This window comes from Chitinophaga rupis, assembly GCF_900109685.1.
Taxonomy (GTDB): Bacteria; Bacteroidota; Bacteroidia; order Chitinophagales; family Chitinophagaceae; genus Chitinophaga; species Chitinophaga rupis.
Genome location: NZ_FOBB01000006.1, coordinates 346,029 through 403,699, shown reverse-complemented (window position 1 = coordinate 403,699; position 57,671 = coordinate 346,029). Strand labels below are relative to the sequence as shown.

Sequence of the window (57,671 nt, the reverse complement as noted above, 5' to 3'; positions counted from 1 at the left end):
TTGGTAGCGGGTTTCCACTGGATGCTATCGCGTTGTGAAATAAAGAAGTCTTCATTTTTGCCATTTACCCTGCGCGTAAAGATCAGCGTTTTATCATCAATGGTAAGGCTGGGAAAATACTCAGGGTCTTTGCTGTTAATTTGATCACCCAGGTTATGCGGCTCAAATGGCACAGGTTTGTTGGCCGATTGAATGGCGAACTCGTAGTTGGCTTTCAGCTTTACCGCATTTGGATTTTTATTTTTACTACCGGCCAGGTATTGATCAATGATCTGCAATGCATCTGCAAAGCGTCCGTTACCGGCCAGTGCGCGGGAATAGGCCAGCATGGCAGGACGCAGCGCAGCACTATCCAGCTGTTTCAGCTTTTCAAAGCTGGTGATGGCCTCTGTATACTTTTTCAGCTGCACATAACTAATCCCCAGTTGCCCATATACATCGGCAAAATTGGGTTCTATACGCAGGGCTTCCTGTAAAAAGCGGATGGCTTCTTCATCCTGATAGTTGCGGATAGCGTTAATGGCATTGTCAAAACTGGCCTGGGCCTTTTTCTTAGCCGTTTCATAAGTAACAACCTGTGCCTGCAGGTGCAGGCAAAAGAAGAGGATACAGCCGGTGAATAGTAATTTCATAATATGCTGATGTGCTAATATGCTAATGGATTAACGCGAATATATACATATTATTTCCTAACGCTATACAATGGGCGTTATAATATAGATCAGCACATTAGATATGCATTCATCTGCACACCGGCTTACGGTACATTAATGTATTTATGTATTTGCAGGGAAAGCTCCCATTGCGGGTTGTCTTTGATGTAGTCAATGATCAGCGGGGTTATTTCGGCAGCTTTAGACCATTCCGGCTGCAGGTATAGCTTACAATGTTTATTAACCTGTGCGGCATATTTCTCTGCCCAGGCAAAATCTGTTTTATTAAAGATCACTACTTTCAGCTCATGGGCCTGTTTGCACACTTCCGGCAGGGGTGCTTTGAATTTTTTGGGGGATAAGGTGATCCAGTCCCATTGCCCGCTTAAAGAAGAGGAGCCGGAGGTTTCCATATGGGTACGGAAGCCTTGTTTATGCAGCGTTTTACAAAGTGTATCCAGGTTATGCATTAAGGGCTCCCCGCCGGTAATTACCGCAATACGGCCGGGGTGCTGTGCAGCTTCATTTACAATATCGGTGATATTAATAACAGGATGTTTGGCAGCATCCCAGCTGTCCTTCACATCGCACCAATGGCAGCCCACATCACAGCCACCCAGGCGTATAAAATACGCGGCCCTTCCCTGGTGGTAGCCTTCACCCTGAATGGTATAAAAGCTTTCCATTACCGGTAGGGCAGTGGTGGGTGTATTATTATTTGTGGTTGTTATGGGCATCGTCTTGATCATCTCCTGCAAAGTTCTCACTTTTACTAATTCATGTGCACTTTTTGTCCCAGCGATGCGTGATAGGTGTTCTTCAGCAAAGCTGCGATGGTCATAGGGCCTACGCCACCGGGCACCGGGGTAATGTAGCTGCATTTAGGCGCAACTTCATCAAATTTTACATCGCCCACCAGGCGGAAACCGCTTTTCTTGGTGGCGTCAGCTACACGATTAATACCTACATCCACAATTACAGCGCCTTCTTTTACCATATTAGCCGTTACAAAGTTAGGGCGGCCAATGGCAGCAATGATAATATCAGCCTGCAGGCAAATTTCGGTCAGGTTGGCGGTGTTGGAATGGCATAATGTAACGGTACAGTTACCGGGGTAGCTGTTGCGGCTCAGCAATATGCTCATAGGCGTGCCTACAATGTGGCTGCGGCCTATTACCACGGCGTGTTTGCCTTTGGTAGCAATGTTATAGTGTTCCAGCATCAGCATGATGCCGTAAGGTGTAGCGGGAATAAAGGTAGGCAGGCCGCTTACCATTTTACCCACATTTACCGGGTGAAAACCATCCACATCCTTACTGGGATCAATGGTGTTGATCACCAGCTCTTCATTAATATGTTTAGGCAAAGGCAGCTGTACCAGTATGCCGTCTATATCTGCATTTTCGTTCAGCGAGGTGATATTATCCAGCAGGTGCTTTTCGGAGATCTGTGCATCAAAACGCAGCAAAGTGCTGTTGTATCCTATTTCTGCACAGGATTTTACTTTAGAAGCTACATACGTTTCGCTTGCCGGATCATTGCCAACCAGGATGGCGGCTAAGTGGGGTACCTTTTTACCGGTGAGTTTTATTTCGGCCACTTTTTCGGCCAATTGGGCTTTAATAGCCGCAGAAACCAGTTTACCGTCTAAAATTTGCATGCGCAAAGGTACGCATTATTAATAATTAAGAATGAATAATGAATAATTAAGGGGTGGACCGCTGGGGATGGTCTTTGGGAAAAGGTTGTCGTTAATTGTGAATTGGATTAAGAGGGTAGTCCAATACAAATGGGCTTGATAAAAGGTTCTTATTAATTATCAATTGAATAAGAGGGTAAGCCCATAGTAAATGGGTCCCGGGCAAAACTGTTGCGAGGGAACTCCGCTGCAAACAGGTCTTCAGCAAAAGGCAGGCTATTAATTATTAATTGAATGAGAGGTAAATCCAACGGCAAAGAGGTCTTCGGCAAAAAGGCTGCTATTAACTATTAATTGAATGAGAGGTAAATCCAACGGCAAAGAGGTCTTCAGCAAAAAGGCTGCTATTAACTATTAATTGAATGAGAGGTAAATCCAACAGCAAAGCGGGTCTTCAGCAAAAGGCAGGCTATTAATTATTCAGCCTTAAATTATTAATTAAGTGAAGTGTCTTCAACAAAAGGCTGTTATAAATTACTGATCTGATTATTAATCGAATGAGAGAGGGCTCCACTGCAAAGCGGGTCTTCAGCAAAAAAGCTGCATTAATTATTCATTCTTAATTATTAATTGGAGCGAGCAGAAGGAAGGAATTCGCCGCAAGTTCCGCAAAACAAGTACTCCAGCTTTCATACTGATGATGAATAAGATCGGGAGAACTTGTTTTGCGTAGATGCGCTCATCGCGCTATGTCGGAACTTGCTGTTTTGTTTTTGTGGAAATTATAAAAGCACAAGGGACCTCAATATAGGTATATTTTCGTAAAAGTTAAATTTTATATAAAATATTTTTTCTGCTATCCAACCTTAGGTGCAGCCGCCAGTATTTCAGCAGGTGTTTGAGTGGCATATTTGCTGAAATTCTGCACAAACTGGTTAGCCAGCTCTCTTGCCTTCAGGTCATAGGCAGCCTTATCTTCCCAGGTATTACGCGGGTCCAGCATATCGGCTGGTACACCCGGGCAAATTTCCGGTACGGCAAATCCAAATACGCTGTGCTCCATGTAGGCTAATTTGTCCAGATCCCCATTTAAAGCAGCAGCAACCATAGCGCGGGTATAGCTTAGCTTGATCCGCTGACCGGTGCCATAAGGTCCGCCGGTCCAGCCGGTATTGATCAGCCATACATTCACTTTGTTACGGCGCATTTTTTCTCCCAGCATCTGCGCATACTGTGCAGGGTGCAGGGGCAGGAAAGGCGCGCCAAAACAGGCGCTGAAGGTGGATTTAGGTTCTGTGATACCTGTTTCCGTACCAGCCACGCGGGCAGTATAACCGGAAATGAACTGGTACATGGCCTGTTCCGGCGTTAAGCGGGAAACAGGAGGCAATACGCCGTAGGCATCGCAGGTGAGAAAGAAAATGTTTTTAGGGATACCACCAATGGATGGCTCCATGGCATTTTCAATATAATGCAGCGGGTAGGAGACCCGGGTGTTTTCTGTAATAGTTTTATCTGAAAAGTTCACCTGTTGGGTGCCGGCATAGAACCGGATATTCTCCAGCAGGGAGCCTTCGCGGATGGCGTGGAAGATCTGCGGCTCTTTTTCTTCGCTCAGGTCTATACACTTGGCATAACAGCCGCCTTCAAAGTTGAATACACTTTCTGCATCCCACCCGTGTTCATCATCACCTATCAGCTTACGCTCCGGGTCGGCGCTTAAAGTTGTTTTGCCGGTACCGCTCAGCCCAAAGAAAATAGCAGTATCGCCATTTTTTCCCTGGTTGGCAGAGCAATGCATGCTCAATACGCCTTTATAAAGTGGCAGCTCATAGTTCAGGATGCTAAAAATGCCTTTCTTGATCTCGCCGGTGTAGGCAGAGCCGCCAATTAAAATGATCTTCTTAGAAAAATTCACCACGGTGAAGTTACCCTGGCGGGTGCCATCCGTAGCAGGATCTGCCAGGCAGCCGGGCGCCTGTATTATGGTCCAATCGGCAGTTTCAAAATCCAGCGCTTCTTCATGGGGGCGCAGGAACATGTTATAGGCAAACAGGTTTGCCCAGGGCGTTTCTGTAATTACGCGAATGTTGGTCCGGTAGTCAGCATGGGCGCAGGCATAACAATCCCGCACCCATACCTCTTTACCGGCAAAGTATTGGGTGACCCTATTATATAATGCATCAAAATAAGCTGGGGCAATGGGCTGATTAAAATCGTTCCAGTTAACAGTGTTGGCAGTTAGCTCGTCTTTTACAATGAATTTATCTTTGGGGGATCTGCCGGTGAATTCGCCGGTATGTACTGCCAGAGCGCCGTCATTGGCCAGTACACCCTGTTCCCTGCTCAGGGTTTGGGTAACCAGCACGGCAGGAGGAAGCTGGTAATGTATGTTAGCTGTATTAATACCTATCTCCCGCAGTTCTGCCACGGGATTCCTTACACTGCTCACTTGCATAGGTAAGATTGTTTTGGTGATATGGCAAATCTAGGGAATTTTTGATATCATCTAATTTAACGGGTGGTTAATAGGGTAAATTTAGAAATAGTACAGCGTAATTAGCCTTTGCATTGAATATTTTCAAATGGATTCGATTTCAAAGTGATTAAATTTTAAGTCCATGGTCAATGGTCCATAGTCCATAGCATAGTTCAAAATGTAAGATTTCCGCTTTTAAGCCAGCGGCCATATTATGTAATGCGTCCTAATGCTCAGGGCCATGAATTCATTATTAGCCATACCCGAAATATCCTTTAAAGTGCTCAGGGCTATGGACCATCGACTATGGACCATCGACCATTAACATTTTTTCCTGTAGCTTTGACCCCCTAAATTGTATTGTATGAAGTACCTGCCACTGGACCCTCAGCTTTTCACAAAGAACCGTCAGCGCTTTATGGCAAAAATGCAACCGCAGTCAATTGCCATCTTTAATTCTAACGATGAACTGCCCTCCAATGGCGATGCCTTATATACTTTCAAACAAAACTCCGACCTGTACTGGCTAACCGGCATAGAACAGGAAGATACCATGGTGATCCTGTACCCCAATAACCCGGATCCCAAATACCGCGAAGTGCTGGTACTGGTACGGCCTAATGAGCTAAAGGAAAAATGGGATGGCCACCGTTTACGCAAAGACGAAGCCACGGCCATTTCCGGTATCTCCACCATTGTTTGGCTGGATACGCTGGATGCTCTGCTGCAGCAATGGATCCATGAAGCGGATAATATTTACCTGAACACTAATGAAAATAACCGCAAGGCCAGCCTGGTACCTGTACGGGATTACCGCTACGCCGCAGACATGAAAAGCCGCTACCCGCTGCACAATTACCTACGGGCTGCTAAGCTCATCAAGGAGCTGCGGGCCTCTAAAACACCGGAAGAAATAAAGGTGATGCAGCAGGCCATGGACATCACGGAAAAAACCTTCCGCCGTTTATTGCAGTTCATACAACCCGGCGTATGGGAACATGAAATTCATGCGGAGATCCTGCATGAGTTCCTGCGCAATCGCGCCACCGGCGAGGCTTATAGCTCCATCATTGCCAGTGGCGACCGTGCCCGCACCCTCCACTATATTGCCAACAACCAGGAGTGTAAGGAAGGGGAGCTGATCTTAATGGACTTTGGCGCCGCATATGGTGGCTATAATGCAGACCTTACCCGGACCGTACCGGTAAGCGGTAAATTTACACCCCGGCAGCGCCAGGTATATGATGCCTGCCTGCACCTGCATAACTACGCCAAATCCATCCTGAAGCCGGGCATTACCATTGCGAAATACCATGAAATGGTCGGAGTGGAAGCTGGTAAGCAGTTTGTACAGCTAGGCCTGCTCACAGAAAATGACATTAAGAACCAGGATCCGGAAAGTCCCGCCTACCGCAAATATTTATACCATGGTATTTCCCATCACCTGGGCGTAGATGTGCATGATCTGGCCCCCTCTTTCCTGCAGCCAATACCGGAAGGCGCTGTATTGACCGTGGAACCCGGCATTTATATAGAAGAAGAACAATTAGGCATCCGCATAGAGAATAATATATGGCTTAATGCCAGCGGTAATGTGGACCTGATGAAGAATATACCTATTACGGCCGATGAAATTGAGGCATTGATGAAGCGGTAAGTCCATGGTCGATGGTCCATAGTCCATAGCATATTACGTAAATCAGTACCTTATGGCATTTAAGTTTGAAAAACTACAGGTATGGCAAAAGGCGTTGGATTTAACTGAAAAAGTAGATTATATTACCAGAACATTCCCCGGAACTGAACTGTATGTTCTGACCACACAGATGAAAAGGGCGGCTGATTCTATTGCCTTAAACATCGCAGAAGGATCTACGGGACAAAGCAATGCGGAATTTAGGAAGTTTCTGGGCTATGCTGTACGCTCCGCTGTTGAAACGGTAGGATGTGTATTTATTGCAAAAAAAAGAAATTTGATAGATGAAATAATTTTTGCTGATTTGTATAATGAATTGTCGTCATTGGTAAAAGGAGTGCAGGCATTGAGAAACGCATTAGACAATCATTCGGCATCATAAATTAAAGAATTATTGAACTATCCGGTACAAGGTTCATAAGCATGTCTGTAGCTGTTTGGTGATGAATAGCTAATGGCGTACTGCAGCTATGGACCATGGACTATGGACCATGGACTATAAAATGAAGCAACTTTCAAACGTACTCACGCTAGGCAATCTTTTCTGTGGCGCCATCGCCATTATATTCATATTACATGCACCGCAATACATAGCGGAGTTTAACGGTACTGAATATACCGTTACCAATCCGGAACCCATTTATTGGGCCTCTGCCCTGGTGGTGCTGGCCGGTATAATGGACTTTTTTGACGGTTTTGTAGCCCGCTGGCTATGCATACAATCTCCCATGGGTAAGGAGCTGGATTCCCTGGCCGATGTGGTAAGCTTTGGTGTAGTGCCTGGCATGATCATCTTCCGCCTGCTGCGCAGCGCCTATATGCAAATGCCGGATGTGTTCGACGTATCGTACCTGAACCTGGCCCCGGCCTTGCTGGTGCCCTGTTTTGCCGCTTACCGGCTGGCTAAGTTTAACCTGGATACCCGGCAAACTGATTTTTTCATTGGTGTGCCCACCCCCGCGGTAGGCCTGCTGGTGGCCTCTTTCCCGCTTATTATGCTGTATAATCCCTTTAACCTGGCGCACTGGCTGCAAAATATCTGGGTATTGTATGTGATCATAGTGCTGCTGTGTTATTTAATGGTAGCAGAAATACCCATGATCAGCATGAAGTTCAAAAGTTTCCGGCTGGCGCAAGACTGGCCCCGGCTACTGCTGGTAGTGCTTTTACTGATCGGTATCCCTGTGCTCAAATACGCCGTAGTACCTTTTCTGTTTGTCTGCTATGTTATCATCTCCCTCATAGCGCCTCCCGGCAAAGCCACTGCAATTAATAATTAAGAATGAATAATGAACAGGGCACTCCGAACTAACTGTGTTTCATGCAGTAACAGCCTCCCCGATTATTAATTATTCATTATTAACTATTAATTATTTAGGTTTGCACTCAAAATTTTTAGCACAATGACCTTTACTGCGCACATTAATGTGATGCCTCTGAAAGAATTGCTGGACCCCCAGGGTAAAGCCGTGATGGGCGGTTTAAAGAACCTGGGTATTGGCCAGGTAGCTGATGTGAGGATCGGCAAACACATTACCCTGCAAATAGATGCCGCTTCCAAAGAAGAAGCCCAGAAGCTGGCAGAAAATGCCTGCCAGAAACTGCTGGCCAACCAGGTAATGGAATCTTACGAAGTAAATATCCAGTAATACTAATCTTTGATTTTAGATTTACGATTTTAGATTTATTGCCGCGAATAAATAAGCCGCTTTGATCTGATCTAAAATCGTAGATCTAAAATCGTAAATACCATGTCAAAGCTCTACCTCATTCCTTCTCCCATAGGTAACCTGGCCGATATTACTTACCGTGCCGTTAAAGTGCTGGAAGAAGTAGATCTGATACTGGCAGAAGATACCCGTACCTCCGGCGTGCTGCTCCGGCACTATAACATACAAAAGCCGGTAACCCCTTACCATCAGCATAACGAACATAAAGTATTACAGCACCTGCTGCAACAATTGCAGGCCGGCAAAACCATGGCCTTGCTTACAGATGCCGGTACCCCCGGTGTATCGGATCCTGGTTTTTTACTGGTGCGTGAATGCATCCGTGCAGGTGTGCCGGTAGAATGCCTGCCTGGCGCTACCGCCTTTGTACCCGCCTTGGTGAACAGCGGCATTCCCATGAACCGCTTCACGTTTGAAGGTTTTCTCCCTCCCAAAAAAGGACGCCATACCCTGCTTACACAGCTGGCGCAGGATGAGCGTACCATTGTTTTTTATGAATCCCCCCAGCGGCTGGTGAAAACGCTGGAAGAACTGATTAAATATTTTGGCGCCACCCGTTACTGCTGTGTATGCCGCGAGCTTACCAAAATGTTTGAAGAGCATACCCGCGGCACTTTGCAGGAAGTAGTGGATTATTACAAAGAAAAAGGGGTTAAAGGGGAGATAGTAGTGATAGTTGGGGGCGCATAAAAACGAAATACACCTAAATTAGCAGTTTAAATTTTACATAGGAATGAAGCAAACTTTCGCAGGAGCAGCCCTGTTGTTATTACTATTCGCAACAGCCACGTTACAGGCACAGCCCAGCCGCTGGCAGCAGCGGGTGAAGTATACAATGGATGTGAAGATGGATGTGCAGACCAACCGTTTTACCGGCAAACAGCAATTAGAATATACCAACAACTCTCCGGACACCTTATATAAAGTGTTCTACCACCTGTACTGGAACGCGTTTCAGCCTAACAGCATGATGGATGTACGCAGCCGCGAGCTGGGTAAGACCACGCTGCCCAACGGAAAGCAGGACTGGGATGCCCGTGTGCGCGACCGTATTGAGCACCTGAAACCAAATGAGATCGGCTACCAGAAAGTATTGTCTTTAAAACGCGATGGCCGCCCCCAGCAAACCAAACAGGTGGAAACCATCCTGGAAGTAATGCTGGATAAACCCATTCTGCCGCACAGCAAAGCCGTGTTTGATATGGATTTTGAAGGCCAGGTACCGGTACAGATCCGCCGCAGCGGCCGTAATAATGCAGAGGGGGTGGATTATTCCATGTCGCAATGGTATCCTAAAATGTGCGAGTATGATTATGAAGGATGGCACCCTACTTTTTATGTAGCCCGCGAGTTCTATGGTGTATGGGGCGATTATGATGTGAAGATCACCATTGATAAAAGATACGTGCTGGGTGGCACCGGTTATTTGCAAAACCCCAACCAGATCGGTTATGGCTATGAAACACCCGGTGTAAAAGTAACCCGCCCGCCGGGCAATACGCTTACCTGGCATTTTATAGCGCCCAATGTGCATGATTTTATGTGGGCTGCTGATACCGCGTATAAGCACATCACCCAGCAGGTAGATGGTTTTACCGCGCATTTCTTTTACCTGGAAAACGATACCACACGCGAAACCTGGCCCGCATTCGCCAAAATGATACCAGCTGCCTATGCATGGATCAAGGCGCATTACGGCCCTTATCCCTACAAACAATATTCGTTTATACAAGGGGGTGATGGCGGTATGGAATACCCTATGGGCACGCTCATTTTGGGTAACGGGAAATTGAATGGCCTGTATGGTTTAGCCATGCATGAGTGGATGCATACCTGGTACCAGATGATGCTGGGCACTAATGAAAGCCTGTATCCCTGGATGGATGAAGGTTTCACCTCTTTTGCAGAAGATAACATCGTGTATCACACATTGGATTCTACAAAAACGCCAAGTCCGCATACCAGCTCTTATAACGGTTACTTTAGCCTGGTAAGAAGCGGGCTGGAAGAACCGATGAGCACCCACTCAGATTTTTATAACACCAATGCCGCCTACAGCATTACTGCTTATTCAAAAGGCGCGGTATTCCTGGAGCAGCTGGGATATATTATTGGTGCGCAGAACCGCGATAAAGGCTTGTTACGTTATTACTGGGACTGGCGTTTCAAACATCCGAATGCAAATGATTTTATCCGTGTAATGGAAAAGGTAAGCGGCCTGCAGCTGGACTGGTACCGCATGCTGTTTGTAAATACCACTAAGCATATTGATTATGGTATTGATAGTGTATATGAATACAATGGTAAGGCAGTAGTTCGCCTGCGCCGGGTAGGGGATCTGCCAATGCCCATAGACCTGGAAGTGACTACCCGCGATGGCAAAAAACAATTACACTACATTTCTTTGTCACTGATGTTTGGTGAGAAACCGCAGGAAGATGCTACGCCCCGCGTTACGCATGAATGGTGGGCATGGACACATCCTACCTATGAAGTAACATTGGATATGCCCATGAAAAATATTGAGCTGCTGGAAATTGATCCTTCAGAAAGAATGGCGGATATTGACCGGAGCAATAATGCGGCAAAAGTGCGATAGACAACACTCCGTTATAAAATAACAAACCCGCGTAAGTACTGGTATTTACGCGGGTTTTGTATTTAAATAAAATACGTTAGCTGAAGAGCCTTTCCGCCACTTCCATACCCTTTGCCATCATGCCTTTCATTTCTGTGGGATCAAACACCAATCCGCCCGCTCCCCCGCCCAGTGGTGCATCCGGACGGATGATGTGAATGGTGAGCTCCTTTTTTCCCAGGAATGGATTAGCGCCCGGTACATCAAAGAATTTGTCAATATCCGCTTGTTTTACGCCGGCATCCAGCATCTTTTGCTTTACGGCATCAATGTATTGTAACGCACGGTTATAGAGTAAAGGTATCTGCACATCATTCACCGCCACATCATTGGTGAACCAGCTGATGGTTGACTCCAGGATGTTGAAGGTGCTGGTAAAACGTTCGTTACTGGTTGCTGCTGTTTCTGGTGTAAGCAGTATGGCATACACTTCTGTGGCGCCATTGTCAATAGCCAGCTGTATAGGTGCATATTCCCGCAAGCCACCGTCTACGAACTGCCGTGGTTTTTCTGTAACCGCGCTTACTTCTATAGGCGGCATAAACACCGGCTGGCAGGAGGATGCCAGTACCGCTTCCCGGAAAGCCTGCCCGTCGTTTAATTTCACTACATCGTAATTGGTGTTGAGCATAGGCATGCCTGTATTGCTGAAGTAGGTGATACGCCCGGTTTGCAGGCATACCGTGGTAAGAAATACTTCTTTTTTGGAAGCGGCCAGCTGTTTAAAACGTTCATCTGTATAATTAGTAGTGATCTGCCTTGCCAGCGGTCCTGCGTCATACAGGGAGTTGGCGCGTGCAAAACGGTTCAGGATGTTACCGGTTATCACTACATCGGCAGTGGTTTGCGTAGTGTAAATAGTTTCCAGTAAACTAATTTCACCCAGGGCCGCCATGGGTACAATAAGAGATCCTGTACTAGTACCACATAGGGTATCAAACTGGATATCGGGCCGGTTTTCTGCCAGGTACTTGACCACACCTACGGCAAACGCTCCCTTGGAACCGCCACCGCTGACTACTAAAGCTGTTTTTGCCATAACTAATTATTTAAAGGGTATTACACCAGTGTAAGATCAGGGAACGGAATCAAACGGATTTTCCGATGGTTTTTTCATGAACAGGTTTACGCCAATGGCAGCCTGCAGCCACCAGGTATTTAACTGATAATCCCGTAATGCTTTTATGGAAAAGGTGGCTAATTGTCCTACTTCTGCAGTGAGGCCACCACCGGCTAAGCGCTGCTCTTTGGTGCCCCACAAATGCTCTGCCGTTAATTGTATATTCAGTACAGTGCTGGATAGCACTTTGGGTTTATCCGTCAGCATCAAGGCCAGGTGCGGGCCTGCCAGGCCATACACCCGTTTGTTGGTATAGGCGCCCGCCACTGCAGCGCCTATACGTAAACGGCTTTTAATAAGTGTGTACTGTGGTATAAAAGTTAAGCTTCCCAAATACAGGTCCGGTGAGTTGTGAAAGGTGGTTACGCTACCTTGCCCTAACTCCAGCGGAAATACCCAGCCTTTGGGAAACTCCTGGGCAGCAGCAGTAAAAGAGAAAAATAAACCTGCTGATAATATGCACGCAATGAATGCATATTTATGGAACCGTAACAATGGTTTTTGGGGAACTTTCATGAAGATAAGTTAACAAAATTTTTCCGGGTTGCGATCTACTTATTCCAGTATTTCGCACAGGAAACCCTGCTGGCGTACAAAAGCCATCATAGTATATTCATCTACCTTCATATCTGTAATACGTAACACTTTGTCGCAGTCTTCAATATCTACGTAGCAGGTGTCTACATCGAAGTGGGCGTGAATAACCCGGATCATGTGCTGTCTTTCTGCTGGTGTTGCTATATTGGTTTTGAAGATACCTATCATAGTATCTGTTTTATAGTTAGCAATGGCGTGTAGCATAGGATTTTGTTTTTATGATAGAAACATCCTGAATTTATAATTATTTCTCACCGGCACATTACCTGTCAGCACATTAGCAAATTATTCCGCAGAAGGGGGCGGTGGCGGGGGAGGAGTAGTTTCCGGTCTGTCCCTCCGCTCATCCCAGAAGTCCCTGCGCTCATCCCAGAACCTGCCGCCGCCGCTAAAGCGTCCGCAACGGGCCCGCAGGCGTTCTCTTTCTTCCGGTGTCATGGATTCCATGCGTTGACGCATTTTCTCGCGCCAGCGGCCTTTCCAGGGGGCAGGGCCGCCATGGCCATGCCAGCCGAACAGCAGCTTACCCAGTAATAATAAGCCTAGTGATTGCCAGAAGGTGATCACCGGTCCATGGAAAAGGTCGGGTATAAGACAGTTCCACAGGCTCATAGTTACAAAACCTATTACGGTCATGAACAAGGCACCCAGCAAAATAAATTTCAAAACCCCCAATCCTGGTTTACGTCTCATGATATCAATTCGTTTGTGTGTGATTAATTGTTTAATAACTCCTGGTACAGCTCTGCCAGCTGTTCCCGCAAATACAGCACTGCATAACGTTTGCGCGATAGCAGCGTGTTAATGGATAACCCGGTTTCTGCAGCCATTTCCTTAAATGATTTTCCCTCTACCTCATGTTGCAGGAACACGGTACGTTGTTCAACCGGTAATTCTTCTATGGCTTCCATAATGGTTTCTGCCAGCATTTTGCGGAGCATAGGCGTATCCGTTTTGGACGAGGGATCCGGCAGTATTTCAGAAAGGAATAAGGTCTCCTCCCCATCATATTCCAGCGTGTTGTCGGAGAAGGGTGTTTCCCGTTTTTTACGGAACCAGTCCGTGATCTTGTTCCGGGTTACTGCAAACAGCCAGCCGGTAATAGAATCAATCTGACTGCCTAAGCGTAAATATTCGGTGAACTGGTAAAAAACATCCTGTAAAATATCCTCCGCATCCGCCACATTATTTACCCGCTGCCGGATAAAATTCAGCAAACGCTTACGCTCCTTCTGAACGGTTTCTTGTATACGTTCATTTTGTTCTATGGCCATAGATGTTTTTGTAAGGAGCAACTCTTTCATCTTAATTAGGATGACGAAGCAGCTAACACGATATTTTACCTGTTTGAAAAAAAAGTTTACTTATTTCAAGGTGTAACGACGACCTGCGGGCCGCCGAAGGGACAAAACCGCCCGGAATTTGCACAAGTGTTTCATTTTCATTCTAAAGCCCAAAAGCAAACTTTCCTAAATTTACGTCATGTCGCACGATCATGCACACTCCCACGCACATACGCATGCGTTACCCATCACAAATGGCCATTTGAACCGGGCATTTATCTGGGGGATTGTCCTCAACCTGGCTTTTGTGGTCATTGAATTCGTGGCCGGTTTTATTACCGGTTCCCTGGCCCTGGTCTCCGACGCAGGCCATAACCTGAGCGATGTGGCCAGCCTGGCCCTGTCGCTGGTGGCCTTTCGCCTGGCAAAAGTGAGGTCCAGCCAGCAGTATACCTATGGCTACCGCAAAAGCACCATCCTGGTATCCCTGTTTAATGCGCTTATTTTACTGGTGGCAGTAGGCGCCATCGGGTGGGAGGCGGTGCGCCGTTTTACCCATCCGGAGCCGGTTCCCGGTGGTATGATGGCCATTGTAGCAGGTATTGGCATTGTGGTGAATGCTACATCGGCCTTCCTGTTTATGAGGGATAAGGAAAAAGACCTGAATGTAAAAGGTGCCTACCTGCACCTGCTGGCAGATGCCATGGTTTCCCTGGGTACGGTAGTAGCAGGCATCATTATTATATATACCGGCTGGTATTGGGTGGATCCGGTGGTAAGCCTGGTGATCATGATCGTGATTGTTTACAGCACCTGGGGGCTGCTTAAAAGCAGCCTGCGCCTTTCTTTGGACGGGGTGCCACAGGGAATTGAGTTAGAGGAGGTAAAAAAGATAGCGCTGAAAATACCCGGCGTAAAAGATATTTACCATATTCATATCTGGGCCATGAGCACCACGGAAAATGCGCTTACCGCCCAGCTGGTGGTGGCTGCACAATTAAATATGGAGCAGGTGGACGGGCTGAAAAGAACCCTGTGCCATGAGTTGGAACACCTGGGCATTCAGCATATTACGCTGGAAACTAGCGTGTCACCAGCACCACATACTTCTCCATAAAATATTCCAGTGGAAATAGGTCGTAAATATCCAGCAGGGTAGGGGCACAGCCGCTTTCGGATATTTCCTGGGAAAGATCGCCCCCCTTCAGGCATATAAGGCCGCTGGCCGCTTCTTCATCGTTTTCCGTTTTCTGCTTTCCGCTTTGCGCTTTTTTCAGCAGGGGCTTGCTCCAGCTCCATAGGTCGCCCAGCGGGGCTACTGCGCGGGATACTACCACATCGAATTTGCGGTTCTTTATCTCTTCTGCCCGGCTATGGGCAGTGGTTACATTTTTTAGCTCCAGGGCTTCCACCACTGCTTGCACTACCTTAATTTTTTTGCCGATGGAATCTACCAGGTGAAATTGCACCTCGGGGAAGAAAATTGCCAGCGGAATACCGGGAAAACCGCCGCCTGTGCCCAGGTCAAGCACCTGTGTGCCGGCCGGTATATCCACGGCAGCGGCAATGCTCAGGGAATGCAGCACATGTTTTTCATACAGGCTGTCAATGTCTTTACGGGATATTACGTTGATCTTTTCATTCCATTCCCGGTACACAGCATCCAGTGCAGTCAGCTGCTGCAGCTGCAAAGGCGTGAAGTCGGAAAAATATTGCAGGATAATGTCCATGATAAAACTGCCGGCTGGTAGCTGTTTACAAGCTATCAGCTACATTGCTGGGCAGCTTGTACTACCATTTGTTCTTTGACTTAGACTTAAAAAATAAAGAGGGTGTGAAGATAATGTAATACAGGCACATAAAGATATCCATGAACCAGGAGAGCTTGAACAGGTCGCTCTCATCCAGCTTGCGCAGGGCAAAGTAAAAGATAATGGATTGTATAAGCAGCTTAGCGCCGAAAATGGCCAGTACATAATACATCAGCGGCCAGTAGAACAGGCTTACGATGAATGCAGGATAAAAGAAGAAATGGCTTAATGAAAACATACCTAGCAGCAGCTTATGTCCAAAGCGGTAATGCTTACCGGTAGACATATGCCTGGTTTTTTGCCGGAACCAGCGGCTCCAGTTGTCTTTAGGCTCTGAGTAGGTGAATGCCTGCTTGTCAATAACCACGGCTACGTTCTTGCTGTTGGCTGCAGTGTTCACAAACAGGTCATCATCGCCGGAAGCCAGGTGCTGGTGGTTCACAAAACCTTTATTACGAAAAAACAGGTCTTTCTTATACGCCAGGTTGCGGCCTACGCCCATGTAAGGCACGCCGGCCATGGCAAAGGAAAGGTATTGCAGTGCGCTGAAAAAGGTTTCGTAACGGATCACTTTATTCAGGAAACCAGGCTTTTTCACATAAGGACCATAACCCAGCACAATTTCTTTACCATCGCTGAAGCCCTGGCTCATAATGTGCAGCCAGTTCACGCTGGCCGGGCGGCAGTCTGCATCTGTCAGCAGCACATGTTCATACTGCGCACCTTTTAAGCCTATGGATAAGGGATATTTTTTACCGGGAATAAATTTGGCGGCCTGTTTCAGCTCTATGTGGCGGTAGTGGGCGTAACCAGGCTCTATGGAACGCAGGTAGTATTTGGTATCGTCTTCGGAATTGTCGTTCACCACAATTACTTCGTATTCCGGGTTGTGGTGTATGTCGTACCGCTGTTGCAGCACCGTGGGCAGGTTCTTTTGTAGGTTCAGCTCCTCGTTCTTAGCGCAAATGATCACCGAAAAACGGTTAGCAGGCGATTCGTCCATATCAAATTGGCGCTTGTAAAAGGCTACGCGGGAAAAAAAGACCAGGTAATACAGCACCTGAATAGCTGCCACGGTAGCAAAAATGTAAAAGACAATTAAACCCAGATGTTCCGACATATTGAGGACAAATATATATGTTTTTGTTTATCTGTAACCTGATGGGGATAAAAAAGGTAAAATATGAAACGGGATAAGTCAACTACCATATTTTTGTTCTATTTAATGGTCGTTTTCCACATCTTTTTTTCTGCATTGCCCGCCTGCATAAGCGCACATTAGCAACCCATATCCTCACATTTGCACATTAATTCTACCTTTGCCCTGTTTTATGAATTTTGACCTTCTTACCACCGATAACAACAGCCAGGCCCGTGCAGGCATGCTTACTACGGCCCATGGCAGTATTGAAACGCCCATTTTTATGCCGGTAGGCACTGTGGGCAGTGTAAAAGCAGTAACCCAGGAGCAGCTGCGGAACGATGTACAGGCGCAGATCATCCTGGGAAATACCTATCACCTGTACCTGCGCCCGGGGCTGGAAGTATTGTCCGCCGCCGGCGGGCTGCACAGCTTTAATGGCTGGCAGCGTCCCATACTTACGGATAGCGGCGGCTACCAGGTTTTTTCCCTGGCCGCCAACCGGAAAATAAAGGAAGAAGGGGTGGTGTTCCAGTCGCATATAGATGGCAGCCGCCACCTGTTTACCCCGGAAAGTGTAATGGACATCCAGCGCACCATAGGTGCCGATATTATTATGGCCTTTGATGAATGCCCACCCTACCCGTCGGAGTTTGTGTACGCCCGTAAATCCATGGAGCTTACGCACCGCTGGCTGGACCGCTGCATTAAACGGCTGGCAGAAACGCAGCCGGCTTACGGGCATGAGCAAACGCTGTTTCCCATTGTGCAGGGCAGCACCTATAAAGAGCTGCGCACCATTTCCGCCACGGAAATAGCTGCGCGCGAATGTGCCGGCAACGCCATTGGCGGCCTTAGTGTGGGCGAGCCGGAAGCAGAGATGTACGAAATGTGCGGCCTGGTATGTGAAATATTGCCGGTGCACAAACCCCGCTACCTCATGGGGGTAGGCACTCCCTGGAACCTGTTGGAAAATATTGCGCTGGGTATAGATATGTTTGATTGCGTAATGCCTACCCGCAACGGCCGTAACGGTATGTTATTCACCTGGCAGGGTGTTATTAACATCAAGAATAAAAAATGGGCAACAGATTTTTCGGTCATTGATGAGCAAACCAATTGTTTTGCCAGTAACAATTATACCAAAGCCTACCTGCGCCACCTGTTTGCCGCCGGGGAAATACTGGGTATGCAGCTGGCCAGCATTCATAACCTGAGTTTTTATCTGCAGCTGGTAAAAGCCGCCCGGGAGCAGATCCTGGCCGGTACCTATGCTGCCTGGAAAGCCGCTATGGTGCCGCAGTTACAAACAAGACTATAATGCAATTTTAGATTTTAGATTGACGATTTTAGATTTCATTAACATGACCAGGTGAAAATCATACCTGCTAAATCGTAGATTGCAAAATTATAATGTTACTATTCTAAAGATTTACGGCTAAGATTCGATTCAATCAAATCTAAGATCGTAAATCTAAAATCGTAAATCAGTATGACAAAGATCGATTGGTATATACTGCGGAAATTCATAGGAACATTCATTTATTCCCTGATGATCCTGCTGGTGATTTCAGTAGTGATAGACATTACGGAAAAGGTGGATGATTTTATGAACAACAACCTTTCCCTGAGAACCATTGTAGTAGATTACTACTTTGGTTTTATCCCGCATATTGCCGCCCTGTTATTTCCTTTGTTCATTTTTATATCCGTTATCTTTTTTACTTCCAAAATGGCGTACCGCTCAGAGATCATTGCCATTCTGAGCGCAGGCGTAAGCTTTCGCCGTCTGCTGCGCCCCTTCTGGATAGGCGCTTTCCTGTTTGGTGGCCTGCTTTGGCTGGGCAACCGTTGGACGGTACCCAACGCCAATCGCATACGCACTACATTCGAAAATACGTATATACACGCCCGTGATGAAGGGCATACCATATACGATAAAACTACCCGTATAGATAGTTTCACGTACGTTACTTTCGGCTCTTATGATCCTAATTATCACAGTGGTAGCAACTTTGTGCTGGAAAGGGTAGAAGGGTTGGATATGACGCTGAAGATCCGTGCCGACCGCATCTCCTGGGATTCCACCCAAAAGAAATGGCGCCTGGACTATGTATCCCTGCGCCGGATCAGGGGCCTCAAAGAAACCTGGTGGAGCAAACAGGATACTACCCTGAAGCTGGCCCTTACCCCTAAGGAAATGGAAGAGGCCAAAAACCTGCAGGAAGCCATGACCACCCCGGAGCTGGACCGTTTTATAGCCCGTGAAGAAATACGGGGCGCAGAAGGACTGAACATTTATTACGTAGAAAAGTACCGCCGTACCGCAGCAGCTGCTGCCGTGGTCATCCTCAGTCTTATCGGCGCTATCATTGCCTCCCGTAAGGTAAGAGGGGGCAGCGGCCTCCACCTGGCCTTGGGTATTGTGATCAGCGCTACCTATATTATCTTCCTTCAGTTCTCTACCGTATTCTCTACCAAAGCCAACCTCAACCCCTTGCTGGCAGTATGGATCCCTAACTTTGTTTTTGGAGCGGTGGCTATCTGGTTATACATGCGCGCGCCTAAATAAGGGAGTTCTAATGGGTTTCTAATAAAAAATTCACATTTCCTTAATAAAACTTAACATTTTAATATATTTCGATCTATTAATTGAGATACAATGGTTTATACTTGTTAACCATTGCTTACTGGTTACGGAGAATTGCTAAAAAAGCCTGGCGTTTTAGTTAACAAATCCTTACTTTTGACAATTGATCGATTGTGTTTTAACTATCAAACTACAGTATCAAAATGGGGTATATAAAAGAAAAATTCAAGGTAAAGGCCGATGAACTTAGCGCAGAAGTTAAGGACCTGATTAAAAATCATGGCAATAAAAAATTGGATGATGTTACGATTGCACAGGCTTACCAGGGTATGCGCGGCATTCCCGGCCTGGTAACAGAAACCTCTTTACTGGATGCCAATGAAGGTATCCGCTTCAGAGGATATTCCATTCCCGAGCTGCGGGACAATTTACCCAAAGCTCCGGGCGGTGCAGAGCCTTTACCGGAAGGTTTGTTTTACCTGATGCTGATTGGCGAATTACCTACCGAAGCAGATGTACAATATCTCTCCGGCATGTGGGCCCGCCGTTCGCACGTACCCAACTATGTATTTGATGCAATTGAGGCGCTGCCTATCACGGCACATCCCATGACCATGTTCACCGTAGGTATTATGGCGCTGCAGACAGAATCTGATTTTGCCAAAGCCTATGCAGAAGGCATCAATAAAAAAGATTACTGGAGCCATATGTATGAGGATACCATGAACCTCATTGCCCGCCTGCCCCGTATAGCAGCATATGTATATCGCCGTAAGTATAAAGAAGGTAAGCATATACAGCCCAACGGAATGCTGGACTGGTCTGCCAACTTTGCTCACATGCTGGGTTATGACGATGAAGGTTTCAAAGAGCTGATGCGTCTTTACATGACCATCCACTCTGACCATGAAGGTGGTAACGTAAGCGCACACACTACCCACCTGGTAGGTTCTGCCCTTAGCGATGCTTACCTGTCATTTGCAGCCGGTATGAACGGCCTGGCAGGTCCGCTGCATGGCCTGGCGAACCAGGAGGTGATCCGCTGGATCCTGAGCATGCGCGAAGAGCTGGGTGGCGGTATTCCTACCAAAAGCCAGATCGAGCAATATGTACGCAAAACTTTGTCTGATGGTAAGGTAGTACCGGGTTACGGCCACGCCGTACTGCGTAAAACAGATCCCCGTTTTACTGCCCAGATGGAATTTGCCAAGAAACACTTACCGGACGATGAGCTGGTGCGTATAGTATGGATGGTGTATGAAACCGTGCCCCCCATTTTACAGGACCTGGGTAAGGTAAAGAACCCCTGGCCTAATGTGGATGCACATTCCGGCGCCCTGCTGGTACACTACGGCCTGGTAGAATATGAGTTCTATACCGTACTGTTTGGCGTATCCCGCGCGCTGGGCGTACTGGCATCCCTGTGCTGGGACCGCGCCCTGGGCCTTTCTCTCGAACGTCCCAAATCTGTAACCACAGAGTGGATGAAGCTGTTCGCAGAAGGTAAGGTGGAAGCGAGTGCAGAATAGTTTTTAATAGTCCATGGTCCATAATTGATGGTCCATAGACTTGTTTGCATAGAAATACTTAAAGAAATACTGAATAGTCCGTGGAGCATCCGCGGACTATTTTATTTAATCTTCGTATTTAAATAACTTGCAACTTCCATGGACCATCGACTATGGACCATGGACTAAAATATTTTTTCCATACCACCGCCAATCGCCATATTATCCAATCCAATCGAGTACCTGAAAGGGGTAGGGCCGCAACGCGGAGAGCTGCTGCGTAAGGAGCTGAACCTGCACACCTTTGGCGACCTCCTAAATTATTTCCCCTTCCGGTATGTGGACCGTACCAAGGTGGAAAAAATAGGGCAGCTCATGGGCCAAATGGATTATGTGCAGATCCGCGGGCGCATTATTTCCCTGGAAGTCATTGGTGAAAAGCGGGGCAAAAGGCTGGTAGCCACCCTGCGTGATGAAACCGGAGAAATAGAGCTGGTATGGTTCCAGGGCTGGCAGTGGATGCAGAAATCCCTGCAGGAGCAAACCGCTTACCTGGTGTTTGGTAAGCTCTCTTTCTTTAACGGCACCCTACAGATCGCCCATCCTGAAATGGACCTGCTCACGGAAAATATTGCCGGCGGCAAACAGTTCCTGGAGCCGGTATATTATACCACGGAAAAGCTGAAAGCCCGCGGCCTAACGGCAAAGGCTATCGGAAAGCTCACCTTTAACCTGCTGGAGCAGCTCTCGCCCCTGGAAATACCGGAAAATATTCCGGCGCCTGTAATGCAGCAGTACCGCCTTATGACAAGGCCCATGGCTTTTTTCAAGATCCATTTACCAGCCACGGAAGAAGAAGCGCAGCAGGCCAGGCGCCGACTGAAGTTTGAAGAGCTGTTCATTGCGCAGATCCGCATTTGCCGGATCAGGATCAGGCGGCACCAGCAATCACACGGGTATATCTTTGGCTCAGTAGGAGATCACTTCAATGACTTTTATAACAACCATTTGCCCTTTCCCTTAACCGGTGCGCAAAAGCGGGTGTTAAAAGAAATACGGCAGGATACTATGAATGGCCGCCAGATGAACCGCCTGTTACAGGGCGATGTAGGCAGCGGCAAAACCATTGTAGCCCTGTTAACCATGCTGCTGGCTATAGACAATGGCTTCCAGGCCTGTTTAATGGCCCCCACGGAAATACTGTCGCAGCAGCATTTTAAAGGCATTTCAGAGCTGCTGGAAAATATGCCGCTAAAGGCTGCGCTGCTTACCGGCAGCATTAAAGGCAAGGCGCGTAAACAAATACTGGCGGCCGTAGCAGATGGCAGCATACAAATATTGATAGGCACACATGCCCTGCTGGAAAAGGAAGTACAGTTCAGGAACCTGGGCATGGCCATAGTAGATGAGCAGCACCGTTTTGGCGTAGCCCAACGGGCGCGCCTGTGGGAAAAGAATGATATACCACCGCATATACTGGTTATGACGGCAACGCCTATACCGCGTACCCTGGCTATGACCATTTATGGCGACCTGGATGTATCCGTGATAGATGAAATGCCGCCCGGCCGCAAACCTATTACCACCGTGCACCGCACGGAGTTCCAGCGCCCGCAGGTAATGGATTTCATTAAGGAAGAAATTAGCAAAGGCAGGCAGGCCTACATCGTATACCCGCTGATAGAGGAATCCGAAAAAATGGATTATGAGAACCTGATGAAAGGGTATGAGGAAGTAAAAGCTTTTTTCCCCGAGCCGCAGTATTACATTAGCATGGTGCATGGCCGCCAGCCGGCAGATATGCGGGAAACCAATATGCAGCGTTTTGTAAAAGGCGAAACCCATATTATGGTAGCTACCACGGTAATTGAAGTAGGTGTAAACGTGCCCAATGCATCCGTAATGGTAATAGAAAGCACGGAACGTTTTGGTCTGTCGCAGCTGCATCAGCTGAGGGGCAGGGTAGGCCGCGGCGCTGAACAGTCTTTCTGTATCCTGATGACCGGGGTAAAGCTGGGCGCTGATTCAAAAGAGCGTATTAACGTGATGGTGCAAACGAATAATGGTTTCATCATCTCTGAAAAAGATATGGAGCTGCGCGGCCCCGGCGATATGGAGGGTACCCGCCAGAGCGGGGTGCTGGATTTTAAGCTGGCCGATATTTTGCACGATAAGCCGGTGCTGGATGCAGCCCGGGCCTGTGCGGAAAAGATCTTACAGGAAGATATGGACCTGTCGCTGCCTGAAAATCAACCCTTACAGGAATATTTAGCCAGCCAGCGGGGAAAATCCCAGTGGAGTAAAATTTCCTGACCCGGTTTTACGTTTGTTATTAGAATTTAAATCATGCTTTAGTATGCCAGCCAGCCGTTAAGTAACTTTAAACCGTGTAATCCGTTATAAGCCGTGGAATATGTTCCATGGACTTTTACCCACCAACTAAATGTTTATCGCTTGAAACTCAATTCCCTTGCCGTTTTTACAGGTATCATAATGGTGCTGGTAAGCGGGGTCGTTAAAGGTCAGTCTACTGCCGCCAGTAATTTTACTCCCCTGCAGTTTGTAGAGAACAAAGGGCAATGGTCCGGGAATTTCCTGTATAGAACAGACCTGGGCAGTGGCAGCATTTTTCTCAAAAAGAGTGGTTTTACCTTTAATCTGATGGATCCGGCAGGACTGGAAAGTGTAAGGGAATATTTTCACGGGCATGCTTCCGCGCCCGTACCTCCTTCTGTTGACTATGACGCTAAAGCAGCATCTAATAAAAGCACTACAGCTGCCACCGTGCCAGGCGGCGGCAGCAAGCCCCAGGCGCCGGTGATCAGATCGCATGCCTATGAGGTTACTTTTTTAAATGCCAATAAAGATCCGCAGCTGGTGCCGGATAAGGCTATAGAAGCATACAGCAACTATTTTATCGGGAACGATGCTACGAAATGGCGCTCCAATGTAAAGTCTTATCAGAGTGTGATGTATAAGGAGCTCTATGCAGGTATTGATATGCAGGTGTACTCAGAAGCATCCCAGTTAAAATATGATCTTATTGTGAAACCCGGTGCAGATGCAGCTAAGGTAGAGCTGGAGTACACCGGCGTAGATAAGCTGGAGCTGAAAAAAGGCAACCTGGAAATCACTACCTCCGTAGGCGTGGCCAGGGAGCTGATGCCGTATGCTTATCAATACATCAATGAACAACGTATACCCGTAAAAGTGAGCTACCGGTTAAGCGGTAATAAAGTAGGGTTTAAAATAAGCGGGGATTATGATGGAAAGTATCCGCTGGTAATAGACCCCAGCTATGTATTTTCCACCCTCTCCGGCGCCCGGGCCGATAACTGGGGCTTTACCGCTACCTATGATGCAGCAGGTAATTTTTATGGTGGCAGCATCAGCTTTGATCCCGGTAATTACCCGGTAACGCCAGGCGCTGCACAAAGCTCTTTCCAGGGCGGGGAGTTTGATATTGCCATTAGTAAGTTTGATCCAACAGGCCGCCGTTTATTGTATGCAACCTACCTGGGTGGCAATAATATTGAGCAGCCGCATAGCCTTTTTGTAGATACGAAGGGCGAGCTGGTGATCAGCGGCAGGACCAAATCATCCGATTTTCCTTTCACCAACGTTGTAGGCAAACGTGGTGGCTGGGATATTGCCGTAGTAAAATTAAATGCTACCGGCACCGGTATTATTGGTGCATTGTGTATAGCCGGCAGTGTGGATGATGGGGTGAACATACGGGAGGACCGGCAAAGCGGCGCCTCCGTGCTGTTACGCAACTATGGCGATGATGCCCGCAGTGAGGTGGTGGTAGATGCAGCAGATAATATTTATGTAGCCAGCTGTACCCGCTCTACGGATTTCCCGGTAACAGCCGGCACTTTCCAGAACGCTATGGGCGGCAGCCAGGATGGCGTGGTAATGAAAATAGATCCTACCTGTAATGCATTAACCTGGGCCAGCTATATAGGCGGTTCTAAAGAAGATGCAGCCTATGTGCTGGCATTAAATGGTAATACCCTGTACGTGGCAGGCGGCACCGCCAGCACTGACTTCCGCACTACAGGCGGCAGTAAATATCCTGCTTACCGCGGCGGTGTGTGCGATGGCTTTATCAGCCATATTACCACCGATGGTACTACCCTGCTGCAAAGCACCTATATAGGATCTGATAACCCATCTGCCGACCAGGTATATGGTATTCAGCTGGATGCAGGCGGTTATGTATATGTAATGGGTACTACAGAAGGTAACTGGCCCATACAGCAGCCCAGTGGCACCACTACTTTTTATAATGATAATTCCAAACAGTTTATATCCAAGCTGCAGCCCAACCTGTCGGCCTTTGTATACTCTACAACCTTTGGCAAGCAGGCCACAGAACCCAGTATTTCGCCGGTAGCTTTCCTGGTAGATAAATGTGAGAACGTGTACATTTCCGGCTGGGGCGGCGGGCTGGATATAGGCCTGAAATATCCCAATTCCGGTACCTCAGGCCTGCCGGTAAAAAATGCTTTGCAGCGCACAACTGACAATCAGGACTTTTACTTTTTTGTACTGCAGCGCGATGCTACAGGCGTGCTGTTTGCCAGCTTTTTTGGCGGCAATGGCTTGTATGAGCATGTGGATGGCGGTACCAGCCGCTTTGACCGTAACGGCGTTATTTACCAGGGTTTATGCGCCTGGTGTAACGTAGCCACGAGTTCAACCAAACCGCGCTATCCTACCACGCCGGGTGCTTACTCCAATGTAGCGCCGCCGGATTGCAATTTTGGCGCATTAAAGATCGCCTTTAACCTGGATGGAGTAAAGGCAGGCATTAAAACCCTGGACCGTAAAAAGAACTACTGCGTACCTGCAGATATTACGTTTGTAGATACCACCAGCTCACCCGCCCAAACCCGTATCTGGAATTTTGGTGATGGTACGCCGGATGTAGGCGGCAACCTGGACACCATTACGCATACCTATGCCGCTATTGGCGATTATACGGTACGCCTGGTTAAATGCGATCCTGCCAGCTGTAATGGCTGCGATACGGCCTATACAGAAATACGCATCCGGGCCGATAGTGCGGTGGTTGATTTTTCAGCCCTTCGCCAGCCGCCCTGCGAATCACTGGCCTATGAGTTTACCAATAGTTCCACTCCGCCGCCGGGCAAGCCCTTTACCAACCAGTCATTTTTACTGGACTTTGGAGATGGTACCCCGGTATCGCCCGTGGGCACCGGCTCCTGGCAGCACCCTTACCAGGCAGATGGGATTTATAATGCCACCCTTACCCTGGTAGATACCAACTATTGTAATGCACCACATACGGAAACAATACCCCTGCGGGTAGCCGCCAACGTAGTGGCCAGCTTTACGGCGCCGGACAGCTCATGCGCGCCGGCAGTTATTGAATTTGGCAATACCACCCTGGGCGGGGAATCCTTTAGCTGGGATTTTGGAGACGGGGCTACTTCCACAGAAGCTTACCCCACCCACACCTATCCCACGCCGGGCGATTACCAGGTAACCCTGCACGCAGTGGATAACAATACCTGTAATAAAACAGACGATACCACCGTAACCATACATGTATTTGGCGCGCCTTCCGCGGAATTTTCCTTTACGCCCACCAAGCCGGAGGACAATACGCCGGTTACCTTTGTAAACCAGTCCATTGGCGCAGTAAGCTATTTATGGGAGTTTGGCGATGGTGAAGTATCAACACAAACCAACCCGGTGCACCAGTACAACAAAACCGGCACTTACGAGGTATGCATGACGGCTACTAACCAGGCCGGCTGTACGGATACGGCCTGCCAGCAGGTAAGCGCCATTATTATTCCTTTGTTTGATGTGCCGAATGCCTTCTCGCCCAACGGGGATGGTATGAACGATGTGCTGCTGGTACGCGGTTTTGGCATCAGTAAATTCAGCTTCAAGATATTTAACCGCTGGGGGCAGCTGGTATTTGAATCCAATGATCCTTCCATTGGCTGGGATGGCCGGTTCAAAGGCGCTTTGCAACCGATGGATGCTTATGCCTTTACGGTGTACCTGGAGTTTAGTGATGGCAGCAAGGCAAATAAACAGGGCAGCGTTACCTTATTACGGTAAAAGGGGGACCATACAACAATTTTTGCAACGCCTTAAACGTTTTATTATTGTGCAGGTCTTAGTTTAGAACGGTACAAAAATAAATTTGCGGGCTTATGTATTATACCACTTGTTTATCCGCATCTTCTGTATAAATAACTTATTACATAGGATGAATGTTGCCCCAAAGCCGGTAACATTAGCCAACCTTTCCACGTTATTATTCGTATATTAGTTACAGGAAAAAACGCTAAATCTATTCCGTTGAAATTTACTTTCCTTGCCGGTTTTTTAAGTGTTACGTTTTGGCTGATGGCAGCATTGCCGGCCAGGGCGCAAGCACAGGAGAACAGTAATTTCACCCCTTTGCAGTTTATTGAGAACAAAGGACAGTGGGAGGGAGATTTCTTGTATAAAACAGATCTGGGCGGGGGCGCCATCTTCCTTAAAAAGAACGGGTTCACTTTTTCTCTCCTCAACAAAACCGATTACTCAAAGCTTACAGAATACATGCACGGGCATGCAGATGCACCGGCGCCGCCTTATGTAGATTATAATGCAAAAGGTACTGCCGCCGCACCCGCGGCCAGCACCACGCCGCATCAGGATGTACCGGGCGATATTAAACGTGAGAAGCCCGTTGTAAGAGCGCATGCCTACGAAGTAACTTTTCTGAATGCCAAACCCACCTTACAGGTAACACCGGATAAACCAACCGATGGTTATAGTAATTACTTCCTGGGTAATGATGCTTCCAAATGGAAGTCGGGCGTAAAGTCTTACCAGCAGGTGCTTTACAAAGACCTGTATGCCGGTATCGATATGCAGGTGTATTCAGAAGCGTCTTTGCTGAAGTATGATCTGATCGTGCATCCCGGCGCCGATCCTTCCAATATTCAATTACAATATAACGGTGTGGACAGGCTGGAGCTGAAGAAAGACCAGCTGGAGATCACTACCTCTGTAGGCACCTCTACCGAGCTGATGCCGTATGCTTATCAATACATCAATAACCAGCGTGTAACCGTAAAGGTTAGTTACCGTGTAAATGGTAATAAGGTTGGTTTTAAAATATCCGGTAAGTATGATCCGCAGTACCCCTTGGTGATAGATCCTACTTATGTATTTTCCAGCGTATCCGGCTCCCGGGCCGATAACTGGGGCTTTACCGCCACTTATGACGACCAGGGTAATTTTTACGGCGGTGGTATTGTATGGGCGCAGGGTTACCCGGTAACAACCGGCGTGATCCAGAATGCTTTCCAGGGCGGGCAGTTTGATATTGGTATCAGCAAGTTCACCCCCAATGGCCGCAACCTGGTATATGCCACCTATTTAGGCGGCAATGGCGATGAGCAGCCACATAGCTTATTTGCTGATGCAGCCGGTAACCTGGTGATCAGCGGCAGAACAACCTCCGGTAACTTTCCCTTTAAAAATGAAGTAGGTAACCGTGGCGGCTGGGATATAGCTATTGTGAAATTAAACGCAGCCGGTACCGGCATCATTGGTTCGCTGCGTATAGCCGGCAGTGCAGATGATGCGGTGAATATGCGTGAGAACCGGCAGGCCGGCAGCTGGGTACTGTTACGCAATTATGGCGATGATGCCCGTAGTGAAGTAGTGCTAGATGGCGCCGCCAACATTTATGTGACCAGCAGCACCCGCTCCACTGATTTCCCGGTAACAGCCGGCGCCTTCCAAACCAGCTTTGGCGGCGCGCAGGATGCGGTGGTAATGAAAATAGATCCTAACTGTAACAACCTGCTATGGGCCAGCTACCTTGGCGGCGATAAAGAAGATGCAGGTTATGTGCTGGCACTGAACGGTAATACCCTGTATGTAGGCGGTGGCACAGCCAGCACTAACTTCCGTACCACCGGTGGTGTTATTTATCCCGGTTACCGCGGTGGTGTGTGCGATGGGTTTATTGCCCACATTTCCAGCGATGGCGCCAGTGTATTACAAAGCACTTACCTGGGTGCAGACAATGCATCGGCAGACCAGGTATATGGTATTCAGCTGGATGCAGAAGGAAATGTATATGCAATGGGTACCACAGACGGACGCTGGCCGGTGAAGCAGCCCACCGGCACTACGGTTTTTTATAACGATAATTCCAAGCAGTTTATATCCAAGCTGGATCCTAACCTGTCGGCCTTTATATACTCTACAACTTTTGGCAAGCAGGCTACAGACCCCAGCATTTCACCCACTGCCTTCCTGGTAGACCGGTGTGAGAATGTATACGTTTCAGGCTGGGGTGGCGGTATCAATAAATCACTGCGTTATCCTAACTCAGGCACCAGTGGGCTGATCACCAAAAATCCCCTGCAGCGTACCACTGACGATCAGGACTTTTACTTCTTTGTATTGCAGCGCGATGCTACGGGCGTATTGTTTGCCAGCTTTTTTGGCGGCAATGGTTTGTATGAGCATGTAGATGGCGGCACCAGCCGCTTTGACCGTAATGGGGTTATTTACCAGGGCCTGTGCGCCTGGTGTAATGTATCGGCCAACAACGGTGCAAAACCGCGTTACCCAACCACGCCCGGTGCCTATGCAACAGCGGCGCCGCCCTTCTGTAACTTTGGCGCGTTAAAGATCGCCTTTAACCTGGATGGGGTAAAAGCCGGTATTAAAACCCTGGACCGCAGGAAGAATTATTGCGTACCTGCCGATATTACGTTTGTAGATACCACCAGCTCACCCGCCCAAACCCGTACCTGGAACTTTGGCGATGGTTCGGGGGATGTAGGTGGTAACCTGGATACTGTTTCCCATACTTATAACGCCATTGGCGATTACACCATACGCCTCATTAAATGTGACCCTGCCAGCTGTAACGGTTGCGATACTGCTTACACCCAGGTGCGCATACGGGCCGACAGTGCTTCCGTAAACCTGGTGGTAACCAAGCTGCCGCCCTGTGAAGCCCTGAGCTATAATTTTGAAAATGCATCTGTAGCGCCGCAGGGCAAACCATTCACCAACTTATCCTTTACGCTGGATTTTGGGGATGGTACGCCACAGTCAACCGTAGGCCTGGGTAACTGGCAGCACGCTTACCAGTCGCCGGGTGTATATAATGCCCTGCTTACCCTGGTAGATACCAACTATTGTAACGCCCCGCATACGGATACCGTGCCCCTGCGTGTGGCCGCTAACGTGGAAGCCAGCTTTATAGCGCCGGACAGCTCCTGCGCACCCTCTACCATCGAGTTTAACAATACCTCTATGGGTGGGGAAACGTTTGAGTGGAACTTTGGAGACGGCGGCAGCACCTCTACAGAGGCTTACCCTGTGCATACATATCCAAACCCCGGTACTTACACGGTTACGCTGCGTGCATTGGATAACAATACTTGTAATAAGGAGGATGATACCAGCATAACGATCAAGGTATTTGGTCCGCCCAGTGCCGACTTCTCATTCACGCCTACCAAGCCGGAAGAAAATACGCCGGTGACATTCGTGAACCAGAGCATAGGTGCGGCAAGCTATTTGTGGGAGTTTGGTGACGGGAGCGTTTCTGCTGAAACCAACCCGGTACACCAGTATAACAAAACAGGAACGTACGATGTATGTTTGCTGGCAACCAATGCCGCGGGGTGTGTAGATACGGTTTGTAAGCAGGTAGCCGCAATTGTGATCCCCTTGTTTGATGTCCCTAATGCCTTCTCACCCAATAATGATGGACGGAATGATGTGCTGATGGTGCGGGGCTTTGGAATAGCCAAATTCAATTTAAAGATATTTAATCGTTGGGGCCAGCTGGTCTTTGAATCCAATGATCCCACCATCGGTTGGGATGGCCGGTTCAAAGGCGCCATTCAACCCATGGATGCATATGCATACGCCGTAAGTGTAGAATTCAGCGACGGGACGAAAACGAATAAGACAGGAAACATTACTTTGTTAAGATGATGAGCCATGAAGCAGCCAGTAAAATTTTATGTAGCCGGTTTAGTATTGTTGTTCGCTTCCCTGCAGGGAGCCGCACAGGACCTGCATTTTTCGCAGTTCTTTAACTCACCGCTAACTACCAATCCGGCCAATACCGGTTTTATCCCGGATGGTAATTACCGGGTAGGTATCAACTACCGTAACCAGTGGGCCAGCATCCCGGTGCCATATAAGACGATGTCGGCCTTTGCCGATTTCCAGCTGTTCCGCGACCGGCTGGAGTATGGCTGGGTAGGTTTGGGCGGCGTGATCCTGCGTGACCAGGCGGGCAGCGGTAACCTTACCTCTACCAAGGTATATGGCTCTGTAGCCTACCACCAGTTGTTAGGGCAAAGCAGCCTGCTGTCCTTAGGCTTTAATGTAGGATCTGCCAATAAGCGGGTAGACCTGGCTAAGCTTACGTTTGGCGACCAGTGGAACGGTAAGTTCTTTGATTCTGAGCTGCCCACTGCAGAACCCATTACGCAGTCAAAAGTGAATTATTTCGACATGCAGGTGGGTATGAACTACGCTTACTTTCCTACCGATAATATTTACGTGAATGGCGGTTTTTCCGTGCAGCACGTGAACAAGCCGCATGAAAGCTTTTATGAGGGCAATAACCAGATAGACCGCCGTTATATCGGTTTCCTGAATGGTATTTTTAAGCTGAATGACCAGGTGATCCTGAACCCTGCCGCCTATTATACCCGGCAGGCCGGCTCCCGCGAGCTGGTAATGGGTACCAACGCAGCCTATAACCTTTCCGGCGATGGTACCAAGCAGGTATTTGGCGGCGCTTATTACCGCCTGAACGATGCTTTTATTTTCCTGGTAGGATATGAGATCTCCAAGGTGCGCATGATGTTCAGCTATGATGTTACGGCATCTAACCTGGCCGTATCCAACGGCCGCCGTGGCGCCTACGAAATAGGTATTGTTTATACCGGCCTTTATCCCAACCGCAGCTTCAGCAGCGCCCGCAGAGCCACATTGTGTCCAAGCTTTTGAACTTAATTACGAATTGATCAATTACGAATTACGAATTGGTACTGCGTAAAAGTGAATATGCAGGTAACCAAATTTTTTACGATCCGCTGCATTCTAATTCGTAATTCGTAATTAAATAATTCGTAATTCATCTTGCGTTATCTTTGCTTCATGACGAATTTCTCCAAGCTCGATGCCCGGCACCTGGACCTTTTCCGGGAGATTGTGGGAGCGGCCAATGTACTAACAGACGAGGAAGCGCTGCATCACTATGCGCACGATGAAACAGAAGACCTGCACTATTTACCGGAAGTAGTATTGAAACCCAATACCACGGAGCAGGTAAGCAGTATTATGCAGCTGTGCCAGCAGGAAAGCCTGCCGGTAACACCCCGTGGCGGAGGTACCGGTTTAAGCGGCGGCGCTTTGCCGCAGTGGGGTGGGGTAGTATTGTCTATGGAGCGTTTTAACAAGATCATAGCTATTGACGAACGGAACCTGCAGGTAACAGTAGAACCGGGCGTTATTACAGAAGTGCTGCAGAATGCAGTACGGGAAAAAGGGCTGTTCTACCCGCCCGATCCCAGCAGCCGCGGCTCCTGTTTAATAGGAGGGAATATTGCGGAAAATTCCGGCGGCCCCAAAGCCGTAAAATATGGTGTGGTAAAGGATTATGTGCTGAACCTGGAAGTAGTGCTGCCCTCCGGCGCCGTAATATGGACGGGCGCCAATGTGCTGAAGAACTCCACCGGCTATAACTTAACCCAGCTGGTAGTAGGCAGTGAAGGTACGCTGGGCATTGTAACTAAAATAGTATTACGCTTAATTCCGTCTCCCAAATATGACCTGCTGATGCTGGTGCCTTTTCGTTCTGCGGAAAATGCCTGCGCCGCAGTGAGCGCCATCTTCCGTGCAGGATACACTCCATCTGCACTGGAGTTTATGGAGCGTGATGCATTGGAATGGGTAACGCGTTATGTAGATAGCAGCACGGTAAAAATAGAAGAAGGTATCCAGGCCCACCTGCTGATAGAGGTGGATGGCAACTATACAGAAGTGCTGATGCAGGAAATGGAAGGCATTGCTGCTGTGGTGGCGGAATTTGATTGCGGGGATATTCTTTTTGCAGAAGACCATCAGCAGAAAGAAGAGCTCTGGAAATTAAGAAGGCGTGTAGCCGAAGCCGTTAAAGCTAACTCTGTATATAAGGAGGAGGATACCGTAGTACCGCGTGCAGAGCTGCCTGCATTACTGAAAGGCGTAAAGGATATTGGTAAAAAATATGGCTTCCATTCTGTGTGTTACGGGCATGCGGGCGATGGTAATCTTCATGTGAACATTATCCGTGGAGAGCTGTCGGAAGAGCAGTGGAATGGAACGCTCAAAACCGGCATCCGTGAAATATTTGAGCTGGTAAAACGGCTGGGCGGCACTATTTCCGGGGAGCATGGCATTGGCCTGGTACAGAAATCCTACATGGATGTGATCTTTGATGATCAGCACCTGCAGATCATGAAACAGATCAAACAGGTATTTGATCCCAGCAATATTTTGAACAGAGGGAAAATATTTGACTAAACATACCGCGCTTGTAAAGTGTGGTACAGGAATATGAAATACACCCATAGCTTAAAAAAACATTAAACAAGTAACCGATGAAACGTTTGCTCTTATGTATACTGCTGCTGGCAGGTATGCACGCTGCACAGGCCCAGTACTATAAAACAGATACTACCAGCTCCGAACGCAAAGGTTTTGATCCCTCCCGCCTGATGATCGGCGGTTCGCTGGGGCTTACCTTTGGCAGTTATACCAACATTAATGTATCGCCGTTGCTGGGCTACCGTTTTTCAGAAATGTTTGCTGCAGGTGTAAGCATCAATGCGCAGTATGCATCTGAAAAATGGGAGGATTATAGTGGCCGCACTACACAGAAAGATTCCTACAAAGTGTTTGGAGGTGGCCTGTGGGGCCGGTTTTACCCGTTTGAAATGTTTTTTTTACACGCACAGCCGGAGTTCAACTATGTGAGTGTAAAAACCACTTATTACACAGATCCTAAAACTTCCGTTTCCATAAATAAAGGTGTACCCAGTTTGTTGCTGGGTGGTGGTTATTCCCAGCCTTTAGGGGATGGCGGTTCTGCATTTTACATCATGGTGTTGTATGATGTGATCCAGGATGAATGGTCTCCCTACCAGAATCGCCCCGAGTTTCGTATGGGCTTTAACATTGGACTGTAAGTTTATTTATATACCGCAGCTAAGGCGTGCCGGGTGAACGTATGATCGTTTGCTTTGCACGCCTTATTTTTTTAGTATCTGCCTGGTTTAATTCAATTCTCAAACCCCATCCTCAAACCCCATCCTCAACTCCCATCCTCAACTCCCATCCTCAACTCCCATCCTCAACCCTCACCCCTCAATTCTCACCCTCAATCCTCACCCTCAATCCTCACCCTCAATCCTCACCCTCAATCCTCAACCCCATAACTCTTACCCCTCAATCCTCAATCCTCCCTTTTTTGTAGTATCCAATATTTTAATTTTTACTTTTTTACTTTTTACTTTATAAATCTATTGTTAATTGTTTATAAATACTAAACTCCGTATCACCTGCTTTTATACCTTTGTACCCGTAACCTTATTGACCATTACTCTCATGAATTTACAATTAGCCGTATTTGATATAGCAGGTACTACCCTGCACGATGAATCCAACGTAGGACGGGTATTACAGCAGGTAATACAACAACAGGCCGGGGTACCGGTATCGCTGCCGGAGGTAAATGAGGTAATGGGCTACGCCAAACCCTATGCTATCCGCTACCTGTTACAGCAAAAGCAGGACACCCGCCACCAGGACGACGGTTTTGTAAACGGCCTGCACACGCTTTTTGTACAGCAAATGAGCACGCACTATCAGCAGGATGCCAGCGTAAGGGAAAAAAGCGGCGCCGGCGAAGTGTTTCAGGCCCTGAAACAACGCGGTATTAAGATTGCGCTGGATACCGGTTTTGACCGCGCCATCACCAATATTATATTAGAACGGGTAGGCTGGCTAAACAATGGCATTATAGATACCGTAGTTACCAGCGATGAAGTAGCCCAGGGCCGCCCATATCCATATATGATCTACCGGGCCATGGAACAGCTGGGCATACAAAGCATCCAGCAGGTAGCTAAAATAGGCGATACTATCTCCGACCTGGAGGAAGGCACTAATGCCGGTTGCCCGTATGTAATAGGCGTTACTACCGGCGCCTATACAAAAGAGGCATTGGAAAAAGGTCCGCACACCCATCTTATTGCCGGGCTGGAAGAGATCCTGGAAATAATTAGCTAACACCACACCAGCACATTCAATCATTATGAAACAAGCCGACGTAGCCGTTATAGGCGCAGGTATAGCAGGTTTGGCAGTTGCTTATCAGCTGGCAAAGCAAGGTAATAAAGTAGTGCTGTTTGAGCGTAACAGCCGTGCGTTGAGCGCTTCTATCCGCAACTTCGGGTTAGTATGGCCCATTGGCCAGCAAACAGGTGAGCATTACCGCCGCGCCATGGCGAGCCGCCGCATCTGGAAAGAGCTGTCTACCGCTACAGGACTGGAATGCAATGAAACCGGCTCCCTGCACCTGGTGTATGCAAAAGATGAGCTGGCGGTGCTGGAAGAGTTTGTACAGGCAGCACCCGTCAACGGTTATGACTGTGAGCTGCTAACCCCCGCACAGGTAGCTGCCCGCAGCCAGGCAGTGAAAATGGAAGGCCTGTTAGGCGCCATGTACAGCCCCACTGAAATGACAGTAAACCCGCGCGAAGCCAGCGCCATGATAGCCGCACACCTGCAGCAGCAGTTCAATGTTACCCTGCGTTTTAACACAGCGGTGAACAGCATTAGCTGGCCATACATTCAAACCGTAGATGAGCAGTGGAAGGTAGACCGCGTATTTGTATGCAGTGGGGCCGACTTTGAAACCCTGTACCCGCAAGCCTTTGCACAAACAGCCCTTATTAAGTGCAAGCTGCAGATGATGCGCACCGTGCCGCAGCCCGGCAGCTGGCAGTTAGGACCTGCTTTGTGCGCTGGTTTAACCCTGCTGCATTACAGCGCCTTTAATACCTGCAAAACTTTAGCCGCCTTACGGCAACGGGTGCAGGAGCAAATGCCGGAATACCTGCAATGGGGCGTGCATGTGCTGGTATCTCAGAATGGGGGCGGGGAGCTAACCCTGGGCGATTCCCATGAATACGGCCCCGACTTTGCACCTTTTGATAAGGAGTTCATTAATAAGCTGATCCTGGATTATATGCACACCTTTCTTAAAGCCCCTGACTTTACCATACAGGAGCGCTGGCATGGCATTTATCCCAAGCTTACGAACGGCCAAACCAACCTGGTAATGGAAGCGGAAAAGAATGTCACCATCGTAAACGGTTTTGGCGGCGCCGGCATGACGCTGGCCCTGGGCCTGGCAGAGGAAATAGTTGCCCCCCCAACTAGGACACCATAGGATAACAATTCATCAGCATTATTTATTTTACTGGTCAAATTCCACATCCACGTATGCGTTCATTCGTACTCCTGTCCTTATATTCATTATTATCCATGCAGGTATTTGCACAGGACCTGCCGGTGAATCCGCAGCTGCTCAAAGGCTCCTGGCGCTCATCGTCCTGGATCTCCGCACCCGGCATAGCCCAGCGTGATTACGGGGTGTATCACTTCCGCAAAACGCTTAACCTCAGCACTAAACCATCCCGTTACATAATTCATATTTCTGCAGATAACCGTTACCGCTTATGGGTGAACGGCCAGCCCATATGCAGCGGCCCTGCCCGGGGCGACCTGTATAACTGGAATTTTGAAACGGTAGATCTTGCCCCTTACCTGCAGGCCGGCCGCAATGTACTGGCCGCGCTGGTCTGGAACATGGGTGTATATGCACCGGTAGCGCAGGTATCCAATCAAACCGGCCTGGTAGTACAGGGCGATACCGAAGCAGAAAAAGAGGTGAATACCAATACCACCTGGAAGGTGTACATCAATAAAGCCTATACTCCCTGCTCTGTCGATAACGGCAGGCGCCTGCGCACTTATATGGTGGTAGGCCCTGGTGATCATGTAAAAGCAACAGATTATCCATGGAGCTGGGAGCAGCCAACGTATGATGATAATAGCTGGCCGGCCGCCGTATCTGTCACCACCCCGGAGCCAGCGGGTTATGGTTCAGACAACCTGTGGACCCTGGTACCGCGCAGCATTCCGCTGATGGAGGAAACACCGCAACGCCTGCAAAAAGTAAGGCGTGCACAGGGCATTACAGCAAATGATGATTTCCTTAGCGGCAACGCACCGCTTACTATACCCGCAAATAAAACCGTTAGCATCCTGCTGGATCAGTCTTTTAACACCGCCGCCTATCCTGAGCTTACAGTAAGCAAAGGCGCCGGCAGCACCGTAAAAATGACGTATGCAGAAGCCCTGTTCTCCAACTATAAAAAAGGCAACCGCAATGACGTAGAAGGCCGGGAGATCATGGGCAACTTTGACATTTTTGAGCCGGATGGCGGGGAGCTGCGCAGCTTCCGCCCCTTGTGGTTCCGCACGTACCGTTACCTGCAGCTGGATATTACCACGGGTAATGAGCCGCTCGTTATAAACGATCTTAAGGGCAGCTATACCGGTTATCCCTTTGTACAAAAAGCAAGTTTCAGCAGTAACGATACTTCCCTGAAAGCCATCTGGGATGTGGGCTGGCGCACGGCCCGTTTATGTGCCGGCGAAACTTATTTTGACTGCCCGTACTACGAGCAGCTACAGTATGAAGGAGATACCCGCATACAATCCCTCATATCTTTGTACGTTACCGGCGACGATCGTTTAATGCGTAAGGCCATTCATGATTTTTATTGCTCCCGTGTGCCGGAAGGCCTTACCCAGGGCCGCTATCCCAGTAACCGCCTTCAGGTGATACCGCCTTTTTCCCTGTACTGGGTATCCATGGTATATGATTACTGGATGCACCGTAAGGATGATGCATTTATACAGCAATACCTTACCGCCGTACGCGGAGTGCTGGACTGGTATGAAAAACATATTGATCGGCAAAAGAACATGTTAGGCCCTATGCAATGGTGGGGATTTACAGACTGGAACAATGCATTCCCCGGTGGTACACCAGATGGCGCCACAGATGGTAATTCTGCAATCATTACCCTGCAGTATGCTTACACCTTACAGCAGGCCGCTGCATTGTTCACTGCTTACGGCAAACAGGCTGAAGCGCAGTATTACAGTCAGTTAGCCGCTACGCTGAATAAAAGCACCTATGCGCTTTGTTTCAATGCTTCCCGCAATGAAATGGCCAATACGCCCCTGCAAAATACATTCAGCCAGCATGCAGGTATTATAGCCGTATTGTCCGGTGCAATACCTGAAAGCAGGCAGCAAGCTGTGTTGCAGCGGATCCTGGATGATAGTACCCTGAGCCAGGCTACTTTTTATTATCGTTTTTATCTGAACCTGGCCCTTAAAAAAGCAGGCATGGCCAGCCGCTATTATGCGCAGCTGAAACCCTGGCGGGATATGCTGAATATGGGGCTTACGACTTTTGCAGAAAATCCGGAACCTACCCGTTCCGACTGTCATGCATGGAGCGCCAGCCCTAACTATGATTTCCTGGCCACCATTTGCGGCATTATGCCGGATAAGCCAGGATTTGCTGCAGTGAAGATACAACCTGCCATGGGCGAGCTGACAGCCGTAAATGGCACGATGCCGCATCCGCTGGGCAATATAACGGTAACTCTTAAACGAACAGGCAGCAGTGGGGTAGCAGCAGAGGTTACGTTACCGCCGGGCCTTTCCGGCCGTTTTGTGTGGAATAACAGTACCATTCCCCTGAAAGAAGGAAAACAAAACTTTTTAATAAAAAATTAGGTTTTAACCAACATTAGTGGTAATTTTTGTTAAAACCACGTTATTATGCATCAGGCACGTCAATTGCATTGCCGCTATCCCATTATGATCATCTGAGGGCGCCAAAAAAGTATCTGTACAAGAAGGAGCAAGACAGGCAGTGGTCGCATAATACACCGGATTTTTCTGATCCCTAACCCATAAATAATTTAGATAATTGCTGGCTTTAGATCAAGAAAGATAATGCAGCGCTTACATGTTAAGAGCTGCACGTTCATAACGTGTTAAATGTACAGCAGGTTTCTGTCAAGTTACCTGCTCTTTTTTTGCCCGTTAGTTTTGTGGTAGCCGTTTTTTACGTTCCTTTTTTGGAGGTTCTGATGAAATGATCGATAGCCCTAAAATAGTGATCAGCGCATTCAGTATCAGCAGCTCAATCCCTATCTGGAAGCCATTGAACCAGCGGGCCGCATTATCGCTGAGAATATAACAGATCACCGGCGCTGCCACGCAAACGATCAGCACTGCATATCCCTGCCTTACCACCTTTTTCGAGAAAATACCAAATGCAAACAGCCCCAGCAAAGGGCCATAGGTATAACCGGCAATTTTCAGGATAATATCAATAATGGATTTATTGTCGATCCATTTAAAGATCATTACACATAAAAAGAAGACAACCGTAAAGGTAAGGTGCACGCTGCGCCGGGTTTTTGTTTTACCTTTTTCATCCAGGTCTTCCCGTTTTTTCAGGCCCAGCAGGTCAATACAAAAAGAGGAGGTAAGCGCCGTTAAAGCCCCGTCAGCACTGGGAAACAGTGCGGAGATCAAACCAATAATAAATACAAAGGAGATCACCGGCGGCAGGTAGCTCAATGCAACGGTAGGGAAAAGGTCATCCCCTTTAATACCGATCTGCTTACTTTCTGCAAACAGGTACAGCAGGCCGCCCAGCAGCAGGAACAAAAAATTCACCAGCACCAGCACAATGCTAAAGCTCACCATATTCTTCTGTGAATCGCCCAGGTTTTTTACACTGATGTTTTTTTGCATCATTTCCTGGTCAAGCCCTGTCATACCTACAGTGATGAAAGCCCCACCCAGTATTTGTTTTAGCCAGAAGCCGCCGCTGTTCACATCCGGGTTAAAGATGCGCGTAAACCCTTTGGCATTTAACGCAGACATGGTTTCACCAAAAGAAAAACCCAGGCTGCGGGTTATGTACACAATACACACTACCAGCCCTAAAAGCATAAAGGTAGTTTGCAGGGTATCCGTAAACACAATGGTTTTTACGCCTCCTTCAAAGGTGTACAACAATATCATCAGCAATATCACAAACGTAGTAACCCAGAAAGGCACATGCAGGTTATCCAGTATAAACAGCTGCAGCACATTTATTACCAGGTACAACCGGGCAGTAGCACCCAGCGTACGGGAAATAATAAAGAATAAGGCCCCGGTTTTATAGGCCACCAGCCCAAAACGCTGTTCCAGGTAAAGATAGATGGAGGTCAGGTGCAGCCGGTAATACAACGGCAGCAGTATAAACGCCACAATAAAATAACCGATAAAGTAACCGATCACCACCTGCATATAAGCAAAGCCACTACCGCCTACTGTGCCGGGTACACTCACAAACGTAACACCGCTCAGCGAAGTACCGATCATTCCAAAGGCCACCAGCATCCAGTTACTGTTGCGGTTACCAATAAAAAAAGAATCGTTGTTGGAGTTGCGGCTGGTAACCCAGGCAACTGCCAGCAATACCAGGAAATAAGCGATCACTAAGCTGAATAACAAGGTGGCTGACATGCTGATGGTTTAAATGTTCCCCAATTATATGCTGCTAAAAATAACTTAAAAAACGATTACACGAGCCACACCTTTGTGGCACACCTTAACGGTTATACCATTAATCCCAATAGCTTCTCTGCTGTATCCGCCATACGGAGGTGCTCTATTTGTGCGGTAGGAGCAAAGGCTTCATCACGTATGCGCAGCATGTGCTGGTACAGGTGCTCATAAAAATTTTCAACATTCAGCAGCCCTACCATTTTGCTGTGCAGCGTTAGCTGGTTCCAGGTAACGATCTCGAAGAACTCATCCAGTGTACCAAAACCGCCCGGCAATATAATGGCGGCATCGCTCATTTCATACATGATAGTTTTACGCTGGTGCATGGTTTGCACCTCTATCTGCTGCGTCAGGTTTTCGTGTTTACGCTCCCGTGTGTTCAGGAATTCAGGTATTACGCCAATCACCTTACCGCCGTTCTCTAAAACACTGTCCGCTATAACGCCCATCAATCCGGCCTTTCCGCCGCCATATACCAGGTTAATATCTCGGGTTGCCAGCAAATACCCCAGCTGTTTAGCTTCCCGTGCATATTCCGGATGCATGCCCAGGCTGGATCCGCAAAATACTGCCATGTTCTTAGTCATAGGTGTTATTTTTAGTTTTAGTCCATGGTCGATGGTCTATAGTCCATGGCCTTTACATAAATCATAGGTCCTTCATCCACTAGCCATGGCCGTTCCACGGGCTACAAGTCCTGCGTAATATGCCATGGACCATCGACTATGGACCATGGACTATTTACTGTGGACTAAAAATAATATCTAAATTGCTATATTGTTAAATCAATATTATACAATGAACACTACTTTAAAAAATCTGAAAGAGCGAGATTGGACAGAAACCAAAGCCCATTCCAGCTGGCAAATATTCAAGATCATGGCCGAATTCGTAGAAGGATTTGAAGCCCTGGCCAAAATGGGACCCTGTATATCAGTATTCGGATCCGCCCGTACAAAACCGGGTAATAAATATTACGACCTTACCGTGGAAATAGCCCGGCGCCTGGCAGAAGATGGTTTTGGTATTATTTCCGGCGGCGGCCCCGGCGTAATGGAAGCCGCCAACAAAGGTGCACAGGAAGCTAAAGGCAAATCCGTAGGCGTGAACATTACCCTGCCGCACGAACAATATCCCAATCAATATGTAGACTACGACAAAAACCTGCACTTCGATTACTTCTTTGTACGTAAAGTAATGTTCACCAAGTATGCCCAGGGATTTGTAATGATGCCCGGTGGCTTTGGTACCATGGACGAATTTTTTGAAGTAGCCACACTCATACAAACAAAGAAAATGACAGAAACCCCTATGGTGCTGGTGGGTAAAGAATATTGGAGCGGCCTGCTGGAATGGATCCGTAATGTAATGATGGAAAAGGAAAGCAACATCAGTCCTGAAGACCTGGGCCTGCTGAAGCTTTTTGATACCGCCGATGAAGTGGTGGAGTATTTCCGTGTATTCTACACAACCAATAAATTAAGACCGAACTTTTAGTTGGCAGTTGGCAGTCTGAGGACAGGGTGCCAGTATTTGCCGGCATCCGCAAGCTATCATTGTTTCATATGCGCATAGCAACATGGTCATACTGCCAACTGCAAACTGGCGACTGCCAACTGCCCACTGCCAGCTGGCAACTGCCAACTAATTTCCGTAGGTTTGCAGAAATTTTTTCCAGCTTATGGACGTTATATCTGCAGCAGTGAATGCATTTGCGGAAAATTACACCAGCCCGGAAAATGACGTGCTGCGCCGCCTTCACCGCGAAACATACCTGAAAGTGGAGCAGCCGCACATGCTGAGCGGGCATCTGCAGGGGCAGTACCTGTCTATGGTAAGCCATATGGTGCAGCCGCGCCGCATACTGGAAATAGGCACCTACACCGGTTATTCTGCCATTTGCCTGGCACAGGGCCTCACCGCAGACGGCCTGTTATACACACTCGACATTAACGAAGAAAGAGAGGAATTGTGCAGACGTTATTTTAAAGAAGCAGGACTGGAAAATAAGATCCGGTTACGCATAGGGAAAGCCGCCGACATTATCCCGCAATTACAGGAAACATTTGACCTGGTATTTATAGATGCAGATAAGCAGGGATACGCCAATTACCTGGACCTGGTATGGGAACAGCTGCGGCCCGGTGGTTTTATACTGGCTGATAATGTGCTTTACCACGGTGAAGTACTGCAGGACGAAAGCCAGCAAAGCGCCAACGCGAAAGCCATGATCGCCTTTTGCGAAAAAGTAAAAGCCGATGCCCGTGCAGAACAGGTGCTGCTCACCATCCGGGATGGTTTGCTTATGATCAGAAAAATTAAATAATGTGCAAATATGCAGAAGTGCAAGTGAATGCCAACGCTTCAATCCATCTGCACATCAGCACATCAAAAATATTTCCCATTAAACTCCTCTTCATGCAAGTAAGAAAATTTTGGTTAGTGGTTAGTTTTCTTATCGGCTGCATGCCTGTGTTGAAAGCGCAAACCATGACAACGGAGCAATATATTGCTACGTACAAGGGCATTGCCATTGATGAAATGCACACCTCCGGCATCCCCGCCGCCATTAAGCTGGCCCAGGGCATCCTGGAAACCCAGAGCGGCAATGGCTGGCTGGTGCTCAACTCCAACAATCATTTCGGTATTAAGTGTAAGAACAACTGGGTAGGCCCTACTGTAAATTATGATGATGATGCCCGCCAGGAATGTTTCCGCAAATACAACTCTGCTGCCGATTCCTACCGCGATCATTCCGCTTTCCTGAAAAATAATCCCCGCTATGCATTCCTGTTCCAGTTTAGCCAGGACGATTATAAATCCTGGGCCTATGGCCTCAAGCAGGCAGGTTATGCTACCAGCAGAACTTATCCGCAGCAGCTGATCAAAATAATTGAAGACTATAACCTGGAGCAATACACGCAGGAAGGTTTAGGTATAGCAAAGTCTGATACCAGACCCGCCAACAATAATACTACCAATAACAATACTTACACCAGCCGCCCGGAACCCGCTGCCAGCAGGCCTTCCACGGCTGCCAATACACCGGCCCAACCGGCCGCCACCATCAAGCGCCCTTCAGGAGTGTTTGAGATCAACGACCGTAAAGTATTGTACCTGCCAGCAGGCACGCCGCTGATACAAATAGCAGACCGTTATGATATACGTTTAAGCCGTTTGCTGCAATACAATGATCTTTCAGAGGATGTACCCCTGCCAAACGACACATACATTTACCTGCAAAAGAAAGGCAAAAAAAGTAAGAACGATTTTCATACCGTAGCCCAGGGCGAAACCATGCACGATGTGGCACAGGCAGAAGGCATTCAGCTGAAATGGCTGCGCCGGCGTAACAAAATGAAAGAAGGGCAGGAGCCCGCAGCAGGTACCAGGCTGGCACTGGATGGTTATGCCAGTGCCACGCCCCGTTTGTCGAAGAATGAGCCTAAAGATGAAAATGCCGGGGAAGACTTTTCCATAAAAAAAGCCGGTAACGATATAGAGAAGGAGATTGCCCAGAACCAGGCCTCCCAGGCGCCCGCCAGAACAGACGGCGCCGCAACCACTTCCCAAAGTGGCGGCATACCGGTAGCGATGGTAGAAGACCTGAAGAAAATGGGCGATGTGAAAATGTCATCATCCGGCGGCAGCCAGGCGCCCCCCGCTATGCCCAAAAGCCAGACACCACCTGCACAGGTAGGGCCGGCCACCACGCCGCCTCCGCCGCCCGCCCCCGCCCCGGCTACAACACAGCCACGCAGCACGGGTATAATGCAGTATCACGATGTACAACCTAAAGAAACCGCCTACGGTATAGCCAAACGTTATAACATTTCCATTGACCAGCTGCAGCGCTGGAACAACCTGCAGGGCACCGATATCAAGATCGGTCAGCGCCTGGTAGTAGGCAAATAACGCCGTGTGCCATACCTTTAAGGTGTAGCACACATACGAGTTGCAACAAATCTAAAATCGTAAATATCAAATCTAAGATCACATGTCCATCATAAAGGTGCACGATAAAGAATTTCAGCCTTACATTGGTGCAGAAGAGCTGCAGCTGCGTATTAAGGAAATTGCCGCACAGATCAGCAAAGACCTGGCCGGCGAAAAACCTTTGTTTATCGCCATTCTCAACGGCTCCTTTATGTTTGCGGCCGATGTGTTCAAATACCTGGATATAGAAGCAGAGATCTCTTTTATTAAGCTGGTGTCCTATAAAGGCACTAAATCCACCGGCAATGTGGTAACCTCCATTGGGCTGGATGAGGACCTGTACGGCCGTACCGTAGTGATCCTGGAAGATATTGTGGATACCGGCAAAACCTTAAACATGTTCCTGCCCCAGCTGCACCACCAGCAGCCGAAAAAGCTGCTGATTGCCGCCCTGCTTACCAAGCCGGAAGCCTTAACCTACCCCATAAACATTGATTACCTGGGCTTTTCCGTTCCCAATAAGTTCCTGCTGGGCTATGGCCTGGACTATGATGGCCTGGGGCGCAACCTCCCGCAGATCTACCAGCTCATAGAACAATGAAGCATTAATAATTAAGAATTAATAATTAAGGATAGTAGCGTAACACGAATGTTTTGCGCTCATTATCACCTTAATTACTAATTATTCATTCTTAATTATTAATTTTAATACATGCGAGTGCTCCTTGCTTTGCTTTGTATATTATCCGCTGTACCTGCGGGCGCACAAACAACATGGGTAACGGGAGCCGTTGAAGATAGCATTACCCATAATCCCCTGCCCGGGGTAACCGTGAGCGTTATGAATGATACAGTGAAGGTCGCCACTAATAAATATGGCCTTTTCCGTATTGTAATACCGCCGGGAGGAACTACGCTTTTATTTGAGCATCCAAAATTTTTCAGCCGCACCATAGCTATAGAAAAATACAGCCGCATGCTGGTAGCCCTTACCCCGCGCGATAAGAATGCTGCTGCAGTGAGCGATATTGCCATGGCCAAAGCAAAGGCCAAAGCCCGCGCTTCACACAGTTCCAATCCTAATTATGGTAATATCGGCATGGGCATCCGTACGTTCTTTGATGAAACGTATGGCACCATCTACGAAAACAAGTTCGTAGCCACCATGAAAAATCCTTCCTCCAACTTTGCGCTGGACGTGGACCGTGCTGCCTACAGCAATATCCGGCGTTTCATACGCCTGAAAGAGCCGGTACCGGCAGATGCAGTGCGTATTGAAGAAATGGTGAACTACTTCCATTATGATTATCCCCTGCCGGACAGCAACCGCCTGCTGGCTATTAATACCAGTTATGCAATATGCCCCTGGGAACCCAAGCATAAGCTGCTGCAGATTGCCGTGCGCGCCAAACAGGTGGATATTAACAGCCTGCCGGCCAGTAACCTGGTGTTCCTCATAGATGTATCAGGCTCCATGGGTCAGCAAAACAAGCTGCCTTTGCTGCAGGCTGCCTTCCGGGTGCTGGTAAATAACCTGCGCCCTAAAGACCGCGTAGCGATTGTAGCCTATGCCGGTACACCCGGCGTAATATTACCGGCTACTTCCGGAACACAGAAAGAGAAGATCCTGAATGCTATTGATTACCTCAGCGCCGGCGGCGCCACAGCAGGCGAAGCCGCCATTAAAATGGCTTACCAGATAGCAGTGGAGAATTTTATAAAGGATGGTAATAACCGCGTGATCATGGCCACAGACGGGGACTTTAACGTAGGCCAAACCAGCGATCAGGAAATGGAAGACCTCATTACGCAAAAGAAGGAGAGTGGTGTACTGCTTACCTGCCTGGGTTTTGGCATGGGCGATTATAAGGATAGTAAACTGGAAGCCCTTTCCAGCAAAGGCAACGGGAACTTTGCCTATATCGATAACCTGGAAGAAGCCAACAAGATCTTTGCCCGTGAGTTTGGCAGCACCCTCTTCACCGTAGCAAAAGATGCCCATGCGCAGGTGTGGTTTAATCCCGAAGTAGTAAAGGCTTACCGCCTGATAGGTTATGAGAACAAATTGCTTGCGGATAATTCCGGTGAGGACGATAATGTTGCCGGTGGTATCATTGGCGCAGGACATTGCGCAGTAGCGTTGTATGAAATTATTCCGCGTGATACTTTACCGTCCGACAGTGCGCTGGGCCAGGTAAAGCTCTGGTACCGCGAGCCTGCGGATAGTAATACCATCACTATGCAGCATGATATTGATGGTAAATACACCAGCTTTGAAGATGCCTCCACCGATTTCCGTTTTGCCAGCTCAGTAGCCTTGCTGGGTTTACTGCTCCGCAAATCCAGTTACCGGGGTGATGGGAGTACCAGCATGGTGCTCAGCATTGCTAAAAGATCACTGGGCGCTGATAACGGCGGTTACCGTAAGGAATTTTTAAAGCTGGTAAAAGAGTTGAAGAAAACAGGGAATCTGAAATAGCTTAAGCAAATTCTAATTGTATGAGCTCCCGGCCTAATGCCCTTACCCCTTCCAGTATTTTATTTGTTTGTTTGGCAGATGGTTTTTTAATGCCGTTAATGTATTGCGATAATAAGGTTTGGTTCATGCCAATGCGCTGTGAAAGTGATTTGGCATTGATCTCTTTATAATATTCAAAAAATTGCTGCAGGTCCAGCATAATAGTAATATCCGCATCAGATAAGGGTTTTAGCCCTTTGTGATTACGATAGAGGTTTAAGGCATCCAGGATATTGCGCCTTAAAGTAGCCATATCTTTACCTGTAGTGCCTACCGGGTTTTTCTCAAAATCATCTGCATAGGCAGAGAAACCGGTAGACGTTTTTTCTACCACAAATACAATCTTCCTCATTACTTTATGTGTTATGTGATTTATAAAAGATCCGCCTGTTTCAGTATTTTAAATGCCAATCCTTTGGCTATTTCAGCTGATCCATGATCCGGAAAAACAATTTCAATACCTGCCTTCTCCGGATGGACTAATATTTTATGGCTTCCTTTTCCTGTTCTGTACACATACCATCCCTCCCTTTTTAAGATCCTTAGCAGCTCGGAACATTTCATCTTCCATACAATTTCAAAGGTAAACAATTCTTTACTATTCCTTTCAAAAAAAGTAAACAATTATTTACCCTCATGGGTTAAGAAATAAAAAAGCCGGACAATGAATGTCCGGCTCCGCTATACTAAATGATTTATAAAAAGAAAAGTCTTAATCCGCTGTTAATCACTTCACTATCTTGTAACATTTCCGGATCATCTTCTGCTGAAAATCAAACGGCAATGTTTGCGAGGTAATATCTTTAATGCTGCTGGCTTGTATCTGCTCCTGCTCCAGCACAAAGCGCCGGTAGTTATTGCTGAAATAAACAATGCCACCCGGTTTGGTAGCTGCCAGCACCTTATTCAGCAGTGATACATGGTCACGCTGTATATCCAGGAAATCCTTCATACGCTTGCTGTTGGAGAAAGTAGGCGGGTCTACTACCACCAGGTCAAAACTATTGGGTGTCAGGGTATCCAGGTATTGCAATACATCCGCGTGTACGAAGTGGTGGGCCTTCATATCAAAATTATTGAGGCGCATATTATCCTCTGCCCAGGCCAGGTAGGTTTTGGAAAGGTCTACCGATGTAACGCTGCGGGCCCCGCCGGCAGCGGCATACACGGAAAAAGAGCCGGTATAGCAGAACAGGTTCAGCACCTGTTTATCCTGCGCTTCGGCACGTACCATACCACGGGTGATGCGGTGGTCCAGGAAAAGGCCTGTATCCAGGTAATCGCTTAAGTTCACCTTAAAATTAAGGCCGGCTTCGTGCACGGTGAACTCATGTTTTTCAAAAGAGAGTTTTTCGTACTGGCTTTGGCGGTTCTCTTTACGCTGCCGCTGTTTAATGAAGATATTTTCAAGCGGCATTTGCAGCACTTTGGCTACCACCTCCATGCAATCATCTAACCATTGCTCATGCGCTTCTTCTTCCATGTTATGTTTGCGGTGGTACTCCGCTACATATACATATTCCTCGTAGATCTCAATGCTGAAGGGAAATTCCGGTATATCATCATCATACACGCGGTAGCAGGTAATGTTTTGCCGCCGGGCTGTTTTTTGCAGGTGGCGGAAAACCTTTACCAGCCGGTTCTCGAACATCGTGAATTTGGAAGCATCCGTCATAGGGGCGCAAATTAGTTAAAATAGTCCATGGTCGATGGTCCATAGTCCATAGCATGGTTCATTTTGAAGAACAGCAAGCATAATATTTACAGGGTGGCCAGCCCTATATATCTGCAATGGACACATCTAAACAAAAACATTATTACCCATCCTGCATCAAAGCCCAACACTACTCAAACATCTAAAAAAACAACGGCTGCGTCAAAACCTGACACAGCCGCTGCTTAAAAAATATATTTCCTCTCCTCACTAATCCATTCGTAATTAACTAAAAATATCCCTCACCTTCTCAAAAAATCCTTTCTCCGACTTCTCGGGGTTGGGCTGAAAGTTATCGGCACTCTGCAATTTCTCCAGCACTGCCTTTTCTTCTGCAGTAAGGTTTTGCGGCGTCCATACATTTACATGTATCAGCTGGTCGCCTTTATCGTAAGAGTTCACAGAAGGGAAGCCTTTGCCTTTCAGGCGGAAGATCTTACCGCTTTGTGTGCCTGGTGGTATCTTAATTTTCGCTTTGCCGTCAATGGTAGGCACTTCTACCTGGGTGCCAAATACAGCATCCGGGAAAGAAATGTGCAGGTCAAAAGCTATGTTCAGCCCATCCCTGTGCAGTTCCGGATGTGGTTCTTCCTCTATCAGTATCAGCAGATCGCCGGGGGCGCCGCCTCTTTCGCCTGCATTACCTTTACCGCTCATGCTAAGCTGCATGCCTTCGCCTACACCGGCTGGTATGTCAATGCTCACCATTTCCTCACCGTACATACGGCCTTCGCCTTTACAATGGCCACATTTGCTGGTAATGATCTGGCCTTCACCCTGGCAGGTGGGGCAGGTGGTCACCGTTTGCATTTGCCCCAAAAAGGTTTGGGTTACCCTTCTTACCTGTCCGGATCCGCCGCAGGTATTACAGGTCTGGAAAGCGTTTTTATCTTTTGCACCCAGCCCGTTACAGTGGGAGCAGGGTACGTGTTTTTTAACCTTTATTTTCTTGTTGGCGCCCTTGGCGATCTCCTCGTAGGTAAGGCGGATCTTTACTCGCAGGTTAGAGCCGCGGGTGCCCCTGCTGCGACGGCCGCCACCGCCACCACCGCGGTTGCCGCCAAAGAAGCTGCCAAAAATATCTTCCCCGAAAATATCCCCGAAGTTGGAGAAAATGTCGTCCATGTTCATACCACCGCCGCCATAACCGCCACGGTTGCCGCCCATGGAGTGGCCAAAACGGTCATATTGCGCACGTTTGTCCGGGTCGCTCAGTACTTCGTAGGCCTCTGCCGCCTCCTTGAATTTTTCTTCCGCTTCCTTGTTATTGGGGTTACGGTCAGGATGGAACTGCATTGCTACCTTACGGTAGGCCTTCTTGATCTCATCCTGGGAGGCTGTTTTGGCCACCGCCAGTATTTCGTAATAATCTCGCTTGGTAGACATGCTTTATCGCTTAAAGCCGGGTTATTACCCGGCATGGTTTGTTGTAGTGTGTATTTTTGTAATTGCGATGAAGGCACACCGGTATAGGGTTATGCCATATCGTCACTCATTATTTTCCTACTACCACCCTTGCATGACGGATCAATTTGTCATTCAGGTAATAGCCCTTTTCCAGCTCATCCATTACCTTTCCTTTCAGCTCTTCGTTGGGGGCAGGGATCTCTGTAATGGCTTCATGCAGGTCTGCATTAAACTCAGTGTGCATGCTTTCCATTGCCTTCAGTCCTTTGGATTGCAGGGTAGATCTCAGTTTATTAAACACCAGCGTTACGCCGTCTTTAACGATATTGATATCCTGGGAAGTTTCCAGTTGTTTTGCAGCCCGGTCCGCATCGTCCAGCACGGGCAGCAGTGCATTGATCACCTCTTTGTTGGCGGTTTGCATCAGCTCTATACGTTCTTTGGCATTCCTTTTCTTAAAATTATCGAATTCTGCCACCAAACGCAGATATTTATCCCGCATTTCATTCAGCTCCTGCTGTTTTTTATCCAGCGCAGCGTCTTCAGCGCTTACGTTCTCCGTATCCACCTGCTGGTTTACGTTTTCCGCCTGCTGACTCTCTGTCTGCATATCTTTTTCTTTTTCTGTCATGATGGTAAAATTATTTGCCTTTAATCTGCAAAGTTACACCGGACAATTATTTTGCCAACGTGGAATCGCGGACAATTTGACACACTCGATTTCAAGATTTACGATTTTAGATTTACAATTTTTGGGGTGAGTCATCGTCAATCTAAGATTACCCCACTTTTAGAATACCCGGTTTTACGATCAATTGCCCGCTAAATCTAAAATCGTAGATCTAAAATCTAAAATCCCTGTACCTTTGCAGACCTTTTAAACTTACAATGACCAAGGTTTTCTTAAAGAAAAAGATCCAGAACCGCGTACTGCAGGGCCACCCCTGGGTATTTGGCAATGAAGTAGCACAGATCGATGGCGCCGTAAATGCCGGCGATATTGTAGATGTATTCACCCATCAGGGCTTTTTTGTAGGCCGGGGGTACATTAATCCCCAATCACAGATCCTGGTGCGCATCCTTACCCGCGATAAGAACGAAACGGTAGATGCCGCTTTCTTTCACCGCCGCCTGCAAAAGGCCTGGGCGTACCGCCAAAAGCTGGGTTATGTGGAGAATTGCCGCCTCATTTTTGGAGAAGCCGATGAAATGCCCGCCCTTATCATTGATAAGTTCAACGATTATTTTGTGCTGCAAACCCTGGCCCTGGGTATGGACCGCTGGAAAGGCGCTATTGTAGATGCGCTCAACAGCATCTTCAAACCTAAAGGCATTTATGAGCGGAACGATGTACCCGTGCGGGAGCTGGAGGGTTTGTCCCAGCAAAAAGGTTTCCTGAGTGAGCCTTTTGATACCAACATTATCATTAACGAGAACGGCTTAAAATTCCATGTAGATATTGTAAATGGCCAGAAAACAGGCTATTTCCTGGATCAGCAGGATAACCGCCGCGCCATTCAGCATATTGCAAAAGGCGCCGATGTGCTGGAAGCTTTTTGTTATACCGGCACCTTCTCCTGTCACGCCGGTTACTACGGCGCTAAAAGTGTGCTGGGGCTGGATATTTCCGAACATGCGGTAAACACCGCCCGCCGCAACGCCCAGCTGAATAACCTGGACCACATCTGCCAGTTCCAGGCGGTAAATGCCTTTGATGTGCTGAAACAATGGACCCGGGAGGAGAAGCAGTTTGATGTAGTGATCCTGGATCCGCCGGCCTTTACCAAAAGCCGGGAGAACATCCAGAAAGCTATTACCGGTTATAAGGAGATCAACCTGCGGGGTATGAAGCTATTGAAACCGGGTGGGTTCCTGGTAACAGCCTCCTGTACCAACCTGGTGCCACCCTCTATGTTCCTGGAGATCATTGACATGGCGGCCAAAGATGCCAAGAAAAAGCTGCGTCAGGTTACTTTCCAGACACAAGCGCAGGACCATCCCATTTTATGGAATATTGAAAATACTACGTACCTGAAATTTCTGATTGTAGAGGTTTCTTAAAGAAGGAAGCAGCAATGTAGATCTTAGATCTTAGGTGTGGGTGAGCGGTTTCATCGGGTATAGGATAGGAAGAAATTGATATACTGCGATCGATTATTTTACGACATTGAACTTTCCGGACTCGATCAGGTTACCATCCCGGTCACGAAGCTGGAAAATATATAACCCGCTGTAATAAGAACCCAGGTCCATAGAAGTACGGCCATTCACGTTCTTCAGCTGATCCATTTTCTTACCCAGGAAGTTGTATACAATAAGATCATATACCTTATCGTTATTATGCTGTTGAATTTCAAAGTTAATCCTGCTGGAGGCTGGATTAGGATATAGCTTAACGATCTTCACGGCTCCCTCGTTCTCCGTAGCAGGGAGAGTTTTAGCCGTTTGCGCGCTGCCGGTAAGGCAGTGGAAACAAAATAGTAAAGTAAAAAAGAGAGTAGAGGTTTTCCACATAATTAGTATAAAAATAAGGATTTTTTTGAATATTTGAGATTTTAATTTCGGTTCATCACCTATGTAAATATAACAAACGGCAGGCCAACTAGGTTGGTCTGCCGTTGTTTTTTGGAAAAATTTAACGCTTTACCAGCCATTTTATTGTAAGGTGCTCAAAGTCTGTTTAATAGCTTCAAAATTTGGTTGGTCACCGGCGCTTTCCAGTACTTCCGCATAACGCAGGGTACCTTCCTTGTCTATCACAAAAGCCGCTCTTTTGGATACGCCTTTCAGGTCCAGCACAAAAGTTTCATAAAAGGCGCCATATGCCTGGGAGGCTTCCTTGTTAAAGTCAGACAGCAGGGGAAAATTCAGCTGCTGCTCTGCCTTAAATTTACCCAGCGTAAAGGGAGAATCTACAGAAATGCCTACTACAGCAGTGTTCAGGCCATTATATACGCTCAGGTTATCCCGTACAGAGCACAGCTCCGCGGTACAAACGCTGGTAAATGCCATGGGAAAGAACAGGATCACCAGGTTCTGGCCCTTAAAATCTTCAAGGGATACCTTCTTCTTTTCAGTATCCGTTAATGTAAATGCCGGTGCTTTACTTCCTACTGTTGCGCTCATATTTAAAATTGTTAGTGGTTAAAGATTAATAAGGCCGTAAAATTACATGAAAGTGTTATTAATCCAAACTCACTGGTTTTATTAAAAATGCGGGCAGTTCGTCATTTCCAGCGTACTGTTCCGGCTGTTCAGGAAGTCCTTGAACACCAGCGATATTTCAAAACCGCCAAAGGTTTGGCTGGCAGTCCGCAGGCTGGATATATTGGCATCATAGCTCATACCTACTTCCCAGCTGCCCATATCCAGCTTCATGGTGGGCACAATGGCATCGTTCCAGCGCAGGAACAAACCGCCGTAAATACCCCGGTCAGATACCAGGCCCTGGTCCAGCAGTCCATAGCCCACCATCGCCCCGCCAATATATTCCGTGTAAGTGCCCTGGTGTAGCTGGTTGTACTGGCCTATTACTTTCACATTCTCAGATACCGGTACGGTAATGCCTGCGTTAAAGGTGAACTTCATATCCAGCTCTATACCTGCATCTTTGTAGAATGATACTTTGGGCCGGTTCAAATGATACGCAGCTCCCCCCACAAAATAGCTTGTATTTTCCCCAATGGTGCCATTATAGCTCAGTCCTATGCCGGCATCCAGGTATGAGTAACCGCGCAAGGCCAGCCGGCCGTCCTCACCGGTAGGGGCATAGGGATCAAAACGCCCGTTCGTATACTGGTTATTGAAAGTAAGATGAGAGGGATCAAACTGCCGCTGTACCAGGCCACCCATAATACCCAGGGATAGAAAGCTGCTTTTATCCGCGCTCAGTGATTTATGAAAGTTCAGCGCCGGCAATACCTGTACGGATTGCAGGCGGGAGGTGCCTGCCCGGTCATAGGATAGCTGCAGGCCCGCTGTTACAAAGTTATTGCTCATACCTACCGGGAACTTCATTTCCCCGCTGAATGTACCGGTCTGGTAAGGAACCGTTACACTGTTCCACTGGTTACGGTACACAGCCTGCACACGCATATCCCCATTGAAAAGGCCAATGAGCGCCGGGTTGCGTAATATGGGTGTTTCGTAAAATTGTGACAAATGTATATCCTGCGCAGTTACGGTTTGCGTAGCATAGGTACCGGTTATAACCATTAGCAGTACACTGCGTAACAGTCTATTCATAGGAATGTATTTAGGTATATTATCGGTTCGGTTATCTTAGTAATGTCACATTTCCTTTCAGCGAAAAACTTTCATTATTGTCGCAGCGGGCTTCTATGAAATAAATATACACATCGGCCGCCTGCGGCTGGTTTTTATAGGTTCCGTTCCATCCGGAGCTGATGTCGTCTATGGCTATATTTTCCCTCTTGAATACCTCTTGTCCCCAGCGGTTAAAAATGCGGAAAGATTTAATAAAGTTAATGCCTTTTCCGCGAGGATAAAAAATATCATTCTCCCCGTCACCATTGGGACTGAAGGCGCTGGGAATGTATACCACGTTTTGGTCACATACCAGATGAATGTCAACCAGATCACTATTGGAGCAGCCGTCTGCATTGGTGCCCTTAACGCTATAGCTGCCGGGTTTATGTACATCTGCCAGGGTAGTGGGGCAGATGGCGCAGTCAATATTTTCAGCGGGTGTCCATTGCCAGCTTACCACATCCGCGCTGCCGGTAGCAGCCAGCGTAATACGGGTGCCTACAGTCACGGTTTGGTCGGGGCCTGCATTTACAGTAGGCAAAGGTTTTACCTGTATGCTCACCTGCTGCGTTTGGCCGGGGCAGGCAGCATCGTTGGTGCCGGTAACGGTATAGGTAACATCCTGCTCAGGTGTGCTGATAGGATTGGCTACATGGGCAGAAGTAAGGCCTGTAGCGGGCGCCCAGCTATACGTGGCAGCGCCGCTGGCTTTTAGCTGTGCGGCAGCGCCTTTACAAAGCACCGTATCTGACGATACGGTGAGCTGCACCTGCGGCACTACTTTTACAGCTACGGAATCTGTTACAAAACAGGCAAAGGCATTGCTGGCCGTTGCGAAGTATTTGGTATCAGTCACCGGATCTGCAATGGTGCTGGCGCAGCCCACGCAGCTCAGGTGATCGTTCGGGCTCCATAACACAGTACCATTTGACTGCGCATTGAGCGTAACGCTATTGCCTTCGCAGATCTTATACTGCCGGGAGGCCATGCTCAGCGTAGGGGTAGGATCTACCGTAAGCTGCTGCGTAAAGGAATCCACACAGTTACGCGCATCCGTTATCACCAGCGTAATAGCCACTGTACCCGCAGGGGAGTAGGTAGGCGTTGGCGGTACTTTTGTGCTGGCCGTCATACCGTTACCTAAAGACCATCGCCAGTTGGTTAAAGGAATATTGGGCCAGGGCTGGGAAGCATCTGTAAACGTAACCGGCTGGCCCACACAGGCCTTGCCAATTATAAAATCCGCCTGGGGCGCAATAATGGTTATGTGCTGTGGTTTCACTACCGTATCATTACAATACACGGCAGGGTCTTTATAGAAAATAATCAGAGTATCCGTATACGTGCCGGTTTGTTCATAGGTTTTATAAATATCCACGGCTGTGGTATCCAGCCGGGTATTATCACCAAAACGCCATGTGTAGTGGTGCACTTGCTGGGAAGGTACATGTAGTACGCCATAACCTATGCGGCTGCCCCGGCATATACTGCTGATGCCTGTACTAAAATCAGCCTGGAAGCAGGATACTGTCTGAAAGTCGCTGCTGGTGCAGGTGCCGGCTGTTTCACGCACGGTTAAGCGCACGGTGTAGTCTCCATTCTGGGTATATACATGCGTGGCATCCCTGGTATATTCCAGCGCGCTGCCATCTCCAAAATCCCACTCATAGGTAACACCGGCAGTAGTGCTGGAGGTATTGGTAAAGGTAAATGCCTTGCGGTTGGTACAGGAGCGGGCAAAGGTGAATTTAGCCGCCGGCCCTGTGATCTGCACGGTTACCGGTACGCTGCCGGCATAACAGCCATTGCGGCCTGCCTTCATTTGCACCTGTATGGTGCCATTGGCCTTAAAACCGTGTGTAATATCGTTCTGGGGTCCTTCCTGGGTAGTGCCATCGCCAAAATCCCAGCTATAGCTGTCTGCATTAGTGGCAGTGGCCAGCAAACGTATGGGCGATCCCGCACAGGCGGTACCCGGTGTAGCGGTAAAGCTAACATTGGCAGGCGGTGTGCCGGTACGTACCAGGCTGCCTGCAGTAACAGATGCGCTGCACCCCTGCTGGGTGGTAGCGGTAACCGTTACATTATAAGCGCCCACACCGGTGTAGTTATGGGCAGTGTTATTAGTGGTGGTAGTTTGTGTGGTGCCATCTCCGAAAGCCCAGGTGTATTGGGCTACAGGATCGTTATTGATGGTAGTAACATTGGCTGCCAGCGCGGCATTCAGCGGTGTGCACCCACTAAGACCGGTGCCGCTGATATTAATAACAGGTACGGCTATATTTATTAAAGCAGGTTTGGTAAGCGTTTGCGTACAGGCGGCAGAGTTAGTAACACTTAGCGTTACATTGAACTGGCCCGCTTTTGTGTAGGCATGTGTGGCGGTAGTGCTGTTAGTGGTTAAAGGCGCAGTACCATCTCCAAAATCCCAGGTGCGCACAAACCCGTCTATTGTATGGTCTGTAAAGGTAGCGGTAAAGGGTTTGCAGCTGGTAGCGGTGTTTACGCTAAAATCCACTATGGGCGATGGTTGTATGGTAATGTCCTTATAATACTGGCTGTTACCGTTGGCATAATGTACGGTCAGGGATACCCGGTAAGTGCCCGGCTGGGCGTAAATATTCTGGGGCGATGCCACATGCGAGGTGGAGCCATCTCCCAGGTCCCAATCGTAAGCTAAAGCGTAACCGGTGCTGGTATTGGTAAAAGTGAGGGTGGTAGGCGCGCACAGGCCCGGCGATGCCGTATAGGTGAAATTTGCCTGCTGGCCGCTTACCTTGTTGCTGTACAGTAGCCCTGTAAATAACAGTGCAAACGGCAGAAAGGCCGTTAAGAATGTAGGCGCTGGGCTTTTCATAGGTATAGTTAATGGCCGTATAATTAACCACAAATTAACTAAAAATAATATATTATATACAATAACTATTAGCCCCGTACGTTGGGCATTGTCTTTTAATGGGTTAAGAAGGGCATTGCCCGGCCTGAAAAAGCGGCAGGCTGCAAACAGCCTCCCTGTTATAGGCAAACTGTCTGCAGCCTGCGGCTGTATATCCGGTAGCCTGGCAGCTACCTCAGTAAGGTTACATTGCCTTTCAGCACAAAGCTTTCATTGGTATCGCAGATCATTTCTGCATAGTAAATAAACACATCC

General features: G+C 48.0%; 48 protein-coding genes (2 of these 48 cut by a window edge). 25 read left to right on the top strand and 23 right to left on the bottom strand.

Annotated features, from left to right (window positions below; all coding sequences use genetic code 11):
• The 4 genes from BMZ54_RS22870 to pckA all read right to left on the bottom strand — a co-directional run.
• Positions 1 to 632, bottom strand: partial view of an OmpA family protein gene (locus BMZ54_RS22870; protein ID WP_089917772.1) — the start only. 1,249 nt of this gene lie to the left of the window's left edge; only the first 632 of its 1,881 coding nucleotides appear in the window; the start codon lies at positions 630 to 632; its stop codon lies off the left edge, out of view.
• A gap of 125 nt (positions 633 to 757) precedes the next feature.
• The gene (locus BMZ54_RS22865; RefSeq protein ID WP_238386653.1) at positions 758 to 1,402 is read right to left on the bottom strand and encodes a 7-carboxy-7-deazaguanine synthase QueE; all 645 of its coding nucleotides are present in this window, start codon (positions 1,400 to 1,402) and stop codon (positions 758 to 760) included.
• 23 nt (positions 1,403 to 1,425) lie between these two features.
• A complete protein-coding gene (gene folD / locus BMZ54_RS22860) occupies positions 1,426 to 2,313 on the bottom strand; it encodes a bifunctional methylenetetrahydrofolate dehydrogenase/methenyltetrahydrofolate cyclohydrolase FolD (RefSeq protein ID WP_089917770.1) in 888 nt (295 codons plus the stop codon).
• Positions 2,314 to 3,148: 835 nt separating this feature from the next.
• The gene (pckA, locus tag BMZ54_RS22855; protein ID WP_089917768.1) at positions 3,149 to 4,750 is read right to left on the bottom strand and encodes a phosphoenolpyruvate carboxykinase (ATP); all 1,602 of its coding nucleotides are present in this window, start codon (positions 4,748 to 4,750) and stop codon (positions 3,149 to 3,151) included.
• 385 nt (positions 4,751 to 5,135) lie between these two features.
• Here pckA and BMZ54_RS22850 point away from each other — a divergent pair, with 385 nt between their 5' ends.
• The 6 genes from BMZ54_RS22850 to BMZ54_RS22825 all read left to right on the top strand — a co-directional run bounded on the left by BMZ54_RS22850 (position 5,136) and on the right by BMZ54_RS22825 (position 10,796).
• Entirely contained in the window at positions 5,136 to 6,428 is a 1,293-nt protein-coding gene (locus tag BMZ54_RS22850; protein WP_089917767.1) for an aminopeptidase P N-terminal domain-containing protein, read from the top strand.
• A gap of 52 nt (positions 6,429 to 6,480) precedes the next feature.
• Positions 6,481 to 6,849, top strand: coding sequence for a four helix bundle protein (locus BMZ54_RS22845; RefSeq protein WP_089917765.1), 369 nt, complete (start codon positions 6,481 to 6,483; stop codon positions 6,847 to 6,849).
• A 121-nt stretch (positions 6,850 to 6,970) separates the two neighbouring features.
• The gene (locus BMZ54_RS22840) at positions 6,971 to 7,747 is read left to right on the top strand and encodes a CDP-alcohol phosphatidyltransferase family protein (protein ID WP_202909326.1); all 777 of its coding nucleotides are present in this window, start codon (positions 6,971 to 6,973) and stop codon (positions 7,745 to 7,747) included.
• A gap of 123 nt (positions 7,748 to 7,870) precedes the next feature.
• On the top strand, positions 7,871 to 8,116 hold the full coding sequence (purS, locus tag BMZ54_RS22835; protein WP_089917762.1) for a phosphoribosylformylglycinamidine synthase subunit PurS: 246 nt from the start codon (positions 7,871 to 7,873) through the stop codon (positions 8,114 to 8,116).
• 102 nt (positions 8,117 to 8,218) lie between these two features.
• On the top strand, positions 8,219 to 8,887 hold the full coding sequence (gene rsmI, locus BMZ54_RS22830; RefSeq protein WP_089917760.1) for a 16S rRNA (cytidine(1402)-2'-O)-methyltransferase: 669 nt from the start codon (positions 8,219 to 8,221) through the stop codon (positions 8,885 to 8,887).
• Between the two features lie 43 nt (positions 8,888 to 8,930).
• Positions 8,931 to 10,796, top strand: coding sequence for a M1 family metallopeptidase (locus tag BMZ54_RS22825; protein ID WP_089917758.1), 1,866 nt, complete (start codon positions 8,931 to 8,933; stop codon positions 10,794 to 10,796).
• A gap of 76 nt (positions 10,797 to 10,872) precedes the next feature.
• On the opposite strand, the gene BMZ54_RS22820 is transcribed toward BMZ54_RS22825, so the two are convergent.
• From BMZ54_RS22820 to BMZ54_RS22800, 5 genes are all read right to left on the bottom strand, one after another.
• Positions 10,873 to 11,874 carry a patatin-like phospholipase family protein gene (locus tag BMZ54_RS22820; protein WP_089917755.1) on the bottom strand — a complete coding sequence of 334 codons (1,002 nt, stop codon included), beginning with the start codon at positions 11,872 to 11,874 and terminating at the stop codon, positions 10,873 to 10,875.
• A gap of 36 nt (positions 11,875 to 11,910) precedes the next feature.
• Positions 11,911 to 12,471 (bottom strand): hypothetical protein, encoded by a 561-nt coding sequence (locus tag BMZ54_RS22815; protein WP_089917753.1) that lies wholly within the window; start codon positions 12,469 to 12,471, stop codon positions 11,911 to 11,913.
• A gap of 39 nt (positions 12,472 to 12,510) precedes the next feature.
• Entirely contained in the window at positions 12,511 to 12,756 is a 246-nt protein-coding gene (locus BMZ54_RS22810) for a hypothetical protein (RefSeq protein ID WP_238386652.1), read from the bottom strand.
• 81 nt (positions 12,757 to 12,837) lie between these two features.
• Positions 12,838 to 13,245 (bottom strand): hypothetical protein, encoded by a 408-nt coding sequence (locus BMZ54_RS22805; RefSeq protein WP_202909325.1) that lies wholly within the window; start codon positions 13,243 to 13,245, stop codon positions 12,838 to 12,840.
• Positions 13,246 to 13,268: 23 nt separating this feature from the next.
• A complete protein-coding gene (locus tag BMZ54_RS22800; RefSeq protein ID WP_238386651.1) occupies positions 13,269 to 13,856 on the bottom strand; it encodes an RNA polymerase sigma factor in 588 nt (195 codons plus the stop codon).
• 178 nt (positions 13,857 to 14,034) lie between these two features.
• On the opposite strand from BMZ54_RS22800, the gene BMZ54_RS22795 reads away from it, so the two are divergent.
• Positions 14,035 to 14,952, top strand: coding sequence for a cation diffusion facilitator family transporter (locus BMZ54_RS22795; protein ID WP_089917752.1), 918 nt, complete (start codon positions 14,035 to 14,037; stop codon positions 14,950 to 14,952).
• Here BMZ54_RS22795 and rsmG read toward each other — a convergent pair.
• On the bottom strand, positions 14,918 to 15,565 hold the full coding sequence (gene rsmG / locus BMZ54_RS22790; protein ID WP_089917750.1) for a 16S rRNA (guanine(527)-N(7))-methyltransferase RsmG: 648 nt from the start codon (positions 15,563 to 15,565) through the stop codon (positions 14,918 to 14,920). The two genes, BMZ54_RS22795 and rsmG, sit on opposite strands and share 35 nt — an antisense overlap.
• A gap of 61 nt (positions 15,566 to 15,626) precedes the next feature.
• On the bottom strand, positions 15,627 to 16,766 hold the full coding sequence (locus tag BMZ54_RS22785) for a glycosyltransferase (protein WP_089917749.1): 1,140 nt from the start codon (positions 16,764 to 16,766) through the stop codon (positions 15,627 to 15,629).
• 211 nt (positions 16,767 to 16,977) lie between these two features.
• On the opposite strand from BMZ54_RS22785, the gene tgt reads away from it, so the two are divergent.
• The 12 genes from tgt (at position 16,978) to BMZ54_RS22725 (ending at position 38,840) form a co-directional block, all read left to right on the top strand.
• On the top strand, positions 16,978 to 18,108 hold the full coding sequence (gene tgt / locus BMZ54_RS22780; protein WP_089917748.1) for a tRNA guanosine(34) transglycosylase Tgt: 1,131 nt from the start codon (positions 16,978 to 16,980) through the stop codon (positions 18,106 to 18,108).
• A 171-nt stretch (positions 18,109 to 18,279) separates the two neighbouring features.
• A complete protein-coding gene (locus BMZ54_RS22775) occupies positions 18,280 to 19,359 on the top strand; it encodes an LptF/LptG family permease (RefSeq protein WP_089917746.1) in 1,080 nt (359 codons plus the stop codon).
• Between the two features lie 221 nt (positions 19,360 to 19,580).
• Positions 19,581 to 20,906 (top strand): citrate (Si)-synthase, eukaryotic, encoded by a 1,326-nt coding sequence (locus BMZ54_RS22770; protein ID WP_089917744.1) that lies wholly within the window; start codon positions 19,581 to 19,583, stop codon positions 20,904 to 20,906.
• Positions 20,907 to 21,077: 171 nt separating this feature from the next.
• Positions 21,078 to 23,198: an ATP-dependent DNA helicase RecG gene (gene recG / locus BMZ54_RS22765; protein ID WP_317043256.1), complete on the top strand. Its 2,121-nt coding sequence runs from the start codon at positions 21,078 to 21,080 to the stop codon at positions 23,196 to 23,198.
• A gap of 141 nt (positions 23,199 to 23,339) precedes the next feature.
• Positions 23,340 to 26,987 carry a T9SS type B sorting domain-containing protein gene (locus BMZ54_RS22760; protein WP_143081109.1) on the top strand — a complete coding sequence of 1,216 codons (3,648 nt, stop codon included), beginning with the start codon at positions 23,340 to 23,342 and terminating at the stop codon, positions 26,985 to 26,987.
• A 243-nt stretch (positions 26,988 to 27,230) separates the two neighbouring features.
• Positions 27,231 to 30,893, top strand: coding sequence for a DUF7948 domain-containing protein (locus BMZ54_RS22755; protein ID WP_089917738.1), 3,663 nt, complete (start codon positions 27,231 to 27,233; stop codon positions 30,891 to 30,893).
• 6 nt (positions 30,894 to 30,899) lie between these two features.
• Complete coding sequence (locus BMZ54_RS22750) at positions 30,900 to 31,922, top strand: PorP/SprF family type IX secretion system membrane protein (protein ID WP_089917736.1); 1,023 nt, start codon at positions 30,900 to 30,902, stop codon at positions 31,920 to 31,922.
• A gap of 150 nt (positions 31,923 to 32,072) precedes the next feature.
• Positions 32,073 to 33,479, top strand: a complete 1,407-nt coding sequence (locus tag BMZ54_RS22745; RefSeq protein ID WP_089917734.1) for an FAD-binding oxidoreductase — start codon at positions 32,073 to 32,075, stop codon at positions 33,477 to 33,479.
• A gap of 77 nt (positions 33,480 to 33,556) precedes the next feature.
• Positions 33,557 to 34,144 carry a hypothetical protein gene (locus BMZ54_RS22740; protein WP_089917732.1) on the top strand — a complete coding sequence of 196 codons (588 nt, stop codon included), beginning with the start codon at positions 33,557 to 33,559 and terminating at the stop codon, positions 34,142 to 34,144.
• Positions 34,145 to 34,562: 418 nt separating this feature from the next.
• Complete coding sequence (locus BMZ54_RS22735) at positions 34,563 to 35,246, top strand: HAD hydrolase-like protein (RefSeq protein ID WP_143081108.1); 684 nt, start codon at positions 34,563 to 34,565, stop codon at positions 35,244 to 35,246.
• A gap of 25 nt (positions 35,247 to 35,271) precedes the next feature.
• Positions 35,272 to 36,411 (top strand): TIGR03364 family FAD-dependent oxidoreductase, encoded by a 1,140-nt coding sequence (locus BMZ54_RS22730; protein WP_089917729.1) that lies wholly within the window; start codon positions 35,272 to 35,274, stop codon positions 36,409 to 36,411.
• Positions 36,412 to 36,464: 53 nt separating this feature from the next.
• Complete coding sequence (locus tag BMZ54_RS22725) at positions 36,465 to 38,840, top strand: alpha-L-rhamnosidase-related protein (RefSeq protein ID WP_089917728.1); 2,376 nt, start codon at positions 36,465 to 36,467, stop codon at positions 38,838 to 38,840.
• Between the two features lie 312 nt (positions 38,841 to 39,152).
• Here BMZ54_RS22725 and BMZ54_RS22720 read toward each other — a convergent pair whose 3' ends face one another.
• Positions 39,153 to 40,634, bottom strand: a complete 1,482-nt coding sequence (locus BMZ54_RS22720) for a sodium:solute symporter (RefSeq protein ID WP_089917726.1) — start codon at positions 40,632 to 40,634, stop codon at positions 39,153 to 39,155.
• Positions 40,635 to 40,726: 92 nt separating this feature from the next.
• Positions 40,727 to 41,263 (bottom strand): LOG family protein, encoded by a 537-nt coding sequence (locus BMZ54_RS22715; RefSeq protein ID WP_202909324.1) that lies wholly within the window; start codon positions 41,261 to 41,263, stop codon positions 40,727 to 40,729.
• Between the two features lie 211 nt (positions 41,264 to 41,474).
• On the opposite strand from BMZ54_RS22715, the gene BMZ54_RS22710 reads away from it, so the two are divergent.
• From BMZ54_RS22710 to BMZ54_RS22690, 5 genes are all read left to right on the top strand, one after another.
• Complete coding sequence (locus BMZ54_RS22710) at positions 41,475 to 42,173, top strand: LOG family protein (RefSeq protein WP_089917724.1); 699 nt, start codon at positions 41,475 to 41,477, stop codon at positions 42,171 to 42,173.
• A gap of 184 nt (positions 42,174 to 42,357) precedes the next feature.
• Positions 42,358 to 43,002: an O-methyltransferase gene (locus BMZ54_RS22705; protein ID WP_089917722.1), complete on the top strand. Its 645-nt coding sequence runs from the start codon at positions 42,358 to 42,360 to the stop codon at positions 43,000 to 43,002.
• A 92-nt stretch (positions 43,003 to 43,094) separates the two neighbouring features.
• Entirely contained in the window at positions 43,095 to 44,591 is a 1,497-nt protein-coding gene (locus tag BMZ54_RS22700) for a glucosaminidase domain-containing protein (RefSeq protein ID WP_162277648.1), read from the top strand.
• An 82-nt stretch (positions 44,592 to 44,673) separates the two neighbouring features.
• Entirely contained in the window at positions 44,674 to 45,213 is a 540-nt protein-coding gene (gene hpt / locus BMZ54_RS22695) for a hypoxanthine phosphoribosyltransferase (protein WP_089917718.1), read from the top strand.
• Positions 45,214 to 45,324: 111 nt separating this feature from the next.
• Positions 45,325 to 47,091, top strand: coding sequence for a YfbK domain-containing protein (locus BMZ54_RS22690; protein ID WP_089917716.1), 1,767 nt, complete (start codon positions 45,325 to 45,327; stop codon positions 47,089 to 47,091).
• 1 nt (position 47,092) lies between these two features.
• On the opposite strand, the gene BMZ54_RS22685 is transcribed toward BMZ54_RS22690, so the two are convergent.
• The 5 genes from BMZ54_RS22685 to BMZ54_RS22665 all read right to left on the bottom strand — a co-directional run bounded on the left by BMZ54_RS22685 (position 47,093) and on the right by BMZ54_RS22665 (position 50,882).
• The gene (locus BMZ54_RS22685; RefSeq protein WP_089917714.1) at positions 47,093 to 47,482 is read right to left on the bottom strand and encodes a helix-turn-helix transcriptional regulator; all 390 of its coding nucleotides are present in this window, start codon (positions 47,480 to 47,482) and stop codon (positions 47,093 to 47,095) included.
• A 20-nt stretch (positions 47,483 to 47,502) separates the two neighbouring features.
• Positions 47,503 to 47,694, bottom strand: a complete 192-nt coding sequence (locus BMZ54_RS22680) for a type II toxin-antitoxin system HicA family toxin (RefSeq protein ID WP_089917853.1) — start codon at positions 47,692 to 47,694, stop codon at positions 47,503 to 47,505.
• A gap of 163 nt (positions 47,695 to 47,857) precedes the next feature.
• On the bottom strand, positions 47,858 to 48,805 hold the full coding sequence (locus tag BMZ54_RS22675; protein ID WP_089917712.1) for a class I SAM-dependent methyltransferase: 948 nt from the start codon (positions 48,803 to 48,805) through the stop codon (positions 47,858 to 47,860).
• Between the two features lie 264 nt (positions 48,806 to 49,069).
• Positions 49,070 to 50,230 carry a molecular chaperone DnaJ gene (gene dnaJ, locus BMZ54_RS22670; protein WP_089917710.1) on the bottom strand — a complete coding sequence of 387 codons (1,161 nt, stop codon included), beginning with the start codon at positions 50,228 to 50,230 and terminating at the stop codon, positions 49,070 to 49,072.
• 109 nt (positions 50,231 to 50,339) lie between these two features.
• Positions 50,340 to 50,882: a nucleotide exchange factor GrpE gene (locus BMZ54_RS22665; RefSeq protein WP_089917708.1), complete on the bottom strand. Its 543-nt coding sequence runs from the start codon at positions 50,880 to 50,882 to the stop codon at positions 50,340 to 50,342.
• 257 nt (positions 50,883 to 51,139) lie between these two features.
• Between BMZ54_RS22665 and BMZ54_RS22660 the strand changes: the two genes are divergently transcribed.
• Complete coding sequence (locus BMZ54_RS22660) at positions 51,140 to 52,312, top strand: class I SAM-dependent rRNA methyltransferase (RefSeq protein WP_089917706.1); 1,173 nt, start codon at positions 51,140 to 51,142, stop codon at positions 52,310 to 52,312.
• A gap of 93 nt (positions 52,313 to 52,405) precedes the next feature.
• On the opposite strand, the gene BMZ54_RS22655 is transcribed toward BMZ54_RS22660, so the two are convergent.
• From BMZ54_RS22655 to BMZ54_RS33390, 5 genes are all read right to left on the bottom strand, one after another.
• Entirely contained in the window at positions 52,406 to 52,765 is a 360-nt protein-coding gene (locus BMZ54_RS22655; RefSeq protein WP_089917704.1) for a T9SS type A sorting domain-containing protein, read from the bottom strand.
• Positions 52,766 to 52,906: 141 nt separating this feature from the next.
• Positions 52,907 to 53,377 (bottom strand): redoxin domain-containing protein, encoded by a 471-nt coding sequence (locus tag BMZ54_RS22650; protein ID WP_089917702.1) that lies wholly within the window; start codon positions 53,375 to 53,377, stop codon positions 52,907 to 52,909.
• An 81-nt stretch (positions 53,378 to 53,458) separates the two neighbouring features.
• Positions 53,459 to 54,496 carry a PorP/SprF family type IX secretion system membrane protein gene (locus BMZ54_RS22645; protein WP_089917699.1) on the bottom strand — a complete coding sequence of 346 codons (1,038 nt, stop codon included), beginning with the start codon at positions 54,494 to 54,496 and terminating at the stop codon, positions 53,459 to 53,461.
• 31 nt (positions 54,497 to 54,527) lie between these two features.
• Positions 54,528 to 57,377 carry a PKD domain-containing protein gene (locus BMZ54_RS22640; protein ID WP_089917697.1) on the bottom strand — a complete coding sequence of 950 codons (2,850 nt, stop codon included), beginning with the start codon at positions 57,375 to 57,377 and terminating at the stop codon, positions 54,528 to 54,530.
• 209 nt (positions 57,378 to 57,586) lie between these two features.
• Positions 57,587 to 57,671 carry the 3' end of a PKD domain-containing protein gene (locus tag BMZ54_RS33390; RefSeq protein WP_162277647.1) on the bottom strand. It continues 4,754 nt past the right edge of the window, so the window shows 85 of its 4,839 coding nt (coding positions 4,755-4,839); its start codon lies beyond the right edge, outside the window — the gene reads right to left on this strand; it ends in the stop codon at positions 57,587 to 57,589.

Bases quoted from the DNA above. Each gene is read 5' to 3' on its own strand.
- BMZ54_RS22650 (WP_089917702.1), bottom strand. From the start codon at position 53,377: ATGAGCGCAACAGTAGGAAGTAAAGCACCGGCATTTACATTAACGGAT.
- BMZ54_RS22840 (WP_202909326.1), top strand. From the start codon at position 6,971: ATGAAGCAACTTTCAAACGTACTCACGCTAGGCAATCTTTTCTGTGGC.
- dnaJ (WP_089917710.1), bottom strand. From the start codon at position 50,230: ATGTCTACCAAGCGAGATTATTACGAAATACTGGCGGTGGCCAAAACA.
- BMZ54_RS22660 (WP_089917706.1), top strand. From the start codon at position 51,140: ATGACCAAGGTTTTCTTAAAGAAAAAGATCCAGAACCGCGTACTGCAG.
- BMZ54_RS22820 (WP_089917755.1), bottom strand. From the start codon at position 11,874: ATGGCAAAAACAGCTTTAGTAGTCAGCGGTGGCGGTTCCAAGGGAGCG.
- BMZ54_RS22850 (WP_089917767.1), top strand. From the start codon at position 5,136: ATGAAGTACCTGCCACTGGACCCTCAGCTTTTCACAAAGAACCGTCAG.
- folD (WP_089917770.1), bottom strand. From the start codon at position 2,313: ATGCAAATTTTAGACGGTAAACTGGTTTCTGCGGCTATTAAAGCCCAA.
- rsmG (WP_089917750.1), bottom strand. From the start codon at position 15,565: ATGGACATTATCCTGCAATATTTTTCCGACTTCACGCCTTTGCAGCTG.
- BMZ54_RS22725 (WP_089917728.1), top strand. From the start codon at position 36,465: ATGCGTTCATTCGTACTCCTGTCCTTATATTCATTATTATCCATGCAG.
- BMZ54_RS22675 (WP_089917712.1), bottom strand. From the start codon at position 48,805: ATGACGGATGCTTCCAAATTCACGATGTTCGAGAACCGGCTGGTAAAG.
- BMZ54_RS22770 (WP_089917744.1), top strand. From the start codon at position 19,581: ATGGGGTATATAAAAGAAAAATTCAAGGTAAAGGCCGATGAACTTAGC.
- BMZ54_RS22640 (WP_089917697.1), bottom strand. From the start codon at position 57,377: ATGAAAAGCCCAGCGCCTACATTCTTAACGGCCTTTCTGCCGTTTGCA.
- BMZ54_RS22845 (WP_089917765.1), top strand. From the start codon at position 6,481: ATGGCATTTAAGTTTGAAAAACTACAGGTATGGCAAAAGGCGTTGGAT.
- BMZ54_RS22810 (WP_238386652.1), bottom strand. From the start codon at position 12,756: ATGCTACACGCCATTGCTAACTATAAAACAGATACTATGATAGGTATC.
- tgt (WP_089917748.1), top strand. From the start codon at position 16,978: ATGAATTTTGACCTTCTTACCACCGATAACAACAGCCAGGCCCGTGCA.
- BMZ54_RS22825 (WP_089917758.1), top strand. From the start codon at position 8,931: ATGAAGCAAACTTTCGCAGGAGCAGCCCTGTTGTTATTACTATTCGCA.
- BMZ54_RS22720 (WP_089917726.1), bottom strand. From the start codon at position 40,634: ATGTCAGCCACCTTGTTATTCAGCTTAGTGATCGCTTATTTCCTGGTA.
- BMZ54_RS22805 (WP_202909325.1), bottom strand. From the start codon at position 13,245: ATGAGACGTAAACCAGGATTGGGGGTTTTGAAATTTATTTTGCTGGGT.
- BMZ54_RS22710 (WP_089917724.1), top strand. From the start codon at position 41,475: ATGAACACTACTTTAAAAAATCTGAAAGAGCGAGATTGGACAGAAACC.
- BMZ54_RS22865 (WP_238386653.1), bottom strand. From the start codon at position 1,402: ATGATCAAGACGATGCCCATAACAACCACAAATAATAATACACCCACC.
- hpt (WP_089917718.1), top strand. From the start codon at position 44,674: ATGTCCATCATAAAGGTGCACGATAAAGAATTTCAGCCTTACATTGGT.
- BMZ54_RS22665 (WP_089917708.1), bottom strand. From the start codon at position 50,882: ATGACAGAAAAAGAAAAAGATATGCAGACAGAGAGTCAGCAGGCGGAA.
- BMZ54_RS22730 (WP_089917729.1), top strand. From the start codon at position 35,272: ATGAAACAAGCCGACGTAGCCGTTATAGGCGCAGGTATAGCAGGTTTG.
- BMZ54_RS22815 (WP_089917753.1), bottom strand. From the start codon at position 12,471: ATGAAAGTTCCCCAAAAACCATTGTTACGGTTCCATAAATATGCATTC.
- BMZ54_RS22700 (WP_162277648.1), top strand. From the start codon at position 43,095: ATGCAAGTAAGAAAATTTTGGTTAGTGGTTAGTTTTCTTATCGGCTGC.
- BMZ54_RS22690 (WP_089917716.1), top strand. From the start codon at position 45,325: ATGCGAGTGCTCCTTGCTTTGCTTTGTATATTATCCGCTGTACCTGCG.
- pckA (WP_089917768.1), bottom strand. From the start codon at position 4,750: ATGCAAGTGAGCAGTGTAAGGAATCCCGTGGCAGAACTGCGGGAGATA.
- BMZ54_RS22645 (WP_089917699.1), bottom strand. From the start codon at position 54,496: ATGAATAGACTGTTACGCAGTGTACTGCTAATGGTTATAACCGGTACC.
- BMZ54_RS22750 (WP_089917736.1), top strand. From the start codon at position 30,900: ATGAAGCAGCCAGTAAAATTTTATGTAGCCGGTTTAGTATTGTTGTTC.
- BMZ54_RS22740 (WP_089917732.1), top strand. From the start codon at position 33,557: ATGAAACGTTTGCTCTTATGTATACTGCTGCTGGCAGGTATGCACGCT.
- BMZ54_RS22785 (WP_089917749.1), bottom strand. From the start codon at position 16,766: ATGTCGGAACATCTGGGTTTAATTGTCTTTTACATTTTTGCTACCGTG.
- purS (WP_089917762.1), top strand. From the start codon at position 7,871: ATGACCTTTACTGCGCACATTAATGTGATGCCTCTGAAAGAATTGCTG.
- BMZ54_RS22715 (WP_202909324.1), bottom strand. From the start codon at position 41,263: ATGACTAAGAACATGGCAGTATTTTGCGGATCCAGCCTGGGCATGCAT.
- BMZ54_RS22800 (WP_238386651.1), bottom strand. From the start codon at position 13,856: ATGAAAGAGTTGCTCCTTACAAAAACATCTATGGCCATAGAACAAAAT.
- BMZ54_RS22655 (WP_089917704.1), bottom strand. From the start codon at position 52,765: ATGTGGAAAACCTCTACTCTCTTTTTTACTTTACTATTTTGTTTCCAC.
- BMZ54_RS22685 (WP_089917714.1), bottom strand. From the start codon at position 47,482: ATGAGGAAGATTGTATTTGTGGTAGAAAAAACGTCTACCGGTTTCTCT.
- BMZ54_RS22745 (WP_089917734.1), top strand. From the start codon at position 32,073: ATGACGAATTTCTCCAAGCTCGATGCCCGGCACCTGGACCTTTTCCGG.
- BMZ54_RS22735 (WP_143081108.1), top strand. From the start codon at position 34,563: ATGAATTTACAATTAGCCGTATTTGATATAGCAGGTACTACCCTGCAC.
- rsmI (WP_089917760.1), top strand. From the start codon at position 8,219: ATGTCAAAGCTCTACCTCATTCCTTCTCCCATAGGTAACCTGGCCGAT.
- BMZ54_RS22705 (WP_089917722.1), top strand. From the start codon at position 42,358: ATGGACGTTATATCTGCAGCAGTGAATGCATTTGCGGAAAATTACACC.
- BMZ54_RS22775 (WP_089917746.1), top strand. From the start codon at position 18,280: ATGACAAAGATCGATTGGTATATACTGCGGAAATTCATAGGAACATTC.
- BMZ54_RS22680 (WP_089917853.1), bottom strand. From the start codon at position 47,694: ATGAAATGTTCCGAGCTGCTAAGGATCTTAAAAAGGGAGGGATGGTAT.
- BMZ54_RS22795 (WP_089917752.1), top strand. From the start codon at position 14,035: ATGTCGCACGATCATGCACACTCCCACGCACATACGCATGCGTTACCC.